At 60.0% G+C, this 57,671-nt stretch carries 52 protein-coding genes (2 of these 52 only partly in view); 26 read left to right on the top strand and 26 right to left on the bottom strand.

Translation table 11 applies throughout. From position 1 onward, the window contains the following. The 3 genes from TK42_RS05110 to TK42_RS05100 form a co-directional block, all read right to left on the bottom strand. Positions 1-324, bottom strand: the beginning of a protein-coding gene (locus TK42_RS05110; protein WP_103733721.1) for an RHS repeat-associated core domain-containing protein. Its footprint begins 2,427 nt before the window's first position; only the first 324 of its 2,751 coding nucleotides appear in the window; the start codon lies at positions 322-324; its stop codon lies off the left edge, out of view. Positions 325-471: 147 nt separating this feature from the next. Next, positions 472-765: a BolA family transcriptional regulator gene (locus TK42_RS05105; protein ID WP_032880157.1), complete on the bottom strand. Its 294-nt coding sequence runs from the start codon at positions 763-765 to the stop codon at positions 472-474. 6 nt (positions 766-771) lie between these two features. After that, the gene (locus TK42_RS05100; protein ID WP_103733720.1) at positions 772-1,290 is read right to left on the bottom strand and encodes a DUF2059 domain-containing protein; all 519 of its coding nucleotides are present in this window, start codon (positions 1,288-1,290) and stop codon (positions 772-774) included. Positions 1,291-1,485: 195 nt separating this feature from the next. Between TK42_RS05100 and TK42_RS05095 the strand changes: the two genes are divergently transcribed. Next, the gene (locus tag TK42_RS05095; RefSeq protein WP_032880155.1) at positions 1,486-2,868 is read left to right on the top strand and encodes a class II fumarate hydratase; all 1,383 of its coding nucleotides are present in this window, start codon (positions 1,486-1,488) and stop codon (positions 2,866-2,868) included. On the opposite strand, the gene TK42_RS05090 is transcribed toward TK42_RS05095, so the two are convergent. From TK42_RS05090 to TK42_RS05080, 3 genes are all read right to left on the bottom strand, one after another. Continuing rightward, complete coding sequence (locus tag TK42_RS05090) at positions 2,865-3,821, bottom strand: DMT family transporter (protein ID WP_032880154.1); 957 nt, start codon at positions 3,819-3,821, stop codon at positions 2,865-2,867. The two genes, TK42_RS05095 and TK42_RS05090, sit on opposite strands and share 4 nt — an antisense overlap. Positions 3,822-4,058: 237 nt before the next feature. Beyond that, positions 4,059-5,573: a polyphosphate:AMP phosphotransferase gene (gene pap / locus TK42_RS05085; RefSeq protein ID WP_078821923.1), complete on the bottom strand. Its 1,515-nt coding sequence runs from the start codon at positions 5,571-5,573 to the stop codon at positions 4,059-4,061. A 101-nt stretch (positions 5,574-5,674) separates the two neighbouring features. Further along, positions 5,675-10,510: an NEL-type E3 ubiquitin ligase domain-containing protein gene (locus TK42_RS05080; RefSeq protein WP_103733719.1), complete on the bottom strand. Its 4,836-nt coding sequence runs from the start codon at positions 10,508-10,510 to the stop codon at positions 5,675-5,677. Between the two features lie 212 nt (positions 10,511-10,722). Between TK42_RS05080 and mnmC the strand changes: the two genes are divergently transcribed. From mnmC to TK42_RS05055, 5 genes are all read left to right on the top strand, one after another. Continuing rightward, a complete protein-coding gene (gene mnmC, locus TK42_RS05075) occupies positions 10,723-12,723 on the top strand; it encodes a bifunctional tRNA (5-methylaminomethyl-2-thiouridine)(34)-methyltransferase MnmD/FAD-dependent 5-carboxymethylaminomethyl-2-thiouridine(34) oxidoreductase MnmC (RefSeq protein ID WP_103733718.1) in 2,001 nt (666 codons plus the stop codon). A 134-nt stretch (positions 12,724-12,857) separates the two neighbouring features. Then, on the top strand, positions 12,858-14,630 hold the full coding sequence (locus TK42_RS05070) for an N-acetylglutaminylglutamine amidotransferase (protein ID WP_103733717.1): 1,773 nt from the start codon (positions 12,858-12,860) through the stop codon (positions 14,628-14,630). 3 nt (positions 14,631-14,633) lie between these two features. Beyond that, positions 14,634-16,379: an N-acetylglutaminylglutamine synthetase gene (gene ngg / locus TK42_RS05065; protein WP_078821927.1), complete on the top strand. Its 1,746-nt coding sequence runs from the start codon at positions 14,634-14,636 to the stop codon at positions 16,377-16,379. Positions 16,380-16,550: 171 nt separating this feature from the next. Continuing rightward, positions 16,551-17,735 carry an osmoprotectant NAGGN system M42 family peptidase gene (locus tag TK42_RS05060; RefSeq protein ID WP_005789901.1) on the top strand — a complete coding sequence of 395 codons (1,185 nt, stop codon included), beginning with the start codon at positions 16,551-16,553 and terminating at the stop codon, positions 17,733-17,735. A gap of 75 nt (positions 17,736-17,810) precedes the next feature. Then, entirely contained in the window at positions 17,811-18,038 is a 228-nt protein-coding gene (locus tag TK42_RS05055; RefSeq protein WP_003192759.1) for a YheU family protein, read from the top strand. A gap of 9 nt (positions 18,039-18,047) precedes the next feature. On the opposite strand, the gene csrA is transcribed toward TK42_RS05055, so the two are convergent. Both csrA and TK42_RS05045 read right to left on the bottom strand, forming a co-directional pair. After that, a complete protein-coding gene (gene csrA / locus TK42_RS05050) occupies positions 18,048-18,251 on the bottom strand; it encodes a carbon storage regulator CsrA (protein ID WP_005789902.1) in 204 nt (67 codons plus the stop codon). 127 nt (positions 18,252-18,378) lie between these two features. Then, positions 18,379-19,194, bottom strand: a complete 816-nt coding sequence (locus tag TK42_RS05045) for an SDR family oxidoreductase (RefSeq protein WP_032880148.1) — start codon at positions 19,192-19,194, stop codon at positions 18,379-18,381. A 329-nt stretch (positions 19,195-19,523) separates the two neighbouring features. Between TK42_RS05045 and TK42_RS05040 the strand changes: the two genes are divergently transcribed. After that, complete coding sequence (locus TK42_RS05040; protein ID WP_003192767.1) at positions 19,524-19,676, top strand: DUF3309 family protein; 153 nt, start codon at positions 19,524-19,526, stop codon at positions 19,674-19,676. Positions 19,677-19,731: 55 nt separating this feature from the next. On the opposite strand, the gene TK42_RS05035 is transcribed toward TK42_RS05040, so the two are convergent. The 5 genes from TK42_RS05035 to TK42_RS05015 form a co-directional block, all read right to left on the bottom strand. Next, positions 19,732-21,819 (bottom strand): LTA synthase family protein, encoded by a 2,088-nt coding sequence (locus TK42_RS05035; RefSeq protein ID WP_005789904.1) that lies wholly within the window; start codon positions 21,817-21,819, stop codon positions 19,732-19,734. Between the two features lie 397 nt (positions 21,820-22,216). Beyond that, the gene (locus TK42_RS05030) at positions 22,217-22,408 is read right to left on the bottom strand and encodes a PLDc N-terminal domain-containing protein (RefSeq protein ID WP_003172956.1); all 192 of its coding nucleotides are present in this window, start codon (positions 22,406-22,408) and stop codon (positions 22,217-22,219) included. Positions 22,409-22,476: 68 nt separating this feature from the next. After that, positions 22,477-23,007, bottom strand: coding sequence for a hypothetical protein (locus TK42_RS05025; RefSeq protein WP_005789905.1), 531 nt, complete (start codon positions 23,005-23,007; stop codon positions 22,477-22,479). A 40-nt stretch (positions 23,008-23,047) separates the two neighbouring features. Further along, on the bottom strand, positions 23,048-23,563 hold the full coding sequence (locus tag TK42_RS05020; protein WP_078821929.1) for an ankyrin repeat domain-containing protein: 516 nt from the start codon (positions 23,561-23,563) through the stop codon (positions 23,048-23,050). A 106-nt stretch (positions 23,564-23,669) separates the two neighbouring features. Further along, positions 23,670-25,496 carry a long-chain-acyl-CoA synthetase gene (locus TK42_RS05015; protein ID WP_103733716.1) on the bottom strand — a complete coding sequence of 609 codons (1,827 nt, stop codon included), beginning with the start codon at positions 25,494-25,496 and terminating at the stop codon, positions 23,670-23,672. A gap of 405 nt (positions 25,497-25,901) precedes the next feature. On the opposite strand from TK42_RS05015, the gene TK42_RS05010 reads away from it, so the two are divergent. Beyond that, on the top strand, positions 25,902-26,180 hold the full coding sequence (locus tag TK42_RS05010; RefSeq protein ID WP_003172952.1) for a DUF3509 domain-containing protein: 279 nt from the start codon (positions 25,902-25,904) through the stop codon (positions 26,178-26,180). A gap of 58 nt (positions 26,181-26,238) precedes the next feature. On the opposite strand, the gene TK42_RS05005 is transcribed toward TK42_RS05010, so the two are convergent. From TK42_RS05005 to aroC, 4 genes are all read right to left on the bottom strand, one after another. Then, positions 26,239-26,508 (bottom strand): response regulator transcription factor, encoded by a 270-nt coding sequence (locus TK42_RS05005; RefSeq protein WP_032880144.1) that lies wholly within the window; start codon positions 26,506-26,508, stop codon positions 26,239-26,241. A gap of 209 nt (positions 26,509-26,717) precedes the next feature. Then, entirely contained in the window at positions 26,718-27,248 is a 531-nt protein-coding gene (locus tag TK42_RS05000) for an acireductone dioxygenase (RefSeq protein ID WP_103733715.1), read from the bottom strand. Next, a complete protein-coding gene (locus TK42_RS04995) occupies positions 27,245-28,408 on the bottom strand; it encodes an MFS transporter (RefSeq protein ID WP_032880141.1) in 1,164 nt (387 codons plus the stop codon). The genes TK42_RS05000 and TK42_RS04995 overlap by 4 nt, the downstream gene beginning before the upstream one ends. Positions 28,409-28,498: 90 nt before the next feature. Next, positions 28,499-29,590, bottom strand: a complete 1,092-nt coding sequence (aroC, locus tag TK42_RS04990) for a chorismate synthase (protein WP_103733714.1) — start codon at positions 29,588-29,590, stop codon at positions 28,499-28,501. Between the two features lie 143 nt (positions 29,591-29,733). On the opposite strand from aroC, the gene TK42_RS04985 reads away from it, so the two are divergent. Together TK42_RS04985 and TK42_RS04980 are read left to right on the top strand one after the other, a co-directional pair. After that, the gene (locus tag TK42_RS04985; protein ID WP_032880137.1) at positions 29,734-30,696 is read left to right on the top strand and encodes an alpha/beta hydrolase; all 963 of its coding nucleotides are present in this window, start codon (positions 29,734-29,736) and stop codon (positions 30,694-30,696) included. Positions 30,697-30,795: 99 nt separating this feature from the next. Further along, entirely contained in the window at positions 30,796-31,599 is an 804-nt protein-coding gene (locus TK42_RS04980; protein ID WP_103733713.1) for a hypothetical protein, read from the top strand. Between the two features lie 67 nt (positions 31,600-31,666). Here the strand turns inward: TK42_RS04980 and prmB are convergent, their stop codons facing one another. Further along, entirely contained in the window at positions 31,667-32,575 is a 909-nt protein-coding gene (gene prmB / locus TK42_RS04975; protein ID WP_032880136.1) for a 50S ribosomal protein L3 N(5)-glutamine methyltransferase, read from the bottom strand. Between the two features lie 239 nt (positions 32,576-32,814). Between prmB and TK42_RS04970 the strand changes: the two genes are divergently transcribed. From TK42_RS04970 to TK42_RS04950, 5 genes are all read left to right on the top strand, one after another. Then, a complete protein-coding gene (locus tag TK42_RS04970; protein WP_032880134.1) occupies positions 32,815-33,405 on the top strand; it encodes a cysteine hydrolase family protein in 591 nt (196 codons plus the stop codon). 136 nt (positions 33,406-33,541) lie between these two features. Further along, positions 33,542-33,862, top strand: coding sequence for a hypothetical protein (locus TK42_RS04965; RefSeq protein ID WP_005789923.1), 321 nt, complete (start codon positions 33,542-33,544; stop codon positions 33,860-33,862). A 75-nt stretch (positions 33,863-33,937) separates the two neighbouring features. Then, a complete protein-coding gene (locus TK42_RS04960; protein ID WP_005789925.1) occupies positions 33,938-34,495 on the top strand; it encodes a Smr/MutS family protein in 558 nt (185 codons plus the stop codon). Between the two features lie 76 nt (positions 34,496-34,571). Then, the gene (gene folE / locus TK42_RS04955; RefSeq protein WP_005789928.1) at positions 34,572-35,117 is read left to right on the top strand and encodes a GTP cyclohydrolase I FolE; all 546 of its coding nucleotides are present in this window, start codon (positions 34,572-34,574) and stop codon (positions 35,115-35,117) included. Between the two features lie 101 nt (positions 35,118-35,218). Further along, entirely contained in the window at positions 35,219-35,590 is a 372-nt protein-coding gene (locus tag TK42_RS04950; RefSeq protein ID WP_005789930.1) for a glutathione S-transferase N-terminal domain-containing protein, read from the top strand. Positions 35,591-35,710: 120 nt separating this feature from the next. Here the strand turns inward: TK42_RS04950 and TK42_RS04945 are convergent, their stop codons facing one another. Genes TK42_RS04945 through TK42_RS04935 form a run of 3 tightly spaced genes read right to left on the bottom strand, consistent with a single transcriptional unit; the run spans position 35,711 to position 38,647 of the window. Further along, positions 35,711-36,031, bottom strand: a complete 321-nt coding sequence (locus tag TK42_RS04945; RefSeq protein ID WP_032880132.1) for a hypothetical protein — start codon at positions 36,029-36,031, stop codon at positions 35,711-35,713. Then, entirely contained in the window at positions 36,028-37,353 is a 1,326-nt protein-coding gene (locus TK42_RS04940) for an acyclic terpene utilization AtuA family protein (protein ID WP_103733712.1), read from the bottom strand. Before TK42_RS04940 ends, TK42_RS04945 begins: the two co-directional genes overlap by 4 nt. Before the next feature lies 1 nt (position 37,354). Continuing rightward, on the bottom strand, positions 37,355-38,647 hold the full coding sequence (locus TK42_RS04935) for a CitMHS family transporter (protein ID WP_032880128.1): 1,293 nt from the start codon (positions 38,645-38,647) through the stop codon (positions 37,355-37,357). Positions 38,648-38,758: 111 nt separating this feature from the next. Between TK42_RS04935 and TK42_RS04930 the strand changes: the two genes are divergently transcribed. Next, entirely contained in the window at positions 38,759-39,655 is an 897-nt protein-coding gene (locus TK42_RS04930) for a LysR family transcriptional regulator (RefSeq protein WP_032880126.1), read from the top strand. Positions 39,656-39,663: 8 nt separating this feature from the next. On the opposite strand, the gene TK42_RS04925 is transcribed toward TK42_RS04930, so the two are convergent. Then, positions 39,664-40,266 (bottom strand): glutathione S-transferase family protein, encoded by a 603-nt coding sequence (locus TK42_RS04925; protein WP_032880125.1) that lies wholly within the window; start codon positions 40,264-40,266, stop codon positions 39,664-39,666. Between the two features lie 308 nt (positions 40,267-40,574). On the opposite strand from TK42_RS04925, the gene TK42_RS04920 reads away from it, so the two are divergent. After that, on the top strand, positions 40,575-41,921 hold the full coding sequence (locus TK42_RS04920) for an NCS2 family permease (protein ID WP_005789942.1): 1,347 nt from the start codon (positions 40,575-40,577) through the stop codon (positions 41,919-41,921). A gap of 12 nt (positions 41,922-41,933) precedes the next feature. Further along, on the top strand, positions 41,934-42,572 hold the full coding sequence (locus TK42_RS04915; protein WP_032880122.1) for a LysE family translocator: 639 nt from the start codon (positions 41,934-41,936) through the stop codon (positions 42,570-42,572). Here the strand turns inward: TK42_RS04915 and TK42_RS04910 are convergent. Both TK42_RS04910 and uraH read right to left on the bottom strand, forming a co-directional pair. Next, the gene (locus TK42_RS04910; RefSeq protein WP_103733711.1) at positions 42,556-47,790 is read right to left on the bottom strand and encodes a dermonecrotic toxin domain-containing protein; all 5,235 of its coding nucleotides are present in this window, start codon (positions 47,788-47,790) and stop codon (positions 42,556-42,558) included. The genes TK42_RS04915 and TK42_RS04910 overlap by 17 nt on opposite strands. A gap of 159 nt (positions 47,791-47,949) precedes the next feature. Next, positions 47,950-48,303: a hydroxyisourate hydrolase gene (uraH, locus tag TK42_RS04905; protein WP_032880118.1), complete on the bottom strand. Its 354-nt coding sequence runs from the start codon at positions 48,301-48,303 to the stop codon at positions 47,950-47,952. Positions 48,304-48,734: 431 nt separating this feature from the next. Between uraH and puuE the strand changes: the two genes are divergently transcribed. From puuE to TK42_RS04865, 8 genes are all read left to right on the top strand, one after another. After that, entirely contained in the window at positions 48,735-49,661 is a 927-nt protein-coding gene (puuE, locus tag TK42_RS04895) for an allantoinase PuuE (RefSeq protein ID WP_103733710.1), read from the top strand. Beyond that, complete coding sequence (gene uraD / locus TK42_RS04890; protein ID WP_103733709.1) at positions 49,658-50,173, top strand: 2-oxo-4-hydroxy-4-carboxy-5-ureidoimidazoline decarboxylase; 516 nt, start codon at positions 49,658-49,660, stop codon at positions 50,171-50,173. Before puuE ends, uraD begins: the two co-directional genes overlap by 4 nt. 41 nt (positions 50,174-50,214) lie before the next feature. Next, entirely contained in the window at positions 50,215-51,210 is a 996-nt protein-coding gene (gene alc, locus TK42_RS04885; protein ID WP_005789952.1) for an allantoicase, read from the top strand. A 118-nt stretch (positions 51,211-51,328) separates the two neighbouring features. Continuing rightward, positions 51,329-51,832 carry an ureidoglycolate lyase gene (locus TK42_RS04880; RefSeq protein ID WP_005789953.1) on the top strand — a complete coding sequence of 168 codons (504 nt, stop codon included), beginning with the start codon at positions 51,329-51,331 and terminating at the stop codon, positions 51,830-51,832. A 51-nt stretch (positions 51,833-51,883) separates the two neighbouring features. Further along, the gene (locus tag TK42_RS04875; protein ID WP_032880113.1) at positions 51,884-53,167 is read left to right on the top strand and encodes a urate hydroxylase PuuD; all 1,284 of its coding nucleotides are present in this window, start codon (positions 51,884-51,886) and stop codon (positions 53,165-53,167) included. 177 nt (positions 53,168-53,344) lie between these two features. Continuing rightward, positions 53,345-54,688 (top strand): nucleobase:cation symporter-2 family protein, encoded by a 1,344-nt coding sequence (locus TK42_RS04870; protein WP_103733708.1) that lies wholly within the window; start codon positions 53,345-53,347, stop codon positions 54,686-54,688. 44 nt (positions 54,689-54,732) lie between these two features. Continuing rightward, complete coding sequence (locus tag TK42_RS26775; protein ID WP_143508472.1) at positions 54,733-55,104, top strand: hypothetical protein; 372 nt, start codon at positions 54,733-54,735, stop codon at positions 55,102-55,104. Between the two features lie 23 nt (positions 55,105-55,127). Further along, positions 55,128-55,913, top strand: a complete 786-nt coding sequence (locus TK42_RS04865) for an outer membrane protein OmpK (protein WP_005789957.1) — start codon at positions 55,128-55,130, stop codon at positions 55,911-55,913. Positions 55,914-56,021: 108 nt separating this feature from the next. Here the strand turns inward: TK42_RS04865 and TK42_RS04860 are convergent, their stop codons facing one another. Further along, positions 56,022-57,170: a patatin-like phospholipase family protein gene (locus TK42_RS04860; RefSeq protein WP_032880110.1), complete on the bottom strand. Its 1,149-nt coding sequence runs from the start codon at positions 57,168-57,170 to the stop codon at positions 56,022-56,024. A gap of 29 nt (positions 57,171-57,199) precedes the next feature. After that, positions 57,200-57,671 carry the 3' portion of a lipid A biosynthesis lauroyl acyltransferase gene (locus TK42_RS04855; protein WP_005789961.1) on the bottom strand. The gene runs 464 nt beyond the window's last position, so only the last 472 of its 936 coding nucleotides appear in the window; its start codon lies beyond the right edge, outside the window — the gene reads right to left on this strand; its stop codon occupies positions 57,200-57,202.

Genomic DNA, 57,671 nt, shown 5'->3' with positions numbered 1-57,671 from the left:
GCGCGAGTCCCAGCTGTGCAACCGCTGCCGCGCTGCACCGTACATGACCAAACGCCAACCGGCATCCATACTCTGGGTTCGCACGGTTTCACCCGACAGGCTGTAAAGGTTCGATTGCGCCGCCACCCCGGTCGAGCCAAGGGCGAACTGACGTGGGTCCCACTGTTCAAGCAAAAAACCACTGGCACTCAACACCTGGCGATTGACCCGCGCCTGAGGGGAGTCCGCGAGCGTTGCACGATGATACTGCACAGTGCGCACGGCTAACCCGCGAGGGTCAATGGCCGTCAAGGTAGGCGTATTTCGATGTAGGGCGTTAGACATGAATTCGTGACCTGTTTTGCACTAAGGTCAACAAATCCTAGAGGTACCGGCCTCGATAAAGGGGTATAAAAAGTAGCCTTGTGTAACCAGATTCTGGCACTACCTGTCGAGACCAGCAGGCTTGGCACCTGCTGGCCTCAAAGGTTTTCAGTGCCCGCCGGCGCAGGTCGGCGAGGCCGGGGCTGCGTCGATTTTCGCCCATTCCTCAGGCGTGTAGGTATGCAGCGCCAACGCATGAAATTCGCTCATCAGGTCACCCAGGGTGGCGTAGACCTTCTGGTGGCGCTTGACGCGGTTGAGCCCTTCGAACTGCGGGCTGACCAGCACGGCCTTGAAGTGGGTCTGCAACCCACGGCTGTGCATGTGGCTTTCATCCAGCACACTCAAGTGTTCCGGGCCCAGGGCGGCGAGCGCCGTTTCGATACGCTGTTGCATGGTCATTGCTGCTTACTTCTTCTTGGCCGGTGCGGCACCTTTTGGCGCCAGCTCATTGGTCATGTCTTCCAACAGCTTGTTCACCACCGGTACGGCGCTTTCCAGTTTGGCCTGGGTCATCTGGGCCGATTGCTGGGTCAGTTGGGGCATTTTTTCCAGGACTTTCTTGCCCAGTGGCGACTTGTAGAACGCTACCAGGTCCTTGAGCTCGGATTCGCTGAAGTTGGTGGTGTAGAGCTTGACCATATCGGGCTTGAGCTTCGGCCAGCCGATGGCCTGGTCCAGGGCGGCGTTGGCCTTGGCCTGGTAGCTGTCCAGTACGGACTGCTTGGCGGCAGGCGCCTTGGTCTGTTCGAAACGCTGGGCGAACATTTGCTGCACTTGCATGTACACCGGGGTCCCCAGCTTGTCAGCGTGGGCCAGGGTAAGGAAGGCTTCGGCACTGGCGTTGTGGCTGGCGGTATCGGCAAAAACCTGGCCGCTGGCGCAAACCAGAGCAACCGCGGTACAGATGGCACGAAGACGAGTCATCGAGTTTCCTTTTCTAGCAGGCGAGGTAAGACCCCAAGGGCGCCCATTCTGCGCCTAAAAAACCTCGCGGCTCAACCCCACCCCACGCAGGCCCTGGTTTTGCGGGGCGCAATGGCACAAATGCGGATTTAGGGAACCCACGGCAGCCGCCAGGGCCTAAACTGACCAATCACGACTGGATAAGGAGGGTGCCCGATGAGCCGTATCGAAACCGACAGCCTGGGAGAAGTACAGGTCCCTGATGATGCCTATTGGGGCGCGCAAACCCAGCGCTCGCTGGTCAATTTTGCGATTGGCGAGCAGCGTATGCCGCTGGCGGTATTGCATGCCCTGGCCCTGATCAAGAAGGCCGCCGCCCGGGTCAATGACCGTAACGGCGACCTGCCCGCCGATATCGCCCGGCTGATCGAACAGGCTGCCGACGAAATCCTCGACGGCCAGCATGACGACCAGTTCCCGCTGGTGGTCTGGCAGACCGGCAGTGGCACCCAGAGCAACATGAACGCCAACGAAGTGATCGCCGGCCGCGCCAACGAACTGGCCGGCAACAATCGGGGCGGTAAAAGCCCGGTACACCCCAACGACCATGTGAACCGCTCCCAAAGCTCCAACGACTGCTTCCCAACCGCCATGAGCATTGCTGCGGTGCAAGCGGTGCACCAGCAACTGCTGCCTGCTATCGCGACGCTGTCCGGTGGCCTGGCGGAACTGGCCGCGCGGCATATGAAGCTGGTCAAGACCGGCCGCACCCACATGATGGACGCCACGCCGATCACCTTCGGCCAGGAGCTGTCGGCGTTTATCGCCCAGCTCGATTACGCCGAGCGCGCGATCCGCAGCGCCCTGCCCGCCGTGTGCGAGCTGGCCCAAGGCGGCACTGCTGTCGGCACCGGGCTCAACGCACCCCATGGCTTCGGCGAGGCGATTGCCTCCGAACTGGCGGCGCTGTCGGGCTTGCCCTTCGTGACCGCACCGAACAAATTCGCCGCCCTCTCCGGCCATGAACCGCTGGTCACCTTGCACGGCGCGCTGAAAACCCTGGCCGTGGCCCTGATGAAAATCGCCAACGACCTGCGCCTGCTGGGTTCCGGCCCACGCACAGGGCTGGCCGAAGTGAAGTTGCCGGCCAACGAACCGGGCAGTTCGATCATGCCCGGCAAGGTCAACCCCACACAGTGCGAAGCGCTGTCGATGCTGGCCTGCCAGGTATTGGGCAACGACGTGACCATCGGCATGGCCGCCAGCCAAGGGCACTTGCAGTTGAACGTGTACAAACCGGTGATCATTCACAACCTGCTGGAGTCGATCCGCCTGCTGGCCGATGGCTGCAACAACTTCCAGGAGCATTGCATCGCGGGTCTTGAGCCCGACGCCGCGCAAATGGCCGAACACCTGGAACGCGGGCTGATGCTGGTCACCGCGCTCAACCCGCATATCGGCTACGACAAGTCGGCAGAGATCGCCAAGAAGGCTTACGCCGAAGGGCTGACACTGCGCGAAGCCGCGCTGGAACTCGGCTACCTCACCGACGCCGAGTTCGACCAGTGGGTCCGCCCGGAAAACATGCTCGGCGCTTAAACCGATATCCGCAGCCGCCGGGCCCTGAGCCCGGCGAGCAGCGAAGGCGCCAACGCCACCATCGCCGACCCCGTCACCACCACCAGCGCCCCCACATACCCCAAGGCATTGATCTCTTCGGCCTGCACATAGTCAGGCCACAGCCAGGCCGCCAAGGCCACCGCCACAAAGGTCACCAACGGCGTCAACGCCAGGGTCGCACTGACCCGCGAGGCTTCCCAATGCGCCAGGGCTTCGGCAAATGCGCCGTAGGCCACCAGCGTATTCATGCAACACGCCAGCAGCAGCCATCCTTGCAGCGGGCTCAACTGCAACGCCTCCAGCGGATGCGCCCACGGCGTGAGCAACACCGCGCACGACAGGTAGATCACCATCATCACCTGCAACGAATTCCACACTGTCAGCAACTGCTTCTGCCCCAATGCATAGAACACCCAGATGGTGGTGGCGAGCAGGATCGTCAGCACACCGGCGGTGTAGGTGCCCATGGACGTCAGCAACTCCACCAGGCGTTGGTTGAAGAACAAACCAAAGCCGATAATCAGTACCACCAGCCCCACACCCTGCCCCAGGCTGAAGCGCTCCTTGAACACAAACACACTGGCTACCATCAGAAAGATCGGGCCCATCTGCACTACCAGCTGCGCGGTGCCTGGGCTGAGCATTTTCAGCCCAACCAGATACAGCACGTAGTTGCCGACCAGGCCGCACACCGCCATGCCCACCAGCCAGCCGCCCCTGGGGCCGAGCACTTTACGGCTGGGCAAGCGCTTGGTGGCAGCCAGATAGACAAACAGGCAAGTACCGGCCACCGTGAGGCGAAACCAGGTGACGGTGATCGGATCCATCACTTGCAGCACTTGCTTAAGCTTGACCGGAAGGATGCCCCACAGAAACGCGGTCAGCAGGGTCAGGAAAAAGCCGTAGACCCAGCGGCCGGAGGAGATGTGCATGAGTGCCCCAGATGCCAGAGGAAGTGGAACCGCATTCTAGGGGCAAGTCACTGGATTGGGATACGCCACAATCCTAAATGTGGGAGGGGGCTTGCCCCAATGCCAGTCAGTTAAGAGCTAGAGCAGACAACTAGTGAGCTGTGGCCCGATGAGGGAGTGTCAGTCAGCACATCTGTGACTGACTCACCGCCATCGGGAGCAAGCCCCCTCCCACATTTGGACCGAGCCGGGTGCAGGCTATTTCTTTTTCTTTTTGTCGTGCTTATCGGTTTTAGCGAACGCATCCTCCAGCGCCCGGTTGATGGTGCGCAACACCTTGACCCGCGCCCAGCGCTTGTCATTGGCTTCTACCAGGGTCCAGGGCGCCACCTCGGTGCTGGTGCGATCAACCATGTCGCCCACCGCCGCGCGGTAGTCGTCCCATTTGTCGCGGTTGCGCCAATCATCTTCAGTGATCTTGAAGCGCTTGAACGGGATTTCCTCGCGGGCCTGGAAGCGCTCCAGTTGGGTGTCCTTGTCGATGGCCAGCCAGAACTTGACCACGATCACCCTCGCATCGCGCAATTGCTCTTCGAAGTCATTGATCTCGCCATAGGCGCGCATCCAGTCCGCCGGGGTGCAAAAGCCTTCGATGCGTTCCACCAGCACGCGGCCGTACCAGGAGCGGTCGAACACGGTGAACATGCCACGCGCCGGGATCTTCTGCCAGAACCGCCATAGATAAGGCTGGGCGCGTTCGTCTTCACTGGGCGCGGCAATCGGCACGATGTGGTACTGGCGCGGGTCCAGTGCTGCCGCCACACGACGGATCGCCCCGCCCTTGCCGGCTGCGTCGTTGCCTTCGAATACGCTCACCAGCGCGTGTTTGCGCATGCGTTTGTCGCGCATCAGACCAGAGAAGCGCGCCTGCTCGGTGATCAGCTGTTCTTCGTAATCGTCCTTGTCCAGGCGCAGGGTCATGTCCAGGCTGTCGAGCAGGCTCTTCTGGTCAACCGAGGCAAGCAACGGCGCCGGGTTCATGCCGCTGGCCTTGACCTTGGCCTGTTTCAAGGCACTTTGCAGTCCATCCAGCAGGATCTTGCCCACGGTCAGCCCACGGTAATGGGGGTCGACGCCTTCGATCACATGCCACGGCGCGTAATCGCGGCTGGTGCGGCGCAGCACACGCTCACCGAAATGCACGAACTTGTCGTAGGTCTCGGACTGCTGCCAATCCAGCGGGCTGATGCGCCAGCTGTGCAGCGGGTCGTCGGCCAGGGCCTTGAGGCGCGCCTTCATCTGTTTTTTGGACAGGTGGAACCAGAACTTGAAGATCAGCGCACCTTCATCGCAGAGCATTTTTTCCAGACGTTCGGCGCCGGCGATGGCCTGGTCCAGGCGCGCATCCTTGATCTGCCCATGCACCCGGCCTTGCAGCATCTGGCTGTACCAGTTACCGAAAAAGATGCCCATGCGACCCTTGGCCGGCAGTTGCCGCCAATAGCGCCAGGCCGGCGGGCGCGCCAGTTCTTCGTCGGTCTGCTGGTCGAAGGTGCGCACTTCGATCAGGCGCGGGTCCATCCATTCATTGAGCAGCTTGACGGTTTCGCCCTTGCCCGCGCCTTCGATGCCATTGATCAGGATGATCACCGGGAAGCGCTTCTGCTGCTGCAACTCGTACTGCACCTCCAACAAGGCTTCACGCAGGGCCGGCACTTCGGCGTCATAGGTGTCTTTGTCGATGGCGTGACCGATTTCGGCGGATTCGAACATGGGCAGCTCCGTTTCAAGATGGCTCAAGACTAGCGGATTGGGCACCACGGCAGGCAAGGAATTTCACTCGGCTTGCCGTGGATCAATCACCGCGGCTACGGTTAATACCCAGGAACGTGACATAGGCCCAGGTCCTGATGCTTCAACATCTGCTGTGTCAGGCGCTCCATCACTGCGGTTATTGCCTGCCGTCGCGGTGTGCGCAGGGCTTCCATTTGTTTGAAATACTCCCCGTCAGTAAGGTCCTGGCGATTCTCAAAAAGTGTTTGCTGCTGCGTATCGAAGGGCTCAGTCACCGATAGGAACTCAGCAGGAAACTGCTGTTTGAGATGGGTTTTCCAGAACGTCAACTGGGTAATAAAACGCAAGAAGGCAGGCGACAGCTCAGCTGTTCGCACCTGGGCTTGCGCCATCGCCAAATCGCTGCTGGGCACCTCGAAAAACGAGTCATAGACCATATGTTTCGGCTGCCCCGGCAGTTGCAGGTCCTTGGCCAACCCGATCCGAAATGCCAGGTTGATTTCCAGCGGATCCGAGGAGGCTTTTTCAACCGCGTATGTCGCCGCAATTTTCTCCAGCTCGCTGAGGCGAAACAAACCTCGACTCAAGTTCAACAGCGCCCCGGAGTTGCTCTGTGCACGACCCGCCTGCAGCGTTGCCTTCTCGACTTCCTTGAGAACCTCAATCTGGCTGAACATCTGCGCCGCCCCATCCTCACAACCAGTCGGATGGGCTGCCAGTTGGAAGACCTGCTCGCGCAGCCCGACATTGTCATGGGTCGCCTGCAATACGTCCCAGACACGTTGCGTCATATCCTCGCGCACACGGCGACTGTCAGCAGCACTGGTCAATTCAGCCAGCAACAGGAACAACTCTGTCGACTCCGGATCATCCCGCAGGTTGGCCCAGACGCTACGCTTGTTGGCATCGCGGGCAGCCACCTCGTCCGGCAACCACCGCGCCCTGGCCTTCAGTTCGCTCATACGAGGCTGATCGTCGTCTACATACCCCATACCAATACCTACGTCAGCGCGGTAACGCTCGAGTGCCTCTACTGTCGTGTCGGATAGCGGATTGCCGCCCAAGTCGATCGACTGGCTGAAAATGCGCGGCACCGTGAACAACCACTCGGGCAGCACGGTGATCAGGTTATCGCGCAGATCCACCTGCTCCAAGTGGGCCAACCGCCCGATGCCCGACGGCAGGTCGACGAGTCTGCTGTCCCGCAGCAACAGCGTGTGCAAGTCACGCATCCTGCTGACATCCACCAGCTTATCCAGTGGGTTATGGCTCAGGTCCAGCAGGCGCAGCGTATTCAGATCAGCCAGTTTCAGCTGGGTATACTCGGTCAGTGCAAGACGGTTATGGGGCATCGACAAGCTTTCGAGGTCGAGCATCCGCGAGAATATTTCCGGCAAGCGCGTCAGGCGGTTACGGTCCAGCGCCAGATGCCGAATGCCTTTGAAACACTTGAGGAAATACGCGACGTCATCGCCCAATCGCATGTTCTTGAGTGACACCTGACGGACATGGTCGAAACGAATGTCGGCAGGCAGCGTCGGCAACGATCCGACGCGCATTCCGTCCAGGTTCAAACTGGCAACCGACATCTGATGTTCATCCAGAGCAAAGCTTTGACGCCGCCAACAGGCTTCAATGCGCTCAGCCACCTGCTCGCGGCTGGTACGAATGTCACTCAGGCCCGGCTGTTTATCCATGCCCTGGGTATCGGTCTTCCAGTGTTTGAGCAGCGCTCGCAGATGAGTAAGCTCTGCCTTCAAACGCTTTACCGCCCTGGCCCGGGAAAGATGGTCAGCACCCAAGGCCATCAGCAGCGAAGACACTTGTGCAGTGCTGAACAAGGGGTACAAACGCTTCACCTTGCGCACCAGCGCGCGAGGGTGCGCCAATGGCCCCGTCGGCGAATCAGCCATTTCACAGGGCATCGCGTCCAGCACCGGCTCGCTGCCCCTGCTGGAAAAAGCCTCGGCGGCCAGCTCCCGTTCCCCCTTGGCCTGGGAAGCGCTCATGTAGCGCAGGCGCCAGAGATTGTTGGCCTCGTTGAGCGGCAACCCCATTGCTACGCGCTGACTGTCGGTCAGCGCGCACTCAATCGCCTGAAACAAGCCGTCCGGTCCGGAGTAAGGCCCACCTAGACTCAGGCCGTTGTCGTCGAACGTTGCAAACCCAGCGTCCGAGCTGACCACTATTCGTCGCGCACCGGCGCCATTGCTCGCGCCCAGGGCCAATAAGTCACCCTGTGGCGAACCCTGGCGCAACTCAAGCCGCACCTCCCTGCCCCACCCTGCCAGATGCGGCATCGACCGAACCGCCACACACGCCGTATCCAGGCTGGCCAGCTCAGGCTGCTCAAACCCCATCAGGGCGCGGTCCAGGCGTTGCTCCCCGAGGGCACGCTGGACCGACTCGGCCAATGCCATGGGGATACGTTGATTATCGCGCAGGGTCTCGCGCTGCACCGTTGAGGTCTGGGCCATCAATTCGCGCATCAGCGTACAGGGCAGTTGCGGATAGGTACGCCTGAGCAACGCCCATTCGGGCGGTACAGGTCCGTCATGGGCCTGATACAACTGCTCGAACAACGGCCTGCAGTCAGCCTTGAGGTGTGCGAGCAACTGACGCTCCAATACGCCGCGCTCCTGATCAGCAGCAACCCCCTCTCCAAGCAGGCCGATTTTTTGTGCCTCGTCCAGCTCGGACAACAGCACATCAAACACTTTGCCCTCACGAAGCATCTGCTCAGTGAGCGTCAAACGCAGGCCTACATTGTCAAACGGCCCACCGGTGGGGTAACGCGCCTTGACGCGGCCCTGTGCATCCAGCACCTCAAAATAGCGCCCCACCGGCCACCCGTCTAACAAGGGCAGGGCATGCATCTGCAAGGTCAAGTTTTCTACACTGGGGGACGCACCGCTTTCCAACTGCCAGATCAGATCACGAATGGACTGGTCCAGCTTGAAACGCTCATACAAATCACGAAAACGTGCGGGAAAGGGCAGGCACTCTTCGGCCTGATAGACGCCCCATTCATGGGGCATATCCATAATGGCCTTGATCTGCACAAGCTTCCTGGGATGCAGCGAAGCACCTGGGCCTGCCGGGTTCAGGCGTGAAAAGAGATACTCCTGATCCTCCCATTCGTCGGGCGTTTCGAACGCAAAACGCCAGCGTCCTTCGCCGTTGTGCAGCAACAGCGGGCGATAAGCCGTCTGCCGCAGCGGGTGACTGGCCCGCCATCGATCCAGTTTCGAGTCAAACGCAACCCGATGTACGCAATCATTGACCTTGACGTATGAATGCCCTCCGACTTTGTAAATTCCCGTAGCGTCCGCAACCTCGTCGTCGACAAGACGCTGATCATGGAAGTACGGCGTGACATTTGCCCGCCACAGCCGCAGATTGCCATCTGTGGGGCGTACCACTTCAAACTGGCGAAAAAAGTTATCCAGGTTAAGACCGCTGCGTTTCATCGCCGAACCGACAACCTTGCTCCCCGCCGCGAACAGCACCATCGAGGTGATGTTTTGCGCTACCGCTGCCAACTGCTTGAACGCCTCTTCTTTATCGCCACGGCGCCAGTCCTCAATGCCCTCATACAGCTCGCCGAGCATCTGGCCCACCGCCACGCCAGTCATCAATAGTCCCAACTCCGGCACAACAAACCCGGCGAGGTTGAGCACTGTCAAACCGGCATCCAGGTACGCTTGCAAGCGCTGCTCGCGGGCCACCTCATCCACGTCGGCTACCGGTACCGCCAGGGTCCGCGCGTCGGCTTGGAGTTTGGCGGCGTAAGTTGCGAAAAAATGCCCCGCCAGGCTAACCGTAATGGGGGTTGCCTCCAGCGCCCCCAAGGTACGGGATTGATCGAAATGGCTGAAGAAGCCGACCCGGTCATCCTGGCTCAGGTACCGGGTAAAGAAACTACGATAAGCCGGCACTTCAAGCTTGCGCTTGAGGTAGACCTGAAAGTCATCAAACGAGGAATACTCGAACAATGGCCGCTCCGGCTCATTGGGCATGTACACCACACAGGGTTCTTGCGGGTATTGCGCAACCGAGCGGCCGGAGAACACCAGAATGCTCCACAGGCAACTGCCCTGTACATTCAGCCATTGCCAAGTGACGGGGCGCCATTCAAACAAAATCCCTGCCGCCTGAGCCTGAGACGCTGTCAGCTTGCGGTCCAGCAATTTGCACAACACCTCGTAGACACCTTGGGAAATATCTGCGCGCATCAGGGCAATGTGGGCGTCGATTTTTATATCCAGGGTTTTCATCTGGCCGATATCAGTTGCGACATCATTGAGGTTGGGCTGATCACTCCCCAGCTTGAATACTTCACTGATGTGCTGCTGATACAGGCCACGCAGATCCAGGGCACGGCACCCCTGTGCAAACTCCAGGGGGGTTATGCCAATGACCCCGCGAGCGGCAGCCCCCAAGCGCAGCAGCGAGCCCGTCGGAAAGTGCTGCGCTCGCACTTCATCCTCGGAAAAATTCTGCATCGCCACATGCAGGAGACTGTCCTGCACCAGCCTCACCGTTTTCACATATTTCAATGGCAAGACTTCTTTCTCGTACTCGTTTACAGCACGCACCAAAAGATCTTTTTTCGGCTCCACGGTCAGTTGCCATCGGGTCTGACAGTAAGCCTTGAGCCGCTCACTGCAAAACTCATCCAGTGCTTGCAAAGGCTTCAATTGCTCGGCGACAACTGCCTGGGCATCTGCAACCCGTGCGGCATCCCTGGTCAGTGCGTCCAACACGCCAGGCGGTGCGTTGACCATCCAGCCCGGCAGTTGCTTTTGCAACACCTGGGCCTTGTCCAAATCACCCGTCATTTCCAGTAAGGCGGATTGCAGTTGCCGCTGGGTCAATTGGTTCAGTTTGCTGTTCAAATCGTCCTGTGGGCGCATCAGCAATGTCCTTTATTGCCTATAAATCAAGCTATTACGATACCGCAGCAACTTGCACAGAATTAACGCTGATAGTTGATGGATTGCAGGCCGGACGCAGCAGCTATTTCCATGCAAAACCTATGGGGCTACCACCTGGAATCGGCCCTGCGCGCCGCGATCGGCTAGAATGGCTGCCTTGTCGTTGCCTGCTGTATGTCTATGAGCCGCCCATGACCCCCATCACCCACGCCCAGCTTGACTGGGATGACCAAGGTCGCCCGCATTCGCGGGTGTTCGACGACGTGTACTTCTCCGACCAGTCGGGCCTTGCAGAAACCCGCTATGTGTTCCTGGAGCAGAACCGCTTGCAGGAGCGCTTTGCTGGCTTGCCAGCGGGCGGGCGGCTGGTGATCGGCGAAACCGGCTTCGGCACGGGTTTGAATTTTCTCTGCGCCTGGCAATTGTTTGAGCAACACGCACCGGCCGGCGCGCGCCTGCACTTTGTCAGCGTGGAAAAATATCCGCTGAGCCATGCCGACCTGCAACGCGCCCTCGCCCTCTGGCCTGAACTGCAACCCTTGGCCGAACAACTCTTGGCGCAATACATCGCCATTCACCAAGGCTTCCAACGCCTGGTACTGGATAACGGCCGCGTGGTCCTGACCCTGTTGATCGGCGATGCTCTGGAGCAATTGCCGCAACTGGATGCGCAGATCGACGCCTGGTTTCTGGACGGTTTCGCCCCGGCGAAAAACCCCGATATGTGGACCGCCGAACTGTTCGCTGAACTGGCGCGCCTGGCCGCTCCGGGCTCGACCATCAGCACCTTTACCAGCACCGGCTGGGTACGGCGCCTGATCAACGCCGCGGGCTTCAAGATGAAGCGCACGCCGGGCATCGGGCATAAGTGGGAGATCCTGCGTGGAGAGTTTCTCGGCTGGCCCGACGAGACGCCGCCGCCCGCAAAAAGCAAACCCTGGTTCGCTCGCCCCCCAGCCATCGACGGTGAACGCCACGCCATGGTTATTGGGGGTGGCCTGGCCGGTTGCGCAACGGCTGCCAGCCTGGCCGCCCGCGGTTGGCGCGTCAGCTTGCTGGAACGCCATGCCGGCCTGGCGCAGGAAGCCTCGGGCAACCCTCAGGGCGTGCTGTACCTCAAGCTGTCGGCCCATGGCACCGCATTGTCCCAACTGATACTCAGCGGTTTCGGCCACACCCGCCGCCTGCTGGAGCACTTGCACCGTGGCGTGGATTGGGATGGCTGTGGTGTGTTGCAACTGGCGTTCGACGCCAAGGAAGGCCAGCGCCAGGCCCAACTCGCCGACGCCTTCGCACCGAGCCTGCTGCACCTGCTCGACCGCGAGCAGGCGCAACAACAGGCTGGAATCCAACTGGCCCACGGCGGCCTGTTTTTCCCCGAGGGCGGCTGGGTGCATCCACCCGCACTGTGCCAGTGGCAGGCGACGCATCCGCTGATTGAGGTGCTCAGCCACCATGAGGCGCTTGAACTGGACCGGCACGACGACCAGTGGCACGCTCGCGCCGGCGATCGCGTGCTGGCCAGCGCCAGCGTGGTGGTGCTCGCCGGGGCGGCGGAGATCAAGCGTTTCCCCTTGAGCGCAGACATACCGCTCAAGCGTATTCGCGGGCAGATCACCCGGCTCGCACAAACCCCAGCCAGTGAGGCCCTTACTACTGTGGTCTGTGCCGAGGGTTACGTCGCACCAGCCCGCCTTGGTGAACATACCCTGGGCGCCAGTTTTGACTTCAACAACCAAGACCTCACACCCACGCTCGCTGAACACACCGGCAACCTGGAGATGCTGCGCGAGATCTCCACAGACCTGCTGCAGCGCCTGGGCGCCGATCGCCTGGCGGCCGAACAGTTGGAAGGGCGTGCCGCGTTTCGCTGCACCAGCCCCGATTACCTGCCGATCGTCGGGCCGCTGGCCGACCATGAAGCGTTCCAGCAGGCTTATGCCGTGCTGGGCAAAGACGCCCGGCAAGTACCGGATACGCCGTGCCCCTGGCTGCCCGGGCTGTACCTCAACAGTGGCCATGGCTCCCGCGGCCTGATCACTGCCCCCCTGTGCGGCGAACTCCTGGCCGCCTGGCTGAATGACGAACCGCTGCCGGTACCGGCCAGCGTGGCCGCGGCTTGCCACCCCAACCGGTTTACCCTGCGCGCTCTGGTTCGAGGCCAGGCCGCAGCCCGTAAAGAGCGGGATTGATGGCTAGGCGGCCATCTGCCTTATAACTTATCGGTCTAAAACTCCACGCATAGCACTGGGTCAGTTTCTGGGTACGCGCCGTTTGGCGTATTGAGTATTGACCCCTCCCCAACGGAAAAACCGGTAAGGAACTTATGTGTGGATTAGCTGGCGAGTTACGCTTTGATCATCAACCTGCCGACCTGGCAGCCGTAGAACGCATCACTCATCACCTCGCCCCCCGTGGCCCCGACGCATGGGGCTTCCACGCCCAAGGGCCGATTGCCCTGGGCCACCGCCGCCTGAAAATCATGGACCTGTCGGACGGCTCCGCGCAGCCGATGGTTGACGCCCAACTGGGGTTGTCCCTGGCGTTCAATGGCGCGATCTATAACTTCCCGGAACTACGAGAAGAGCTGGAAGCCTTGGGCTACGCCTTCTATTCCGGCGGTGATACCGAAGTGCTGCTCAAGGGCTACCACGCCTGGGGCGAAGCACTGCTGCCCAAGCTCAACGGCATGTTTGCCTTCGCCATTTGGGAACGTGACGCCCAACGTCTGTTCATCGCCCGTGACCGCTTGGGCGTAAAACCTTTGTACCTGTCGCGCACCGGCCAGCGCCTGCGTTTTGCCTCGGCGTTACCGGCGTTGCTCAGGGGCGGCGACATCAACCCGATCCTCGATCCGGTCGCTCTCAACCACTACCTGAATTTCCACGCCGTGGTCCCCGCGCCGCGCACACTGTTGGCGGGCATTGAAAAGCTGCCGCCCGCCAGCTGGATGCGCATTGATGCCAGCGGCAAGACCGAACAGAAAACCTGGTGGACCCTGCCTTACGGGCCCCATGAGGATGAAAAACACCTGACGCTGGAAGACTGGACCGACCGCGTGCTCGACAGCACCCGCGAAGCCGTGGCCATCCGCCAACGCGCCGCCGTGGATGTGGGCGTGCTGCTCTCCGGTGGCGTCGACTCGAGCATGCTCGTCGGCCTGCTGCGTGAAGTCGGTGTGCAGGACCTGTCCACGTTCTCCATCGGTTTTGAAGACGCCGGTGGCGAGCGCGGCGACGAATTCCAGTACTCGGACCTGATCGCCAAGCATTACGGAACTCGCCATCACCAACTGCGCATCGCCGAAAGCGAGATCATCGAGCAACTGCCGGCGGCGTTCCGCGCCATGAGCGAGCCGATGGTCAGCCATGACTGCATCGCGTTCTACCTGTTGTCGCGGGAAGTCGCCAAGCATTGCAAGGTGGTGCAGAGCGGCCAGGGCGCCGACGAATTGTTCGCCGGTTACCACTGGTACCCGCAGGTGGATGGCGCAAGCGACCCGTATGCCGCGTACCGCGAGGCGTTTTTCGACCGCAGCTACGATGACTACGCGGCCACCGTCGCACCGAAATGGCTGACCGCCAACGACGCTGCCGGCGACTTTGTGCGCGAACATTTTGCCATGCCGGGCGCGGAAGCCGCCGTAGACAAGGCCCTGCGCCTGGACAGCACGGTGATGCTGGTGGACGACCCAGTCAAACGCGTCGACAACATGACCATGGCCTGGGGCCTGGAAGCCCGGACACCGTTCCTCGACTACCGCCTGGTAGAACTCTCGGCCCGCGTACCGGGCAAGTTCAAACTGCCCGATGGCGGCAAACAGGTGCTCAAAGAGGCCGCGCGCCGGGTGATCCCCAGCGAAGTCATCGACCGTAAAAAAGGTTACTTCCCGGTCCCCGGCCTCAAGCATTTACAAGGCGACACCCTGAACTGGGTGCGCGAGTTGCTGCTGGACCCGAGCCAGGACCGTGGCCTGTTCAACCCGGCCATGCTCGATCGCCTGCTGACGGACCCTCAGGGTCAACTGACCCCATTGCGCGGCTCCAAGCTGTGGCAACTGGCGGCGCTGAACCTGTGGCTCAGCGAACAAGGAATCTGATCCATGAAACCTAACGCCGCGGCGTATAGCCAACGCTTGATCAAAGGCCAGGCGCCGACCTACGAGCGCCTGCAGGCCCGGCTTGCCGAAGACGGCAGCCCGCAAGGTCCCGAACCGATTGCCGTGCATTGCGGTTGGGGGCGCTTGTTGATCGGGCATACGTTTCCCGACCCTGCCAGCCTTGCCCTGGAGCTGCTCAACGAACAGCCCGGCGAACGTGATATCGCTCTGTATGTGGCCGCGCCCCAGCAAATCCTCGGGATCGACCCGCAGCAGTTATTCCTCGACCCGTCAGACACCTTGCGCCTGTGGTTCAGTGACTACCGCCCCGCCACCCGTGTGTTTCGCGGTTTTCGGATCCGTCGGGTACAGAGCGAAGCCGACTGGCACGCCGTCAACTTGCTGTATCAGGGCCGCGGCATGTTGCCCGTCGACGTCGAACGCCTCACACCGCGCCATCAAGGCGGCCCGGTGTATTGGCTGGCGGAAGACGAAGACAGCGGCGCCGTGATCGGCAGCGTGATGGGCCTCAACCATCAGAAAGCCTTTCACGACCCGGAAAACGGTTGCAGCCTGTGGTGCCTGGCGGTAGACCCACAGTGCACCCGCCCCGGCGTGGGTGAAGTGCTGGTGCGCCACCTGGTGGAACACTTCATGAGCCGTGGCTTGAGCTACCTGGACCTGTCGGTGCTGCACGATAACCGCCAGGCCAAGAGCCTTTACGCCAAGCTGGGTTTTCGCGCACTGACCACCTTTGCGATCAAGCACAAGAACGGCATTAACCAGCCGCTGTTTCTCGGCCCGGGGCCGCAGGCGGGGTTCAATCCGTATGCGCGAATCATTGTCGAAGAAGCCCATCGGCGCGGTATCGATGTGCAGGTGGATGACGCCGATGCCGGGCTGTTCACCCTCAGCCACGGCGGGCGCCGCGTGCGGTGCCGCGAGTCACTGAGCGATTTGACCAGCGCCATCAGCATGACCCTTTGCCAGGACAAGAGCCTGACCCACAAGGTGCTCAAGGCCGCTGGCCTGAAGTTGCCTGCGCAGCAGTTGGCAGGCAGTGCCGACGACAACCTCGAGTTTCTGGACGAGCACCAGCGCGTGGTGGTCAAGCCGTTGGATGGCGAACAAGGCCAGGGCGTGGCGGTGGACCTGCGAACGATCGAGGAGGTGCAGCAAGCCATCGAAACGGCACGCCAGTTCGACAGCCGCGTACTGCTCGAAAGCTTTCACGAGGGCCTGGACCTGCGCATCCTGGTGATCGGTTTCGACGTAGTCGCCGCCGCGATTCGCCGCCCCGCCGAAGTGATCGGCGACGGTCAGCATTCGATTCGTGCGTTGATCCAAGCGCAAAGCCGACGTCGTCAGGCCGCCACCGATGGCGAAAGCAAGATCCCCCTGGACGGCGAGACCGAGCGCACACTCAAGGCCGCCGGCTACGACTACGACAGCATCCTGCCCCGGGGCCAGACCCTGGCCGTGCGGCGAACTGCCAACCTGCATACCGGCGGTTGTCTGGAAGACGTCACCGCCATCCTGCACCCGACGCTGGTGGACGCCGCCGTGCGCGCCGCCCGTGCCCTGGATATTCCCATGGTCGGCCTGGACCTGATGGTGCCGGCGGCCGACCAACCGGAGTACGTGTTTATCGAAGCCAACGAACGGGCCGGGCTGGCCAACCATGAACCGCAACCAACTGCAGAGAAGTTTGTGGATTTGTTGTTTCCACACAGTCAACCGGCCGCTTGAGGCTTGTGTTGAATGTGAAACCGCTATCGGGGGCAAGCCCCCTCCCACATTTTCCTGTGTTCACACATCAAGGGTGGGAGGGGGCTTGCCCCCGATGAGGCCGGCACTGGCAACGAATCTCTCAACCCTATCATCGAAACCATCGATGCCCTCAACTCATCAGGAGTTTCCATGACCAGAACCATCCCAGAACCCGATCTCGCCTACCTGCAAAAAGTGCTGCTGGAGATGCTCGCCATTCCCAGCCCCACCGGATTTACCGACACCATCGTGCGCTACGTCGCCGAACGCCTGGAAGAACTTGGCATCCCGTTTGAAATGACCCGGCGCGGCACTATTCGCGCCACCCTCAAGGGCCAGAAAAACAGCCCTGACCGTGCCGTCTCTGCGCACCTGGACACCATCGGCGCCGCCGTGCGAGCGATCAAGGACAACGGCCGCCTGACCCTGGCACCGGTGGGCTGCTGGTCGAGCCGCTTTGCCGAAGGCAGCCGGGTCAGCCTGTTCACCGATAACGGTGTCATCCGCGGCAGCGTATTGCCGTTGATGGCGTCCGGGCATGCGTTCAACACCGCCGTGGATGAAATGCCGGTCAGTTGGGACCATGTGGAACTGCGCCTGGACGCCTACTGCGCCACTCGTGCCGACTGTGACTCCCTAGGCATCAGCGTCGGTGACTATGTAGCGTTCGACCCACTGCCGGAGTTCACCGAAAGCGGGCATATCAGCGCCCGTCACCTGGACGACAAAGCTGGGGTCGCCGCCCTGCTCGCCGCGCTCAAGGCAATCGTCGACAGTGGCGAACCGCTGCTGATCGACTGCCACCCGCTGTTCACCATCACCGAGGAAACCGGCAGTGGCGCAGCGGCCGCCCTGCCCTGGGATGTCAGCGAGTTTGTCGGCATCGACATCGCCCCGGTCGCCCCGGGCCAGCACTCCAGCGAACACGCGGTGAGCGTGGCGATGCAGGACTCCGGCGGGCCGTACGACTATCACCTGTCGCGGCACTTGCTGCGCCTGGCCGCCGATAACGACTTGCCGGTGCGCCGCGATCTGTTCCGCTATTACTTCAGCGATGCGCACTCAGCGGTTACCGCCGGCCATGACATTCGCACCGCCCTGCTGGCCTTCGGTTGCGATGCCACCCACGGCTACGAGCGTACCCATATCGACAGCCTGGCCGCCCTGAGTCGCTTGCTGGGCGCCTATATCCTCAGCCCGCCGGTCTTTGCCAGCGATGCGCAACCGGCCCAGGGTTCCCTGGATCGGTTCAGTCATCAGATCGAGCATGAAACGCAAATGGAGAGCGACACCCGCGTGCCGTCGGTGGACAGCCTGGTCGGAAACAAGTCCTGACGCTGGCGACAGCTGCTACTGGCAACATAGGTCCCGGCGCAGTAGCATCGCCGGGACCTGACACCTGAGGCTTGTATGCTGATTCCCTACGATGCACTTGAAGTCGACACCCTGACCCGCCTCATCGAAGACTTCGTCACCCGCGACGGCACCGACAATGGCGACGACACGCCGCTGGAAACGCGTGTGCTGCGCGTACGCCAGGCGCTGACCAAGGGCCAGGCGCTGATCGTCTTCGACCCCGAGAGCGAGCAATGCCAACTGATGCTCAAGCACGATGTGCCCAAGCATCTGTTCGACTGAAAACCCCGCCTAAGGATTGGGTACCGACACGGGATGCGTGACGGGCCCCTGGCGTTCGCGGATCTTCTGGTAAACCTCGGCGCGGTGCACATTGACGCCCACGGGGGCTTCGATACCGAATTTCACGTGGGTGCCGTTCACTTCGAGAATATAGACGGTGATGTCATCGCCAATAGCGATGGCTTCGCCTATGGTGCGGCTTAAGACCAGCATGGCGTGTGTCCTTTTCAAGTAGCAGGACCTGGACCATGCGCCCTTGGAAATGGACCGGCAATGGCTTGCTGGAAAATCAGGCATTACCTACACAGGTAGGTAATTTGCCTGACAGACTTCATCCAAATCAGCCCTTAACGACCTGCGCCTTCGCGCGCATCTTGTCGGCCATCAGCGTCATTTCGTCATACAGCAACTGCGGGTTTTTCTGCTTCAGGGCCCAGGCCATGCGCCCTTGCTCATGGGGCAGGATCATGAATTCGCCCGCGGCCACGCGCTGGTAGATGTAATCGGCGATATCGGTCGCCGAAATAGGTGAACTTTCAAGCAACTTGCCCACCTGCGCCTTCATGGCCGGGGTCGGCCCACGGAAGGAGTCGAGCAGGTTGGTCTGGAAAAACGATGGGCACACCACGTGCACGCCCACTTCCTGCTGCTTGAGCTCGACCAGCAGGCTTTCCGACAACGCCACTACGCCGGCCTTGGCCACGTTGTAGTTGCTCATGGCCGGCCCCTGCATCAATGCAGCCATCGACGCGATGTTGATGATCCGGCCCTTGCTCTTCTCCAACAGCGGCAGGAACGCCTTGCAGCCCTTGACCACGCCCATCAGATTGATTGCGATCTGCCAGTCCCAATCCTCCAGGGACAGTTCGGCGAAGAACCCACCCGAGGCCACGCCTGCGTTGTTGACGATCACATCAATGCCGCCGAGCTTGACCTCGCACGCCTGGGCAAACGCGGTGAGCTGGCTGTAGTCGCGCACGTCGCAGCGTTGGATAAACCCTTCACCCCCCGCCTCGCGCACAAGTTTGAGGGTCTCCTGCAAACCGGGCTCACTGACATCCGACAACGCCAACTGCCAGCCCTCACTGGCCCAGCGCAGAGCGATTTCACGACCCAGGCCGGACCCGGCGCCAGTGATCATCATGCGATTTTGCATAGGAAGTAGCCTTGTGGTTTACCGAAGAAGTGACCGGCAGTGTAGCGAAGGTTTTTCCCGCACCCACGCACCATCAGATTGATGAATGCCCCAGGCAAACCGTGGGCCGGGTCGCAGGCACGCATATAGCCCAAGTTCAATTTTTTTCAACTGATTAGTTCAAGTTGCGCACGGGTTAAAAGAAATAAACAACTAATCAAAATGTTTTAGAAAAACAATGAATTTTCTGCGAAGTGCATGAGTCGGAATGGTTAAGACGTCCCGATGCACATGGACGAGATAACGGTCAAACAGCCGGTTTTTGCACAGAACCTATAAGGAATAAAACCATGAGCCTCATTCTAATCATTATCCTGATCCTTCTATTGGTCGGCGGCCTGCCAGTGTTCCCGCACTCGCGTAACTGGGGTTATGGACCGTCGGGTATCCTGGGTGTGGTGCTGGTCGTCCTGCTGGTGCTGTTGTTGCTCGGCAAGATATAAAAGCCGGGACAAAAAAAGAGGCCTCGATCGAGGCCTCTTTTTTATTGCCGGTCAGTTAGTCCGGCTTACCATCTACAACACCTGCGGTGTTATCCAGCAGGCTCTTGGTAGCGGTCTGCAGGAACGACTCAAGTTTCTGCTTGAGCGCAGCTTCGTCCGGCGACTCAGGGATCACCTTGCCAGTCGGTTCGGCGCCCAGGGTGTATTCCCACAACTTGGGTGGCATTTCCTTGGGCAATACCAGTACGCGGTCAGCGGTAAGCAAGGCCACGGTCTGGTCGCTGCCCGATGGCTTGATCACGCCGAAGCCCTTGTCGCCTTCCGGCAGGTTCAACAGGTCACGCCCCCAGCACTGGTGCAACGTGTCGCCACCCAGGCGGCCCATGATGGTCGGCACGATGTCGATCTGGGTGCCCACGGTGTGGTCACGTACGCCGAACTTTTCCTGCATGCCAGGTGCGATCATCAGCATCGGCACGTTGAAGCGGCCCAGGTCCATTTCAGTGATCTGTTGCTCGTTGCCGAAACCGTGGTCGCCCACAATCACGAACAGCGTTTCCTTGAAGTACGGCTCCTTGCGGGCCTTTTCAAAGAACTGGCCCAAGGCCCAGTCAGAGTAGCGCATGGCCGTCAAATGCTCGTTGAGGCTGCCACGGTCGGTGACTTTTTCAACCGGCAATGGCGTCGGCAACGCGTACGGGGTGTGGTTGGACAAGGTTTGCAGCAATGCGTAGAACGGCTTGCCGCCTTCACGGGCTTTGAGTTCCTCCAGGCCACGGTTGAACATGTCCTGGTCGGACACGCCCCATGTCGGGTCAGAGAACACCGGGTCGACAAAGTCATTACGGCCGATGAAGTTGGTCATGCCCTGGTTGCTGAAGAAGCCCGACTGGTTGTCCCAGGCGAAATCGCCGTTGTAGACATACACATCGTCGAAATCACGCGCACTGAGCAACTGCGGCAGGCCCGACAACTTGTGGCTGCCTTCCGGGGTCTGCATCAGGTATTCGAAGCCCGGCAGGTTCGGGAAGCAGGCCATGGTGGCGAACATACCCTGGTGGGTGTGGGTACCGTTGGAGAAGAAGCGGTCGAACAGCAAGCCTTCCTTGGTCAGCTTGTCGAAGTACGGCGTGATATTGCCCGGACGGCCCAATGCGCCCACCGAGTGACCGGCAAAGCTTTCCATCAGGATCACTACGACGTTCTTGATCGGCAGGGTCTTCTCGGCCGGCGGCGTGAAATCACGGCGCACGGCAGCGGTGTCGGTATCCACCAGTTTTTCGCTCGGCAACACCAGCATGTCGCGCACGGTCTGGGTGGCCAGCGGTTGTTCGAGGGTGGCTTTCCAGATGTTGGCACGGTCTTCACCGAACCGCGCCTTGGCCGCCGCGATCAGCGACAGGGTGCCATTGAGGCCCAACTGGTTGGCGAAGTTCGAATCGGTGGTGTAGACATCCCCCCAACGCAATGGCGGGCCCTGACGCAGGGTGCCGCGAATGGCGACCACGGCGACCAGCAGGCAAACCACGAATACAGCGATGCGGCTGTACCACGGAGCCACCTGGCGCGTGCTGATCGTACCGCCGCTGAACGGGCCACGCGGGCGCGTTGCACGGTCGGCGCCCTTGAAGGCCATGCTCAGGATCAGCGTGCCCACGGCCCAGGCCAGCAGGTAGCGCACCACCGGGAAACCGTACCAGAGCATGCTCATCACGGTTTTCGGGTCTTCCTTCACATACTGGAAGACCAGGCCGTTGAGGCGCTGGTGGAATTCACGGTAGAAGTCCATTTCCATCAGCCCCAGGAACAAGGCGATGCTGGACACGACGGTCAGCCACAAACGGAAGAAACCCCGTGCCGCCATGGCCCGTACACTGAACAACGCCAGCAGCAACGGGATCAGCAGGTACATCACCAAGCGGATATCCAGGCGCAGGCCATTGGCGAACGCTTCCAAGAACGTCGAGGCCGGCGTGTCCAGGATCATCTCGCGGTTGTAGACCAGCAACGCCAGGCGCAGCAGGGAGAACATCACCATCATGACCAGTGCGCAGAGCAGCGTGTACGCCAGATGGGATTTGACGGTCGGTTGCAGCAGGCGATTTGAAGCTCGCTGCTGATTCAGGGCGTCCGGGTTTGCCATGTCGTTTTAGGACCCATTGGAAGTTTAAGTTGCGAAATAATGCAGTGGCGTCCGTCCTCGCCCAGGCTGGCTGGGGTAAGCGGTTTACGCGGTGGCACAAATGGTGCCCGATCAAGGCCGGCAAGGCTATTAATTACTGAACGTGCAACCTTGTCGTGTCTTTAAAGGCCCCAGGGATAGAGCCTTGGCAGGCGAATAAAGCCGGCGAATTGTCTTGGATGGAATGTGAAAATTCTGTACAGCGAATATTTCGATACATAAATTTTTCGAACAAATGTGGGAGGGGGCTTGCTCCCGATAGCGGTGTGTCAGTGAGCTTATTTGTCACTGATCCACCGCTATCGGGAGCAAGCCCCCTCCCACATTGACTGCGCCGACTCCAGGAGGAGTGAGGCGCTCAGATCCGCACGTTACCGCGTGGCCCAGCGATAGCCCAGATAATCAGACCCAGTACCGGCAACAGCAGGATCAACAGGATCCACAGCACTTTGGCGCCCGTACTTGCGCCGCTTTTGAACACGTTGATGATCGCCCAGATATCCAGCGCGAGGATGATCAGGCCAATCAGGCCGTTGAAAGTGGAACCCATGGTGTCGCTCCTAAGTGAGGGCATGCACTTGTAGGATAGTCAGCCTTGGCGGGGGTTCCGTTTTAATTTCAGACGTGCACGGCGATCTTCAATGCCTCAAGCGACGGCTCAGCCTTGATGCCGACTTCAGCGCACAGTTGCAGCACGCGCGGCAGGTCGTTGCCGAACACCAATACCGCCTGGATCTCATCATCGAGCAACTGACTGAAGTTCATCAGCACATAACCGCCGTCTTCCGGGCTCAAGGCGCTCATCTGAATCTGGATGCGGTTCAACGCGGTCAGGTCTTCAGTCTTGGTCAATTGCTTGGGCTTGAGATTGAACGCCACGCCCGGACCAAACGAGGCGACGATCTGCGCGAACAGGTCGCCGTAGGTATCAGCCTGAAACAACACCGTGTCGGGCAGGCTGCCGACCACCACCCACTCCCCCAGCGGTATCGGGAAGCTGTCGTCGTAGTTGATATCCGGGTTAGCCGCCAGGAAAGCGGCCGGGTCTGCGTAGGCTTGCGCCGCTTCGTCGGCAATACGTGCCACCTCGTCCTCAGCCATGACGCCGGCGCTGATTTTGCTGATGAGTTCGACGAGGGCGGTTTTCATGGGCGATCCTGTAGCGGGCGGGTTTTCGAGGGCGCGTAGCCTACACCAGTTTCTGCAACTGCGCCGCCGTATCCACCGCGCCCATGGTCTGTGCCGCAGCCAGTGCCGTGGCACCTTGAGCGTCGGTAGCCTTGGGATTGGCGCCTTGACCGAGCAGGTATTCGACCATTTCAACGCGGTTGAACATCGCCGCCATCATCAACGCCGTACGCCCATCCGATGAGGCCGCCTCAACCGGCGTGCCGCCTTCGATCAGGGCCTGAACCACAGGCAGGTTGCCTTTGAACGCCGCGCCAGCAATCGGCAACTGGTTCTTGTCATTGGCGATCAAGGGGTCGGCCTTGAATTCCAGCAGTACTTTTACCGCCTCGGAGTGGCCGTGGTAGGCCGCGAGCATCAATAAGGTGTCGCCATTGTGATTACGAAAGTTGGCCGGCAAGCCCTTGGCCAATAACGCAGCAAGCATGGCTGCATCGCCGCGGCGGGCCACGTCGAAGACCTGCTCGGCAAATTCGGCGGCTTCGTCTTCGGTCATTTGTTTAGGCTGATCTGACATGGGGGCTCCTTGCTGAGGCGGCTTGTGTAACTGAATAAGGCGCCCAGTGTCGCGATGGAGTTCCCCCCTGTCATGGCTTTTTTGTCAAAAGCCGCCATAGCCAGAATCAATAACGAAAGTGCCCGCCCTGGATCTGCGCCAATAATTGCCCGGTAACCGGCACATAGCTCTGCGAACCTGGCAGCCAGGCGTACACCGGGTCATTGCCGGCCTTGGCCGGGTCGAATGCTTCCTCTTTGAGTTTCATTTTCTGGTACTTGAAGGTGCCGGTGGTTTCCATTTTTACCTTGATCCGCAGGAACAGCGGCACCGCATAGTGCGGCAACTGGCCGTGGGCAAATTGCAGCAGTTCGCGCATGTCCAGGGCAGCCAGAGACTCACTCGGGGTGATGGCGACCATGCCAGCACGGCCATTGGTGTTCGCGATCTCGACACCATAAGCCACCACTTCGGCGATTTGCGGGTGTTGCAGCAGCACGTTTTCCACTTCGGTGGTCGAGACGTTTTCACCCTTCCATCGGTAGGTGTCCCCCAGGCGATCGACAAATTGCGCATGACCGAAGCCGATGCTGCGTACCAGATCGCCAGTATTGAAATACCGGTCGCCCTTCTCGAACACGTCGCTGATCACCACTTTGCGATTTTTTTGCGGGTCGGTGTAGCCATCGAACGGTGACTTTTCATCGATCTTCGCCAGCAACAAGCCCTGCCCGCCCGTTGAGACCTTGTGCATGAACCCATCACTGCCGCGCAACGGTTCCCCTGTGTCCGGAGCGTAATCCACCAACGCCCAATGCTGCAGGCAAAAGCCGATGGTGTTGTCAAAATTCAGCACGTTGGTAAAACCTATATTGCCGTCACTGGCCGCATACAGTTCGCAAATATGCTCCACCTCATAGCGCTGTTTGAACTGCGCCCATACACCGGGGCGCAGGCCATTGCCGACCATCTTGGTCACGCGGTTATCGCGATCCTGTTCGCTGGGGGGCTGGTCGAGCAAATAGCGGCATAACTCACCGACATAGCCGAGGGTGGTCGCGTTGAACTTGCGCGCATCCTCCCAGAACTGGCTGGCGCTGAACTTGCGCCGAATGGCGAAGCCGGACGCGCCGATAATGGCCGAGCCCCAGCACACGCACAAACCGGTGCCGTGGTACAGCGGCAAGGTGCAATAGAGAACGTCGTGCGGTGCCATGTCCAGGGCAATCCTGCCGAAGCTCACAGCGGTTTTGGTCCAGCGCCCATGCTTCATGATGCCGGCCTTGGGCAAGCCGGTGGTGCCGGAGGTGTAGATATAGAAGCAGGGATCGTTGTAGGAAATCTGCGCGCAGATCGCAAGGTTGTCCACCGGGTGCCCGGCACTGGCCGCCATCAGGTCGATGTAGCCCTCAGGAACTGCGCCATCGGGTTGATCCGCCACAAACCAAGTGCGCTCGGCCGGGATCTGCACCTGATCGCGCACCGCTGCGTAGGCGCTCAGCAACTCTGCCCCCACCACAATGGCAACCGGGTCGACCAGCGTCAGGCTGTGCACCAGCGCTCCCTGGGTTTGCGACGTATTGAGCATGGCGCAGACGCCGCCCAGCTTGGCCACGGCCAACACGTTGAGCAGCAACTCGGGGCGATTTTCAATTAACAGCGCTACCACGTCGCCTTTGCGAATGCCTTGGTCATGCAGGTGATGGGCGATGCGATTGGCCTGCTGATTGGCGTCGCGATAGCTGATCACCTGCTCAGCGTAAAGCAGCGCGGCACCGTCAGGATTGCGCAAGGTCGCTTGCTCGAAATGCCAGCCCAGACCGCAGGGTTGCCTGGGGTCGGTGACGTTGGCCGCACGCATGCCGCGTACCACACGCGGGAGCGCCCGAACGATGGCAGGCACCTTTCGCAGCATCATGCCCCAGGTAATCATGTCGTTTTGCCGATGGCTCATGGCGGGACTTCCTTTTTCTTATTTTTGGTCGAGTCCAGATACCTGACGAGCTTGTAAGCACTCGCCAATGCGTTACAGGAAAATACGTCAGCCCTTCTTGGGCTGTACACGCGGGATTTGAAAAGTTTTGTATCCCAAAGGGCAGTCGCCGCAGGCAACGGAATTTTCCGGCAAAAAAGGCGGTCAATAGCTGTAAGGCAAGCCCGACACCTTCGCAAAGGCGCCGACTAAATAACGCAAAATGCAGGATGCACGATGGCCTTTCATGCAAATTGCACGAAAATGAAAATTCGATTATTTTATAAGTATCTGATTTTTAAAGACTTTTTTCTTTAAGCAATACTGGCACAATCACTGCACCTATCACTCCATGCTTGCCAACTTGAGCCAATGGAGCTGATAGACATGAGCCTGATCCAAGATAAATTCGCTTCGGTATTCTCCAACTACGACGTCACCACCCAGCCACGTCCTGACGGTGGGATCCTGTTGACCCTGCGCAACAGCGAAGGCAAACAGGTCAAGCGCTCGATCTCGTACCAGCAATTGCACACCGCCGATCAATTGACCTGGGTGATCAGCGCCATTCGCCGTGACCTGGCCGAACAAGCCAGCGAGCTGCCGCAGATTTCCATGCTGCAAAGCCAGAACCGCTTTGCGCTGCCGACCTACCATTCGGCATAAGCGACAGACATGAAAAGGGCCGCGACGCCGTTGAGCGTCGCGGCCCTTTTTTGTGCCTTCAGCACAAGCCTTGGCGAGTGGCTTCGTTTTTCGCCTGTACCCGGTTGGTCACGTCCAGCTTGCCGTAGATATTGCGCAGATGAAACTTCACCGCCGCTTCGGAGGTGCCGCGAATCTGGCTGATCTCCCAGATGGTCTTGCCCTCGGAAGCCCACCGCAGGATTTCCAGCTCCGTTGGGGTCAGGGGCTTGCCGGACAAGTTCAGGCGTTTTCTGATAGCCGTCGGCACGCTATCGATCGGGGCACACGTCTGCTCTGGGCTGCTCATCGCTCTCTCCTTATATCTGCTGATGCGGCACCGCCTTTCGGACTCCTCCTATTGACAGATGACATAAACATTGGCGCCGCACAGAGAGTTACATAACCAGCGGAGTGAAAGCGTACAACACAGAACAAACAGCTTCGCCCTACGAATATTCAGGCGTTTTCCCACAACAAGTTCCAACTTGCCCGGGTTGAACATTTAGATATTTATGCTTAGTCGTCCAGCCTTGGAAAACGCGCGGCAATGTTATCTGCGCTGAACGTCGGCACCTCGCCCTGGGCGGTGTTGAACAAACGCAGCGCCACCAAGTGCGGGTTCTCGCCGATGTCGAGCCAGTGCGACATACCCGCCGGGATAACCAACAGGTCATTTTTCTCGGCGCGCACGCCGTATACATAATCACCCACATGCAGCATGAACAGGCCTTGGCCGGCGATAAAGAAATACGCGTTATCTTCACGGCAGGTGTGCTCTACCAGGAAGGGGTCACGCAATTCGTGCTTCTGGGGATGGTCGCCCATCACGCTGATCACCTTCGCCGTGGCATAGCCGCGCGCATCGATCTGTGGACGGTACGCCGCGATCATTTGCGCGTCACTGGCGCCTTTCTCGATAACGCTGGGCTGCCAACGTTCAAAGCCTATGCGGTGTTCGGCCAGGGTCGACTGGATGTCGTCGAAATGGGTCAGCACCTTGTTGGGTGTGTCCGCGGTGGCGATGTGGTAAACGGCTACGTAACTCATTGCACGGTTCCTTGATTCGGCTCTTGCAATCGAAGGCCAATGATAATGGCGGCGGCCAGCGCAGCGACGCTGGCGATACTGAACGTCAGGGTCGGGCCCAGCAGGTTCCAGCTATAACCGGAATACAGGGCGCCGAGGGCACCGCCAGTACCGGCCAAGGCAGCGTACAGGGCTTGGCCCTGGCCTTGCTGACGGTCGCCGAAGCTGCGCTGCACAAAGGCAATCGCCGCCGCGTGAAAACTGCCGAATGTGGCTGCGTGCAGGAGCTGCGCCAACAGCAACACCCAGAAAAATTCGGCAAAGGAGCCCAGCAGCAACCAGCGCAGCGCCGCCAGCACAAAGCTGGCCAGCAGCACCCGGCGCACCGAAAAACGCGCCAGGATACGGCTCATGGCCAGGAACATCAGGACCTCCGCCACCACCCCCAGGGCCCACAACATCCCGATCACGCCACGGCTGTAGCCCAAGTGTTCCAGGTGCAGGGTGAGGAAGGTGTAATACGGGCCATGGCTCATTTGCATCAATGCCACGCAGGCATAGAACGCCAGCACCCCGGGGCTGCGCAATTGCTTGAGGAAACCGTCACCGGCCAAGCGATTGCCATGGCTGGCAGGCTGGGCATTGGGCACCCACAGGCTGGCGCCGATGATGCCGGCCATGATCACTACCACCACGACCGGGTAGATATCCAGGCTCAGCCAGTCGAACAGCCGCCCCATGATCACTACAGTGAGGATAAAGCCGATGGAGCCCCACAGACGGATCTGGCTGTAGCGCGAGGTTTGCTTGTGCAGATGGGCCAGGGTGATGACCTCAAACTGCGGCAGCACCGCGTGCCAGAAGAATGCGTGCAGGGCCATGACCATCGCCAGCCAGGCGTAGGTCTTGCTGACGAAGATCAGGCAGAAACTGGCCAGGGTACAGGCCGCGCCAAATCGCACAATGGCCAGGCGCCGGCCGGTGAAGTCGCCGATCCAGCCCCACAGGTTAGGCGCCACGCAGCGCATCAGCATGGGGATGGCCACCAGTTCGCCGATACGCGCGCTGGAAAAGCCCAGGTGATCGAAGTACAACGCCAGGAACGGCGCCGTCGCCCCGAGCAGGGCGAAGTAGAACAGGTAAAAGCTGGAAAGGCGCCAGTATGGGAGCGGTGGGGTCATTTTATTGGGGCTGCTTCGCAGCCCGGCGCGAGCAAGCTCGCTCGCCACAACAAGCGCACTCACCCTGGCAAGCTCGCTTGCCGGCGGCGATCACAGTTGGCCCAGTACCGGGGTGGTCACGCGCACATCGGCATTTTGCCCACGGTTGCGCAGCAGGTGGTCCATCAGCACGATGGCCATCATGGCTTCGGCAATCGGTGTGGCGCGGATGCCGACGCACGGGTCATGACGGCCCTTGGTAATCACGTCCACCGGGTTGCCGTGTACATCGATCGAACGGCCCGGTGTGGTAATGCTTGAGGTCGCCTTGAGCGCCAGGTGCGCAACAATCGGTTGGCCGGAGGAAATACCGCCAAGGATGCCACCCGCATTGTTGCTGAGGAAACCTTCAGGCGTCAGCTCATCACGATGTTCGGTGCCGCGCTGGGCAACACAGGCGAAGCCTGCACCGATTTCCACGCCTTTGACTGCATTGATGCTCATCAGCGCGTGGGCCAGTTCGGCGTCGAGGCGGTCGAAGATCGGCTCGCCCAGGCCCGGCTTGACGCCTTCGGCCACCACGGTGATCTTGGCACCGACGGAGTCCTGGTCGCGGCGCAACTGGTCCATATAGGCCTCCAGCTCCGGCACCTTGTCCGGGTCGGGACAGAAGAAGGCGTTGTCTTGCACGCTGTCCCAGCTCTTGAACGGGATCTCAATCGGACCCAACTGGCTCATGTAGCCACGGATGACGATGCCCTGGGTGGCCAGGTATTTCTTGGCGATGGCACCGGCGGCCACGCGCATGGCGGTTTCACGCGCCGAGCTGCGGCCACCGCCGCGGTAGTCGCGCTCGCCGTATTTATGGTGGTAGGTGTAGTCGGCATGGGACGGACGGAACACATCCTTGATTGCCGAGTAGTCCTTGGACTTCTGGTCGGTGTTGCGAATTAACAAGCCAATGGCGCAGCCGGTGGTGCGGCCCTCGAACACCCCGGAAAGGATTTCGACTTCGTCCGGCTCCTGGCGCTGGGTGGTGTGGCGGCTGGTGCCGGGCTTGCGGCGGTCGAGGTCACGCTGCAGGTCGTCCAGGGACAGCTCAAGGCCTGGTGGGCAGCCGTCGACAATGGCGACCAACGCCGGGCCATGGCTTTCGCCCGCGGTGGTGACAGTGAACAGCTTGCCGAAGGTATTGCCGGACATGCAGGGCGCTCCGTGAAATCAGTTGAATCAAGTCAACCGTAATAACTTAAGGCGGCCAGTATACGCAGGCTAACCGACTAGTTCATCCTCGAAACCTTACCGGTAGACATTGGTCCAACCGGCACCTCACTGATGATGGCGCGATGATGCTGCGAGTTCTGCTGTTCACCCTTACCCTGTTTACCACCGCGGTCCAGGCCGCCTCCCCTGTGGTACTGCAACGCCCTATCAGCCTGGACACCGGCAGCGGCCAACTGTTTGGCTCATTATTGTTGCCGCAGTCCGACAAACCGGTGCCGGTGGTGCTGATCATCGCCGGCTCCGGCCCTACCGACCGCAATGGCAACAGCGCCGACGGCGCCCGCAATGACAGCCTCAAGCGCCTGGCCTGGGTGCTTGCCCGACATAACATCGCCAGCGTGCGCTACGACAAGCGCGGGGTCGCCGCCAGCCTGGCCGCCACGCCGGATGAGCGCAACCTCACCCTGGACGCCTATGTGTCCGATGCGGTGGCCTGGGGCAAGCTGCTCAAGGCCGACAAGCGCATGGGCCCGTTGATTGTGCTGGGCCATAGCGAAGGCGCGCTGGTAGCCGCCCTCGCCGCGCCGCAACTGGCGCCGGCCGGGGTGATTTCCCTATCGGGCAGCGCCCGCCCGGTAGACCAGGTGATTCGCCAGCAACTGGCCGATCACTTGCCCCCTGCCCTGTTGTTGCGCAGCAATGAAATCCTCGACCACCTCAAGGCCGGCCAAGTGGATGCCGACGTGCCGCGCCCACTCGAAGGCATCTTCCGACCAAGCGTGCAGCCTTATCTGATCAGCCTGTTCCGCGCCGACCCATCGGCCGCCTTCGCCAGGCTGAACATGCCGGCGTTGATCATCCAGGGCACCAACGATATTCAGGTCGGCGTAGCGGATGCCCAGCAGTTGAAACACGCCAAGCCCGACGCGCAGTTGACGGTTATCGAAGGCATGAACCACGTGATGCGCATCGTGCCCAACAACGTGAAGCAGCAACTGGCGTCCTACAATGACCCGAAACTGCCCCTGGCTGCGGAACTGGGCCAGCGTATCGTCGCGTTTATCGACGGACTTCAACCCCGTTAAGCGACAATTTGCCTCCAGTCCTGGGCAAACCGGCCGATAAGTCCAGAGTCGACAGTAAAAAGACTGTCGGCTTGCTGGGCTTGGACAGGATCGCGCCGCATGACAACCACCGAAGCAACACCCGAATCTACCGCCGGCACCTCGACTGCAACCGCGGCCGTCGAGGCGGCGGCCCTGCCGTGGGCGGACGTCCACGCCGAACACTTCAAGATGCTGCGCCTGGCTCCGCTGACCACCGACCGTGCCACTGGCGCACGGCCGTTGCGCTTTGTGCAGTTCGGCTATGCCGAGCGCCACGACAAGCACCACAGCCTGTTGCGCATGGTTATTCAACTGCCCGGCCAGCGAGTACGCCGCGAGCAGAACCACCTGGATATCTGGGTGGACCACGATAAACATCGCGTGCATTTCGGCCCAGGCAACAGCCTGGAAATCGAACCGGCCAACCGGGGGATCGGCCGTTTCCTGGTCGCTCAGGCCGCCGCCTGGGCGAAGAAGAAGTGGTCCCACTACCGCGTCGACGGCGTGGACCTGGCCAACAAGGACGCCCTCAACGAAGCCACGCGCCTGCGTCGTGATCACTTCCTGCGTATACAGGGATTTGATGTGGCCTATGCCGACGTGCAGCACCTCAAAGGCAATGTGCAGCCGGGCAAGGTCGGCGACGTGCTGGACAGTTGGAACACTGAGAAGGTGCAGTTCGTGGAGATCCTCGAAGCCGCGCAGATGCTGCAACAGGCCGATCAGAACCTGGCGGAACAGGAAGTGAAGTTGCGCAAGGAAGAGGAAAAAGTCATCAAGTTCAAGCGCGAGGACAGCGGGCTGCGCTTTACCATCACGTGCCTGGTGGCGTTTACGGTGTTTCAGGCAGGGTTGTTGATCTGGATTGCCACTCACCGCTGATAGATTGAAATGCAATCAAAATGTGGGAGCTGGCTTGCCAGCTCCCACATTGACCGAGTTTCTGCAGTTATATCCGGGCAGCGAAAACGGCCTGGTGTTGGCGACACTGCTCAGCCGTCAGCATGAACACCCCATGCCCACCCCGCTGGAAGTCCAGCCAGGCAAAGTCGACTTCCGGATACAGCGCGTCAACATGCACCTGGCTGTTACCCACTTCGACAATCAGCAAACCCTTCTCGGTCAGATGGTCCGCCGCTTCGGCCAGCATCCGGCGTACCAGGTTCAGGCCGTCGTCACCACAGGCCAGGCCCAGTTCCGGCTCGTGCTGGTATTCATCCGGCATGTCGGCAAAATCTTCGGCATCCACATACGGTGGGTTTGACACGATCAGGTCGAATCGCTGGCCGGGCAAGCCGTCAAAACCATCGCCCTGCACGGTATAGACCCGCTCATCGACGCCATGGCGCTCGATATTCTGGTTTGCCACTTCAAGGGCTTCGAAGGACAGGTCACCCAGTACCACTTCGGCCTCCTGGAACTCGTACGCACAGGCAATGCCGATGCAACCGGAGCCGGTGCACAGGTCGAGGATGCGCGCCGGCGGCTGCGCCAACCAGGGTTCGAAGCGGTTTTCGATCAGTTCGCCAATCGGTGAACGCGGGATCAACACGCGCTCATCGACAATAAACGACATGCCGCAGAACCACGCCTCTTTCAACAGGTAGGCGGTGGGCACACGCTCGTGAATACGGCGATGCAGTAAACGCTGCACATGGGAGATTTCCTCTTCTTCGAGGTTGCAATCCAGGTAGCTGTCAGCAATTTCCCACGGCAGGTGCAAGGCGCCGAGCACCAATTGCCGGGCTTCGTCCCAGGCATTGTCGGTGCCATGGCCAAAAAACAGGTCTTCCCCATGGAAACGGCTGACAGCCCAACGGATATGGTCGCGCAAAGTGCGCAGGCGGGAAGTGATCACGGGGCAAGCTCCTGGAAAAAACGACTGGCAATTCTAACAGCCTTCACCTGTACCGACGATGTACGAAAACACTGGCGCCGTACGTCGGATTTCATCCAATTGCCCCGCATTGTGTTAAACAAGCCCACCTCTTGACATGGCTGCACGCCAGCAACGGCGTACCTTACGATAGTAGCGATTCACAGAAGCGCTCAGCCAGTGGACAATGTCGCAAAAGCCCCACTCACAGGAGCCCCAGAATGTCCGTTCCAAAGACGATGTTTCAACTCAGCGGTCGCGGTTACGCAGCAGCCAACCTCAGTCATGCGACCCTCGTGATCATCGACGCCCAGAAGGAATACCTCAGCGGCCCGCTCGCCCTCTCGGGCATGGACGCAGCTGTCGCTAATATCAAACAACTGGTCAGCGCCGCGCGCAATGCCGGGCGCCCGATTGTGCATGTACGCCACTTGGGTACCGTAGGCGGTCTGTTTGATCCACAGGGCGAGCGCGGCGAATTCATCCCGGGGCTTGAGCCAGAGGGTGACGAAACCATCATCGGCAAGCTGCTGCCGAGCGCCTTCCACGGCACCGGCCTGGAAAAACACTTGCAGGACCTTGGCTCCCTGGACCTGATCGTCTGCGGCTTCATGAGCCACTCCAGCGTCAGCACCACCGTGCGTGCGGCCAAGAACCTGGGCTTTCGCTGCACCCTGGTGGAAGACGCCTGCGCCACTCGCGACCTGCCCTACAAGGGCGGCATCCTGAGCGCCGAACATGTGCAGCACACCGAAATGGCGATCATGGCCGACAACTTCGCCACCCTCGCACTGACTAAAGATCTGATCTGATCATTCTGGCGTTGAGCGGCGTGTTTATTGCTCCGCTCATCCGCAAAGCCCTTTCATTTGGCGCATTTACCCCTCCCTCCGGAACAACCTGTGTATTGTCCGGTCGAAGGGCCGATACCCTGGAGGAAAGGTCGGAATGAAGATATCCGATGGTTTTGATGCTCGTCGCTTGCGCCCCAAGGGCCCGAGCAACTGGCGTCTGCGCCTGGTGGCGGGCATTGCCGCGTTGCTGGCGATCATAGGCTTGTTGTTGGCAGGCGCTGGTGGCGCCGGCCTGTTTGGGCATTCGCCGGCACTGGGCGAGCTGAATGCCAGCCCGGGCGGCTCGGCGATCCTGTTGGGGATCGGCCTGCTGGTGCTGTGGTTGGGCGTATGGTTATGGCGCCGCAGCCGTCGGCGGATGCGTCAGCCCTTGTCGTTGAATATCGCCTCGCACCTGATGAAAAAGCACGACTGATGGCGCTTGGATAGCGTTTGCTGCGCCCTGGCCGCCGCGATTTAGGTAAACTGCCCGCCCTTCGCGGAGGCTGACATGCAAGACGACGATTTTTCCCTGTTCAAAAACGAGCTGCGCGGCGTCAAGCCGATCAAGCACGACCGCGCCGACACCGGCAAACCCAAGACCGACCGGGCACAGATCGCCAAGCTGCGCCAGGCCGCGACCGTGCGCAGCGACGCCACTACCGTGGATGGCCTGTCGGATCAGTTCGTGATTGACGTCGGCCCCGAAGACGAGCTGATGTGGGCCCGCGACGGTGTGCAGGAAAGCCAGATGCGCAAGCTCAAGGCCGGCCAGGTCCCGTTCGAAGGCAGCCTCGACCTGCACGGCATGAACGTGGAAAAGGCCCGGGAAACCCTGTGGGCCTTCCTCGCCGAAGCGACTAAATTCGAAATCCGCTGCGTGCGCGTCACCCACGGCAAGGCTGTGCGGCTGGATGGCAAGCGGCCAATGATCAAGAGCCACGTCAACACTTGGCTGCGTCAACATGCCCAGGTGCTCGGCTTTACTTCCTGCCAGGCCCGCCACGGCGGTGCCGGTGCGGTGTATGTGATGCTCAAGCGCACCATGCTCGAAGGCCGCGACGAGTAAAGTGCCATCGTCAGGCTTGCAGCGATGTGCCCGCCACCGTAACCTTGCGCTTTGCGAAAATCCCACAGGTAGTTTCATGTCCCTGGAACAGAATTACACAGAGATTCTCGGCCAACTCGGCGAGGACGTCTCCCGCGAGGGTCTGCTCGACACGCCAAAGCGTGCCGCCAAGGCGATGCAGTACCTTTGCCGCGGTTATGAACAGACGCTCGAAGAAGTCACCAACGGTGCCTTGTTCAGCTCCGATAACAGCGAAATGGTGCTGGTCAAGGACATCGAGCTGTACTCGTTGTGCGAACACCATCTGCTGCCGTTTATCGGCAAGGCCCATGTGGCCTACATCCCAAGCGGCAAAGTGCTGGGCCTGTCGAAGGTTGCACGAATCGTCGACATGTATGCGCGCCGCCTGCAGATCCAGGAAAACCTCAGCCGCCAGATCGCTGATGCGGTGCTGCAAGTGACCGGCGCCCTGGGTGTGGCCGTGGTAATCGAAGCCAAGCACATGTGCATGATGATGCGCGGTGTGGAAAAACAGAATTCGTCGATGATCACCTCGGTGATGCTCGGTGAGTTCCGCGATAACGCGGCCACTCGCAGCGAATTTCTCAGCCTGATCAAGTAACGGGCTGCGCAGGAAAAAACCGGCGTTCATCGCCGGTTTTTTTTCGCCTGCAGAAATCAGGTAAGCTGCGCCCCCTCAGTTATGGGCAAGAGGTAACAGCCATGTTCGTCAAAGCACTTCGAGTGGGCCTCGGCCAGATTATCATCGCGGGCGATTTCCTGACCCGCCCACGCAAAAAGCAGCGCCCCGCCGAACAACAGGCGCGGGTGAACGACGCGGCCAAGGCGCTGACGCTGTACCAATTCCACGCCTGCCCGTTTTGCGTGAAGACCCGCCGCACCCTGCATCGCCTGAACGTGCCGGTAGCCCTGAAGGACGCAAAGAACAACGAGCAGGACCGCCAGACCCTGCTGGAACAAGGCGGCAAGATCAAGGTGCCGTGCCTGCGCATCGAAGAGAACGGCCAGACCACCTGGATGTACGACTCCAAGGTGATCATCGACTACCTGGACAAGCGCTTCGCGGCAATCTGAAGCACGCGACGGTCAATGTAGGAGCGAGCTTGCTCGCGAAAAACTCACAGGCACCGCGTTTATTCAGGAAGCACGCGTTATCGTTGACGTTTTTCGCGAGCAAGCTCGCTCCTACAGAAATCAGATCGGTGTTGTCAGGTCCAGATCCAGCAGTGCCGAGCCCAGGCACTTGCCGTGGGCATCCAGCGCCAGCGAGCGGGTCACGCCGCCACGCAGGATGCCCGGCAACACGAAGTTCAGCGCCTGCACATTCGGCAATTCATAACGCCGAACCGGGGCCGCAAGCGGTTCGAGCAAATCCTTGAAAAATTCCGTGACGCGCTCGGCCGTCAGCTGTTCGCACAGCAATGGGTAGTCTTGCGCACGATAGGCAATGATCGAGATGTTTGACGTGTCGCCCTTATCCCCTGTGCGGGAATGAGCCAGTCTGTGCAGTTTCATTCTTCAATCCTCGGTTTGACCGCTTCACGGGGCAACAGCAACGATGCCACCGCCACCACCTGACGCACGCTCTTGCTCGCCCCACCGCCGCCGGCCGGGCCGTTGGTGTAGAGGGTCTCCACTTCATTGCCAACCCGCACGGCGTCGCTGCGCTCGTCACAACGGGCGGCAACCCGCAGGCGCACTTCCCAAGGCTCGACGCTGCTGCGCGGGCCGTGCAATGAATCCATGCCGATCAATTCGGCGCGCAGGTCCTGCATGTTTACGCCGATCAACGCCAGGCGCTTGAGCACCACGTCCCGCGCCAACTCGGCCCGTGCGACAGCACCGGGACCGCCGTAGGACATCTGCCCTTCACCGATCCAACCGTCCAGATAACCGACGCTGACCTTCAGTTGATCAGGCCGAGCACGCCCGCTCGCCCCCTCAGCGCGCACCCGGTCCACGCCCTCCTCGACAAACCTCACCCGGGAAAAGTCGGCCGTCACATCCGGGGTCAAATAGGCTGCTGGGTCGTGAACTTCATAGATCAGTTGTTCAGCACAGGTCGCGCGACTGACCCGCCCACCGGAGCCTGCCACCTTGGTGATCACCGCATTGCCGTCGGCGTCGATCTCGGCCAGGGGAAAGCCCAGGCGCGCCAGATTCTCCACATCCTTGAAACCGGGATCAGCGAAGTAACCGCCACTGACCTGCCCCGCGCACTCCAGCAAATGCCCCACCAACGTGCCCCGGCCCAATCGTTGCCAATCATCGAAGGCCCAGCCAAACTCGAACATCTGCGGCGCCAGGAACAACGAAGGGTCGGCCACCCGCCCGGTGATGACGACATCGGCGTCGGCGCGCAGCGCCTCAAGAATGCCGTCAACACCCAGGTAGGCATTCGCAGAGATCAACCGCTCGCCAAGGGAGCCAACAGACTGGCCGTTATCCAGCACCTGCTCGGCAGGCAAAGCGTGCAGCACATCATCCCCCACCACCGCGACAACCTTCAGACCCAGGCCCAGCTCTGCAGCAATGCGCCGCACTTCAATGGCCGCCGACACCGGGTTGGCCGCACCCATGTTGGTGATCACCCGTAGGCGTCGACGCCCCGCCCGCTGCCCCACAAAGGGCAAGACACGGCGCATACGCTCAGCGAGCAACGGGTCATAACCGCCCTGCGGGTCGCCGATGCGCGCCTGTTGTGCCAGGGCAATGGTGCGTTCGGCCAGGCATTCGAAGACCAGGTAATCCAGGTCGCCATGTTCGGCCAGTTCCACGGCAGGTTCGATACGGTCACCGGAATAGCCGGCGCCGGAGCCAATGCGCAAGGTGTTCATCTCAAATCACTCCCAGGAGCAACGCCGTCAGGGTCATCAACACCGAGGCGGCAAACAGAAAAGGAATCGTGAATCGCTGGTGATCGGCCAACTCGATCTTGCACAGGCCCACCAACAGGAAGGTCGCGGGCGTCAGCGGGCTGACCGGAAAACCGGTGGTGTGCACGCCCAGCAACGAGGCTTGGGCCACTTGCAGGGGGTCGACGCCCAGCGCCTTGCCGACTTCGGCGATCACCGGCATCACGCCGAAGTAGTAGGAGTCGGGGTCAAACAACATGCTCAGGGGCATCGACAGGAACCCCACGACCGCCGGGATCAACTTGCCGTGGCCCGCCGGAATCTGCGCCACCGCTACTTCGGCGATAGCCTTGAGCATGCCGGAGCCTTGCATGATGCCGGTGAACACCCCGGCGGCGAGCAGGATACTGGCCATGGTCAGGGCGGTTTTCGCATGGGCGTCGATGCGCGCACGCTGGGCGTCCACGTTGGGGTAGTTGATGCACAGCGCAACCACGGTGCCGAGCATGAACATCACCACCGGGTCGACCCAACCGGCAATCATCACCACCATCACCAGCACGGTCAGGATCAGGTTGACCCAGAACAACCGTGGGCGGCGCAGCTTGATATCGTCGTCGCTGAGCACCCGTTGCGGCACCGCCTCCACGCCGGAACCGGCGCCCAGGCCGAGGCGCTTTTCTTCACGATGGCCCAGCCACCAGGCGCACGCGAAGACGAAGATCAGCCCGACGATCTGCACCGGGATCAACGGCTGGAACAGATCGGCCACCGGCACATGCAGCGCCGCCGACGAACGCAGCACCGGGCCGGTCCAGGGCAGGAAGTTGACGCCTGCGGCCATCGCACACACGCAGGCGAGGATGCGTTTATCAATGCCCAGCCGCGTATACAGCGGCAGCATCGCCGGCACCGTCACCAGAAAGGTCACCGCGCCGGAGCCGTCCAGATGCACCAGCAACGCCAGCGTCGCGGTGCCGACCACAATTCGTGTAGGACGCGTCCCTACCGTGCGCAGGATGCGATCAATGATGGGGTCGAGCATCCCGGCATCGGTCATGATCCCGAAAAACAGGATCGCGAACACAAACATGCCGACCACAGGGGCGACGTTCTTGATACCGGTGATGATAAAGGCACTGGTTTGCAGGCCGAACCCACCGACCAGCGCGGCGATGATCGGCAAGGCGATCAGGGCCACCAGTGGCGAGAGACGCTTGCTCATGACAGCGACAAGCAGGCTGAGAATGGTGATGACGCCCAGGGTTGCGAGCATGGATAACTCCAGGGTGGCCGTTTTGGGCCGGTTATTGTTTTCCCGGAGTATTGGAAGCGGGTTAGTCTTTGTAAATTGGAATATTCGGCCTAGCACGTTCGGAAAAACAAAATGAAGAACTCGATCCAGCACATCCAGGCCTTCCTCGCGGTGGCCCGCACCGGTAGTTTCACCAAGGCGGCCCACGAGCTGCACCTGTCGCCTTCGGCCCTGACCGTGCAAGTACAGCAATTGGAAGACTGGCTCGGCGTCGCCCTGCTCGACCGCAGCCCGCGCCATGTGAGCATCACCGCTGCCGGCCAGGATGCGCGCGGGCCCATGGAAAAACTGCTGCTGGACCTGGACAACATCGTCACCGGCTCACGCGACCTCGCAGCCTTGCGTCGCGGCGTGGTGACCATCGCCGCCCTGCCGTCAGTTTGCGCCGGCGCCCTGCCTCCGGCCTTGCGCCTGTTTCGCCAGCGCTTTGCCGGGATCGAGGTGCGCCTGCATGACCTGGTAGCCCATCGCATTCATGCCCAGGTCCGCAACGGCGAGGTGGATTTCGGCATCGGCGTACGGGCGCGCCTGAGCCATGGCCTGCAATTTCAGCCGGTGCTCAATGATCGCTTGTGCGCGTTTGTGCCGCTGGATCATGCGCTGACGCGCTATCGGTCACTGACCCTGGCGCAACTGGCCGACCAGCCAATTATCCTTACCGGACGTGACAGCAGCGTGCGCGAACAGGTCGACGCACTGTTCGACCAGACACGGCTGACGCTGAATGCGGGCATGGAGGCCAACTACATGTCGACGGTATTGGCGCTGGTGCGCCAGGGGTTGGGGATCAGCGTGCTGCCGGAATCGGCGGCGGACAGCCTGGAGGGATTGAAGCGAATCGACATCGATCATCCCGGCGTGAACCGGGAGATCGGCTTGATCACACGCAGCGCGATGGCATTGAGCCCAGCGGCACAGCGCTGCTTTGAACTGCTCAACAGCACATTATCTACAAGCACATCGCTCTAAATGTGAACTCAATCCAGCATCGCCACGTGCTTGGGATGGCTGGCCACCCGCTGCAACCACGCCTGCACCGCCGGGTAAGGCGCCAAATCAAAGCCGCCTTCATGGGCTACATGGGTGTAGGCATACAGCGCGATATCAGCAATCGAATAGGTGTCGCCCACCAGGTACGGCGTGGCTTGCAACTGGCGCTCCATGACTCTCAATGCCTTGTAACCGCCCTTGTGGGTGGTCTTGTATTCCTCAAGACGGTCCTGCGGCATATTCAGGTAAAACTGGATAAACCGCGCCACCGCTATATACGGCTCATGGCTGTACTGCTCGAAAAACTGCCACTGCAATACCTGGGTGCGCAGGCGCGGTTCCGTGGGCAGGAACTCGCTGCCATCGGCGAGGAAATTGAGAATCGCATTGGACTCCCATAGGCAGGTGCCGTCTTCCAGCTCCAGCACCGGGATCTTGCCGTTGGGGTTCTTCGCCAGGAACTCAGGGGTCTGGGTGTCGCCCTTGAGGATGTCGATATCGATCCACTGAAACGGGATCCCCAACAAGCTAAGCATCAATTTGATCTTGTAGCAGTTGCCCGACTTGTAATCGCCATAAACCTTGTACATGGGCTCCCCTTATGCCGCTTTGCGCATTCCGAGCGAATGCTTGCGCCCTCAAAGTGCGGGTATTGCGGCAATGTTTCAAGGCGGCGGGCGGAATAAATCTGCCTGCCCACCCTGGAAGTCCGCCTTTCATCCACTTTCGCCCAGACATTCGAAAACATTATTTGCTTTATTTGTATACAAAAGCATAATTCGCTTCGTGCGAGTTCCTGACCTTTTGGTCAACAAACCCGCCAGTACCTCAAAGCGCTGTTGCCCACTCATGTGACCGGCGCTGGACATAACAATAAAACGATTGAGGAGTACTCGCTGTGGATAGCCGTAAAACCGAAGCCCCTACGTTGGACCTGGCCACGCCGCAAGGCGGTTGGCTGGAACGCCTGTTCAAACTGCGCTTGCATGGCACCACAGTGAAGACCGAGCTGATCGCCGGCCTCACCACCTTCATCACCATGGCCTACATCATCTTCGTCAATCCCAACATCATGGCCGACGCCGGTATTGATCACGGTGCGGCCTTTGTCGCCACCTGCATCGCCGCAGCCCTGGGGTGCCTGTTGATGGGCCTGTACGCCAACTGGCCGGTGGGCCTGGCGCCGGGTATGGGCCTGAACGCGTTTTTCACTTACACCGTGGTCGGCACCATGGGCTACAACTGGGAAACCGCTCTCGGCGCTGTCTTTGTCTCGGGTGTGCTGTTCATGATTCTGACGCTGTCACGCATCCGAGAATGGCTGCTCAACAGTATTCCGGTCAGCCTGCGTCATGCCATGGGCGCAGGTGTGGGCCTGTTCCTTGGGGTGATCGGCCTGAAAACCGCCGGCATCATCGTCGACAGCCCGGCCACCCTGATCAAGCTCGGCTCCCTGCATGAACCCGCCCCGCTGCTGGCGGCGGTGTGCTTCCTGCTGATCGCCATCCTCAGTTATCACCGTGTATTCGGTGCAATTCTCATCAGCATCATCGCCGTGACCCTGGCCGGCTGGGGCCTGGGCCTGGTGCATTACAACGGCATTCTCTCCACCCCACCGAGCCTGGCACCAACCTGGATGGCGATGGACGTAATGGGTGTGTTCAATGTGAGCATGATCAGCGTGGTATTTGCCTTTCTTTTTGTACACATGTTCGACACTGCCGGTACACTGATGGGCGTTGCCCAACGCGCCGGGCTGGTCAAGGCCGACGGCAAGATCGACAACCTGTCCCGCGCATTGAAGGCCGACAGTGCTTCCAGTGTGTTCGGCGCCATGGTTGGCGTGCCGCCAGTGACCAGCTACGTGGAAAGCGCCGCAGGTGTGGCAGCCGGTGGCCGCACCGGGTTGACCGCTGTAACGGTGGGTGTGCTGTTCGTGGCGGCGATGTTCTTCGCACCACTGGCCGGCATGATTCCCGCCTACGCCACCGCTGGCGCGCTGATCTACGTAGCGATGCTGATGATGGCGAGCATGGCCCATATCAATTGGGATGAAGCTACCGACAGCATTCCGGCGATCGTCACTGCCATCATGATGCCGCTGACGTTCTCGGTCGCCGACGGGATCGCTCTGGGCTTTATCACCTATGTAGCGCTGAAGGCCGGCACCGGCAAGTACCGCGAGATTTCTGTCAGCCTGTGGGTGTTGTGCGCGATTTTCATTGCGAAATTCATATTTTTATAAAAGGAGCAAATGATGAACCTGGATACCTGGCTGCTGTTCAGTGGGGCTGCATTGATCGTGATCCTGATTCCAGGGCCATTGTCGCTGCTGATGATCAGCAACAGTCTCAACTACGGCCTGCGCCGCTCGTACCCGGCGTTTTTGGGCGGAGTGTTTGCGTCGATCTGCCTGTTGAGTGCTTCGGCCTTGGGTCTGGGGGCCTTGTTGCTGGCCTCGGAACAGCTGTTCAGTGCCTTGAAAATTGTCGGCGCGCTGTACCTGTTCTACCTGGCCTGGCAGAGCTGGCAGCAATCGCGTCTGCCGAGCGAAGGCGCCGAAGTCCCACAAACGCCGTCTGTACCGCGCTTTCGTGCGTTGTTTGGGCGAGCCTTTGTGTTGGGCGCCAGCAACCCCAAGGACATCCTGTTTTTCGCAGCCTTCCTGCCGCAGTTTCTCAGCAGCCAGCAACCGTTCCTGCCGCAATTGCTGATCATGATCGCCACCTGGACGGTGCTCGACCTGCTGTGCAAGCTGGCCTACGGTCTGGGTGCCCATGGCGCAGCGCGTTACTTGCGCAGCGGTTCGGGCCAGAGCTGGTTCAACCGCATCAGCGCGGCACTGTTCGGCGGCGCCGGTGCGATGGCACTCATCAATGCTAAGGGGTCAATTTGACGAAATAAACAGTTGGATCGAGACGCCCCTTTGTGGGCCATTGGATGCCGGCCACAATCCGCACCAAGCGCTGTTCCTGCATCGCGGTGTCAACTGCCCTTAATAAAAGAGAGTCGGGGTGTGAGTTGATGGCTATCCGAACCCAACGGTTCGAAAGCTTCCCTCTCACGGTCATTCGCCCCAGTTCAAGCCATTGGTAGGCCACGTAGTAAATGGTGTTCGAACGGGGATGAGTAACGACTGATTCAATACTGGGTTCTCCAAAACGCATCCCTGCGCGCCGCACAGACAAGTCCTCGACGCGGTAACCCTGCTGCTCCAGCACGGTCCTGACGGCGGCGCGCTCCGCTTCAAGCCTCTGCGTCCTGACCGGGACGACACCATATTGCAGGCTCGGGTCTAACGGATGAGGCGGCGTGAAATCAACGCGCGTGAAGCCGGGTGCCTTGCCTTCGAAACCGACGTATAGATATTGCTTGCGCCGTTCATTAGTCCGCAACATCCGTAGTAAATCGTCCGTTTGGCCGCTCCTCGCAGGGAGCGGGGGTAGCCATTCGTCCAGCGTCGCGCGGATGCCGAGCAAATGGCTTGCCGTGGCAGAGTGGGAAGGATCTGCCAATTCAATCATTCTCATGACGGTAAACTTTCGAGCTTCATTCGTCATGGAGGGAAAGGCCCTGCCCACAGAGTGCTCCAACGAACTGTCGAACAGCGCCGAATGATGTTGCCATTCACCTGTAGGCAGGCGTGATACAGGAATGGGCTGGTCGCGAATATCAGTGCTGGTCCAGCGCATGATATCGGCTCGCGCGGATGGCCCCGGTGGCTCATTTCGGGTGATAAACACCAGGTCAGTCAACGATGCATGGTCGCCCTGCGGGAGCATCCGGTAAAAACCGCTGTTCGGATCCTGGAAGTCGGTATAAGGAGGAGCCACGCGCAAAAACCTGGCATTGAGCGAAGAACCTCTGGGAGCCGAGCCAACCTCAAACACTCCAGGCGCAGGGAAGCCCACAATGTCACGGGGGTGAACTTGAGCACGCCAACTCAACCACTGGGTGTCCGTTGTACGTGACTGGACAATCCGGTTCTCAGTCGCCATGCGCTCACGAGGGGGTTGCCAATCCGACGAGGGCGCCCGGGGAGCGCGCCATGGGTCATGCACCCCGGAGCTGGGCCCAGGTTGAGGATTATCGGCCTCCAGCATCCACTCCTTGGGCTGATGGATATTCAGGACCAACTCATCCTCACCGCTTTTCAGCATGTTTCTCAGCCGAAACGCAGACTCGCTATCACGTTGGTAAACGGGATAATGGTGAGTGTCATCCGTTACAAATTGCTGACCGTCTTTCACATAAACGCCCTCCCTGCCACGCCCTTTGAGCGCCACAGCATCCGGAGGCACGCCCTTGACTTTGAAACGGTCCAAGGGTTTTAACGCGGCCGCAGAAGGCGCAGCCTGACGCAGCACTCGGCCACGGCTGAAATGCGAACGATGTATCCGATTCAACACCGCCCCCAGCGGGCGCCGCACGATACCCGCCGCTACGCCTCTGACCTTGGGGCCGGGGGTAAAGGTCTGCCACAAATCGAACACCAGATACTGGGTCATAAACACAATATCCACGACATCATTGGGGTCTGCGAAACGGTGAAAACGTCGTGCCACAATCAGCAATTCATAAAAGGAGTTAGCCAGCGCAAATAACGGAAAGAAAAACGATATGAGCGCTCGCAGGCTGCTATCAGTCTGCTCCGCAAGGCGGCGGACACGATACTCATCCAGCACCTTGCCGGAATTACTCGCCGCTTGAGTGCGGCGTTGCAAATCCAGCACATTGGCGTAATACAGCAATGCCCTGGGTTCACTGTGGGATATGGGAACGATCGCCAGCCAGTTTGACGGGTTACTGGCAATTTGCTCGCGGATCAGTTTTTCGATCTCATCGAGCACTGGCGTCGGTTGCAGATGTGTAATGCTGAAGGAGCGAACAAAACCAGGGAGCCTCCACTTACCTTCGAAATAATAAGCATCCGGCATGACAGAAAGCCATCCAGGCTCTCCTGCTTCATCGGCGTCATGAATGATTGCGTCAAATGCCCAACCGGGCGCTACCTGCCGCGCCAGTAACTTTACAAGGTCAGCCGAAGCGGCAACGCGACTGAGTTCTACCCGCGCCACCGCCACGCTGATGTACTCGGTGATGATCAAGGCATGCGGCGCAGCAGGCCAGTAAACTACGCAGCGCCCGCTGCCCTGATCCTGCATGACCACGACCCCTGAGATATAGCGATCATGCTGCATCGTGTGCGCCGCCAGATGAACGACGTACAACTTCAAATCATACCCATTTTTCAGCAGGTCCTCAGGCGTTCGCGCCGCCATCGCCGTGCTGAACAGGCTCTGTGCAAAGGTGCTGAGCCCTTGTTGAACCGCCGAAAAAAGCTGCATGTGCGCGCATTCATCCAGCGTGCGATTGATCAGCGCAGGAATGCGACCCGCATCCGAACTCGGTTTGGTTTTAACCGTGGGGTAGAAGGTGTGGTTGATCTGCGTGTTGTAGTTTCCGCCGATATCCAGCGAGGAGACTGTCTTGATCAGATAGTCCTTGTTCAGCCGTTGCTTCCACTGCGGTTGCAGATAGCTTGCTCGATTCAATCGCCAAGGCACCCAGGGTGCTTGCGGATCAAGATTATGCAATGCCAGCTGCAACATGCTGAAGGTTGTGGTTTGAGTACTTGGGGTCAGGACCTGCCCGCGATTGCCCGGCGTGCAGTGGCTTTGATTACCGCAGAAGCTGCCTCTGACATCGTCCGGCATCGTGATCAGGGGCTTGTCGATGTCCAGCTCCGGGTAGAAACCATCCTCGGTTAAACGGGCGATCAACTTGCGGCGGGCGAACGTTTCCAAGTCAGTCAGAGAGCGTTCAAGCAGGCTTTCAGAGGCAAAGGCGCTGCTCAGGTACCGGCGCTGCAAGCGCTTGAAGTGTTTAAGCTGGGCAGGTGTTGCGCCCGCTAACCACTGTGGCAGTTTTTTTGCCTCAAGCGCAGCCTTGCGCAGAAGATCAATGTTGGCCTGAGCCTGGTTCAAGGCGGGACTGTCGGGAATCTTCAAGTGCGCGTCCAGCTCAGCCAATAGCAACAAACGGCTCAGCTCGGCATCTTTTACCTCATTGAACAGACCGGCAGTACCCTCAATGCGCTTGTTCAAGCGAAAGTAGTAGGCCATCAAGTGTTTGAAAGAAACCGTCGCTGGGTTCCCCTCAATGGGTTCATAGCGCACCGTCAGGGTTTCACGCCGGGCATGGTCACGTAAGTCGTGACGCTTATCGTGCTCTATACAGCCCCACAGGACCGAATCATCACTGCTCCCGAGGCTGGCTTTCAGACCGCGGGTCAAAGCGTCCAGGCCGGAAAAAGCCTTCAGCCCGCCATATTGCCCGAATGCATACAGCGCGACCGGAACCCCACGGGACGGGTGCTTCATCGCCGTCGCCCGAGCCACTACCCAAACGTTATGAAGCGGGTAGAAGGCAGCCTGCACGCTGCCCACAGAGACCGAAAACACCTGGGCTTTACCGCCCACGTATTTGGATGCCGACAGCCGCTCCACGACCTCCATCACCAAGTCCCGATGTGCAGTGGGTATCAGCTTGAGCCGGTGTTGCAACTGAACCTCACAGCGCAGGGCCTCGACATGGGCACGCAGGAACAAGGCATAACGTTTGTGCGCACCGGTTGGGCGCTCAATCCAAAAAGGCATATCGTAGAGCCGCTGCTGTGCACCGTTAATCAGCGAATTCAACGCTTCTTTATGCGCTTTGAGTTGGTTCTCAAACACCACAAATTCCTCAAGCGCTGCAGTCTCGACGCTCAGGTCATCGGCGTTGAATAGTGCGAGCAGACCTTTTTCGTAGCGTTTGACCTGCTGTTCTGCGGTGAGCAGGGCCAGGCCGGGCGCGGTGCTGGCAAAGATAATTTCTGCGCGTCGTCGCTGCTCGTCCCACTTGAGCAATTGATAGAGGAGGGTCCCAAGCCGGACTTTACCGACCAGTTGCTTCCTTGCACGCTCGATAAAACGCAGAAAAGGCACAGCGGTCAGCGGTTGAGGTCGCGGCTTTTTTGGAGAAAACACGTGTGCGTGATTGATCGCCAGCGCACAGGCCAGCTCGTTTTCCCATTGACCTTCCAGCAACGCTTGCGCGCTCATCGCCAGCGCATCACCGGAGATTGTCGAACCGCGATCCACGCTTAACGCGGGGGTCAGGTCCGTAGGCCGACACAACTCATGTCGGCGCTCTAACGGCAGGCATTGCCAGAGTTCGTCGAACAGTGACTCACTGGCCAACTTTACCAAACCGCATTGCAGGTCGAAGAAGGACGGGTACTCGTAGAAATTGCGCACCACACCCGGCAGGTAAATCACATGCGGTGCACCATCAGGATCGCCTTCACGGTAGATATGCAATGCACCGGGAATTGCAACCGCAGGCGTACCCGGCCACATCAACGAACTCGCTCGCACAGTGGCCCAATCGCCCCCTGCTCGCTGGCGCGCCCCAGCACTGGGTGCGTCGATCAGGGCCTGAAGCAGAGCCATCCCGACACTCGACAGCTCGTCCAATTGCTGCGCCATAAAAGCCCGGTCAGCGAAGAGTTCGGCGTGCAGCTCTGCCCAATACCCCCTGCGTGTTTGCGAGGAACCGGGCTGCAGCGCGTCCCAATAAGGCGTGGCCGACCAGGCAATTCTGTCTTGCAGCTTCATGGCGATAACTCGCTGCAGCACTTGCAACGGCGTATAAGGCAACTGGCGAGTCGGGTCACCCTTGACGCTCAGGGCAGTGAACTGATTCAGGTTGATCGGCACTGCGGGCAAGGCCAGTGACAGCAGCGCCCGATCAGTCAGGCTGTCGACTTTCTGGGGTTCTGCTGGTGGTTTGGGCACGGTGAACAGCAGGGTGTCCGGGTCTATTTCAAACTCTTTGCGTAGCTCGTCGCGGATCATCCACAAAACTTTTGGCGCGCGCGCTATCAGCCTTCCAAGCACCTTTATTACCTCGACGCAGCGCAGTTCGGCAAAAGCAATCTGATTGATCAGGCGGCTTGGATGGGCGTGAGCGTTGACTCGCCGGGTCAGCTGGCTGCGCATACCCTGAAGCGTTGCTTGAGCAGCGATCTCCGGATCTTCTGGGTCGGGGATGTGGTTGAGTGAGGCCATGATGTTTTCTTGATTGAGGAAAACACCGAGCCTAGGCAACGCACAGGCACTTAAGGCTTTAGATAGTTGAACGCAGCACGCGCAAAAAAAGCCCGCAGTGTGCGCGGGCGAAACCAACGAAGAGCATTTTTTTGGGGGGGTGTGAAGCGAGGTGACGACTCAGCTACCGCGATAGGTGGAGTAGCTGTAAGGCGAAATCAGCAGTGGCACATGGTAATGGTCTTGTTCGGCGCTGATGCCGAAACGCAATACCACCACGTCGAGAAAAGCCTGCTCCGGCAGTTGCACACTGCGGGCGCGGTAGTAGTCGCCAGCGCTGAATTGCAATTGGTAGACACCGCTGCGGTAGTCATCGCCTTGCAGCAGCGGCGCGTCGCAACGGCCGTCGCTATTAGTCACGGCGCTACCCACCAGTTCAAGCTGCGCGCCTTCGACGCGATACAACTCGACCTTGATCGCGCTGCCGGGGCAGCCGTGTGCGGCGTCCAAAACGTGTGTGGTCAAACGTCCCATGGCTTTTATGCGCCTCCCGAAGTCAGTCATAGAGAAACCCGCACTCTTTCAGGGCAGTGAAAGAGCCGGCGATGGCCGATTAAGACACTTTTATAAAAAATTGTACACAATAAATTTCACAGCGCTTCCACCCTCCTGTAGGAGCGAGCTTGCTCGCGAAAAACGCCAACGATGACGCGGGCTCTCAGAATGAAAAGTGGCGCCCTCAGGGTTTTCGCGAGCAAGCTCGCTCCTGCAGTGGGCTTTTTCATTTTAACCTGACCACTTAGGCAAGTTTCTTGCAGACAGACCGTTTAGAAAAAATGCAGAAATGCAGGCTTACAAAGTTTGCGATAAGTTGTATACAATCACTCATCGCTGTGACGCCACCCAGTCTTTTCACTGCCCGGCCGCCACACACCTAGCTACCACGAACAAGAAGGAAGACTGCAGTGAGCGCTGACTACCCACGCGACCTGATCGGTTACGGCAGTAACCCTCCTCACCCCCACTGGCCGGGCAACGCACGCATTGCACTGTCGTTCGTACTCAACTACGAAGAGGGCGGCGAGCGCAATATCCTGCATGGCGACAACGAGTCTGAAGCCTTCCTTTCGGAAATGGTCTCGGCCCAGCCGCTGCAAGGCGAGCGCAACATGAGCATGGAGTCGCTGTACGAATACGGCAGCCGTGCCGGGGTGTGGCGCATCCTCAAGTTGTTCAAAGAGTTCGACATACCGCTGACTATCTTCGCCGTGGCCATGGCTGCCCAGCGTCATCCGGATGTAATCCGCGCCATGGTCGCCGCCGGCCACGAGATTTGCAGCCACGGCTACCGCTGGATCGACTACCAGTACATGGACGAGGCCCAGGAGCGCGAGCACATGCTCGAAGCCATCCGCATCCTCACCGAGCTGACCGGCGAACGCCCACTGGGTTGGTACACCGGTCGTACCGGCCCCAACACCCGCCGCCTGGTGATGGAGGAAGGCGGTTTCCTGTATGACTGCGACACCTATGACGACGACCTGCCCTACTGGGAACCCAATACCCCTAACGGCAAGCCGCACCTGGTGATCCCCTACACCCTGGACACCAACGACATGCGCTTCACCCAGGTGCAGGGTTTCAACAAGGGTGACGACTTTTTCGAATACCTCAAGGATGCCTTCGACGTGCTGTATGCCGAAGGTGCCGAAGCGCCGAAGATGCTTTCGATCGGCCTGCATTGCCGCCTGATCGGCCGCCCGGCACGCCTGGCCTCGCTCAAGCGCTTCATTGAATACGTCAAAGGCCATGATCAGGTGTGGTTCACCCGCCGCGTGGACATCGCCCGTCACTGGCACCAAACCCACCCCTGCACGGGAGCGGCGAAATGACTGCGTTCCAGACCTTGCAACCGTCGACCCTGAGCCGCGACGCCTTCGTCGCTGCCTTCGCCGACATCTACGAACATTCGCCATGGGTAGCCGAAAAGGCCTTCGAGCTGGGCCAGGATACATCGATCGACCAGATCGAAACCCTGCACCAGCGCATGAGCGATATCCTGTTGAGCGCTGATCATCAAAGCCAGTTGGCCCTGATCAATGCTCACCCGGACCTGGCCGGTAAAGCCGCCGTCCAGGGCCAACTCACCCAAGCCAGCACCGATGAGCAAGCTGGCGCGGGGATTCACCAATGCACGGCCGAAGAGTTTTCTCGCTTCACCGAGCTGAATGACGCCTACAAGGCCAAGTTCAAGTTTCCCTTCATCATGGCGGTAAAAGGCAGCAACCGGCACCAGATTCTCGCCGCGTTCGAAACGCGCATCCATAACTCGACAGACACCGAGTTCAAGTGCGCGCTGGACGAGATCAACAAGATCGCGTTGTTCCGTTTATTGACCCTCTAAACGACCATCCCCAGCCACTCTATCCAAGGCAGACAAGAAGAATGAAAGCTTACGCCGTACCTTTCGAAAAGTTCGTCAACCTGGCCGACGCCCGCCTGGGCACCAAGATCATCTCGGTGACCGATGACTGGTTCGCCGACGCCAACCGCCTGTTCCAGCCGACCCCGGCCGTGTGGAAGGAGGGCGTTTTCGATGACAACGGCAAGTGGATGGACGGCTGGGAGTCACGCCGCAAGCGCTTCGAAGGCTACGACAGCGCGGTGATCCGCCTGGGCGTGCCGGGTTCGATCAAAGGCGTGGACATCGACACTTCATTCTTCACCGGCAACTTCCCGCCGTCGGCCTCACTGGAAGCCTGCTTCCTGGCCTCGGGCGAGCCGGACGCCAATACCCAATGGGTTGAAGTGCTGTCGGCGGTAGAGCTGCAAGGCAACAGTCACCACTACCACGAGATCAACAACGACCAGGCGTTCAGCCACCTGCGCTTCAACATCTACCCGGATGGCGGCGTCGCCCGTCTGCGTGTGTATGGCGTGCCGTTCCGCGATTGGTCTTCGGTGGGCGACAACGAACAGGTCGACCTGGCTGCCGCGCTCAATGGCGGTCGTGCCCTGGCCTGCTCCGATGAACACTTCGGCCGCATGAGCAACATCCTCAACCCGGGCCGTGGCATCAACATGGGTGATGGCTGGGAAACCGCGCGTCGTCGTACACCGGGCAATGACTGGGTGATCGTCGCGTTGGGCCACCCGGGCGAGATCGAAAAGATCATCGTCGACACCCTGCACTTCAAGGGCAACTACCCGGACACCTGCTCGATCCAGGGCGCCTTCGTCAAAGGCGGCACCGACAGCCAGATCGAAACCCAATCGCTGTTCTGGCGTGAACTGTTGCCGGCGCAGAAACTGGAAATGCACGCCGAACACACCTTCGCCGAGCAGATCAAGGCGCTGGGGCCGATTACCCATATCCGCCTGAATGTGTTCCCGGATGGCGGTGTGAGTCGCCTGCGCGTCCTGGGCAAAGTGTCGAAATAAGCGGTGATGCCATCGCAGGCAAGCCAGTTCCCACAGGGGAATGCATTCCAAATGTGGGAGCGGGCTTGCCCGCGATAGCAATAGACCAAACAACACAGTATTCGGATAAGAGACAGCCATGCGCACACTGATGATCGAACCCCTGACCAAAGAAGCCTTCGCCCCTTTCGGAGACGTTATCGAAACCGATGGCAGCGATCACTTCATGATCAACAACGGGTCGACCATGCGCTTTCACAAACTGGCAACGGTCGAAACAGCACAGCCTGAAGACCACGCCATCATCAGCATCTTCCGCGCCGACGCGCAGGACATGCCGTTGACCGTGTGCATGCTGGAGAGACACCCGCTGGGCAGCCAGGCGTTCATACCGCTGCTCGGCAACCCCTTTCTGATCGTGGTCGCGCCACTTGGCGATGCACCTGTATCAGGCTTGGTCCGCGCCTTCGTTACCAACGGCAGGCAGGGCATCAATTACCATCGCGGCGTCTGGCACCACCCGGTGCTGACGATCGAAAAGCGGGATGACTTCCTGGTGGTTGATCGCAGTGGCACAGGCAATAACTGCGATGAGCATTTTTTCAAAGAGGATGAGCGGTTGATCCTCGCCCCCCACCAATAAGAGAAGGCCGGATCACCCGACAACAAGGGTGACAGGCGAGAGGTAAAGACTGTGGAAGCACATCTGTTGGAATGGCTGAACCTGAGCGTGCGCTGGGTTCACATGATCACTGGCGTCGCCTGGATCGGCGCTTCGTTCTACTTTGTCTGGCTGGAAAACAACCTCAATCGCGTCAACCCCAAGAACGGCCTGGCCGGTGACTTGTGGGCGATCCACGGTGGCGGTATCTACCACCTGGAAAAATACAAACTGGCTCCGCCGACCATGCCGGACAACCTGCACTGGTTCAAATGGGAAGCCTACTTCACCTGGATGTCGGGCGTCGCGCTGCTCTGCGTGGTGTTCTACCTCAACCCCACGCTGTACCTGCTCGCCCCCGGCAGCAGCCTCAGCGGCACCGAAGGCGTATTGCTGGGCATCGGCTCACTGTTCGCCGGCTGGTTCATCTACTCCTTCCTCTGCGACTCGGCCCTGGGCAAGCGCCCTGCCCTGCTCGGCTTGATCCTGTTCGTGCTGCTGATTGCGGCGGCGTATGGCTTCAGCAAGGTGTTCAGCGGCCGTGGCGCCTACCTGCACGTGGGTGCGGTGATCGGTACGATCATGGTCGGTAACGTGTTCCGCATCATCATGCCCGCCCAGCGTGCACTGGTGGCAGCCATCGCCGAGAACCGCACACCGGATCCGGCGCTGCCGGCCAAGGGCTTGCTGCGTTCACGCCACAACAACTACTTCACCTTGCCGGTGCTGTTCATCATGATCAGCAACCACTTCCCGAGTACCTACGGCAGCCAATACAACTGGCTGATCCTGGCCGGGATCGCAGTGGCGGCGGTGCTGGTAAGGCACTACTTCAACACCCGGCATGACAGCCAGAAGTATGCGTGGACCTTGCCGGTGGGCGCGTTGGCGATGATCAGCCTGGCGTATGTAACCGGGCCCAAACCTGCAGAACCGATTGCCAAGGCACCTGCTGCGATCGAGTACCAGCCGCTGCCGGAAACCGCCCTGGGCGGTGGCTTGAAACCCGCAGCGCCTGCCGCCCCCGCCGCTGAACCGGCACCGGCCCAGGCCACGACCGACTTCGGCCAGGTGCACCATGTGATCGAGCAACGCTGCACCGTGTGCCATTCGGCCAAGCCCACCAGCCCGTTGTTCAGCACCGCTCCGGCTGGGGTGATGTTCGACACACCGACACAGATCCAGCAGCAGGCCGCGCGTATTCAAGCGCAGGCCGTGGCCAGCCAGATCATGCCGTTGGGCAATATTACCCAGATGACCCAGCAGGAAAGAGACCTGATCGGCACCTGGATCAATCAGGGGGCCCGCACCAACTGACTGTTTCACACGGGACCAATGTGGGAGCTGGCTTGCCTGCGATAGCAGTGTGTCAGTCACCGGATGAGTTGCCGACCCTGCGCTATCGCAGGCAAGCCAGCTCCCACAATTGAGATCTGCCGTGTTTTGAAAATTGCTTTGCAAACAACACAAAAATAAAAAGATTCGAGGTGTTGCATGTCCCAGTTAGAAACGCAGACTCCTGCCGCACCCGCCATGGTGCGGCTGCCCCTCTTGCAACTGATTCTGGTTGGCTTGCAACACGTCTTGCTGATGTACGGCGGCGCCGTCGCCGTCCCCCTGATCATTGGCCAGGCCGCAGGCTTGAGCCGTGAAGAAATCGCCTTCCTGATCAACGCCGACCTGCTGGTGGCCGGTATCGCCACCATGGTGCAGTCGTTCGGCATCGGCCCGGTAGGTATCCGTATGCCGGTGATGATGGGTGCCAGCTTCGCCGCCGTCGGCAGCATGGTCGCCATGGCCGGTATGCCCGGTATCGGTTTGCAAGGCATCTTCGGCGCGACTATCGCCGCCGGGTTCTTCGGCATGCTGATCGCGCCATTCATGTCCAAGGTCGTGCGCTTTTTCCCGCCGCTGGTAACCGGTACCGTCATTACCGCCATCGGCCTCTCGCTGTTTCCCGTGGCCGTGAACTGGGCCGGTGGCGGCAGCGCTGCCGCCACGTTCGGCTCGCCGGTGTATCTGGCGATTGCCGCCCTGGTGCTGGCGACCATCCTGCTGATCAACCGCTTCATGCGCGGCTTCTGGGTGAATATCTCGGTGCTGATCGGCATGGGCCTGGGTTACGGGTTGTGCGGCGTTATCGGCATGGTCGACCTCAGTGGCCTGGCCCAGGCGCCCTGGGTGCAGGTGGTCACGCCGTTGCACTTCGGTATGCCCAAGTTCGAGTTGGCGCCGATCCTGTCGATGTGCCTGGTGGTGGTGATTATCTTTGTCGAGTCCACCGGCATGTTCCTCGCCCTGGGCAAGATCACCGGCCAGGAGGTCACCCCGAAAATGCTGCGCCGCGGCCTGTTGTGTGACGCCGGCGCGTCGTTCTTTGCCGGTTTCTTCAACACCTTTACCCACTCCTCCTTCGCGCAGAATATCGGCCTGGTACAAATGACCGGCGTGCGCTGCCGCTCGGTCACGATCATGGCCGGGGCCTTTCTGATTGTGCTGAGCCTGTTGCCCAAGGCCGCCTATCTGGTCGCGTCGATTCCGCCGGCAGTACTCGGTGGCGCGGCGATAGCCATGTTCGGCATGGTGGCGGCGACCGGGATCAAGATCCTGCAGGAAGCCGACATCGCCGACCGTCGCAACCAGCTATTGGTAGCGGTGAGCATCGGCATGGGCCTGATCCCCGTGGTACGGCCGGAGTTCTTCGCGCAACTGCCACTGTGGATGAGCCCGATTACCCACAGCGGGATCGCCATGGCCACACTCAGCGCGTTGTCGCTGAACATCCTGTTCAACATCCTCGGCGGCGCTGAACGCCCCGAAGTCGCCCATACGCATTGATTCCTTTGTTAGTACAAAAATAACAACAAACAGGGAACAGCCACATGCACAGCCTTCAACCGGGGCCGGCCACACGCCGCGCCCCATTCTCGCCCCTCGCGCTGTGTTACAGCGCACTTGAGCCCAGGCCTGGGAGCCAGTATTCTCCGCGCCCGCTCGAATCGACTCAAAAAAAAACAGCGAATGTAAAAGCTGACTTCAAGGCCAACTTATCCCGGCCTGATGTTGGCTGCCAAAGTGCGCAAAAGTCCTCTGAATTCGACTGCATCCGCTGCAGCCGACGGGGATTTTTTGGCTTTTCAAACACCTTGGCGCAGCTCTTGCTAACAGCATTAAAGCTGACCGAACAGACGATTTTTGCAGCGAACCAAAAGGCGCCATACCAGAGCGCCTGCGTAGAAGAAAAAAAACCATAAAACTTTAACTCGGGAGCAACCGAATGAAACCCATGTTCAAAGGCCTGATGCTGGCGGGATCCCTGCTGGCTGGTGGCCAGGCCGTCGCCGGTGACTTGTTGCAGTGGCAGAACAACAGCCTGACTTACCTGTGGGGCAAGAGCTTTACCGTCAACCCGCAGATCCAGCAAACCGTCACCTTCGAACATGCCGACGCATGGAAGTACGGCGACAACTTCTTCTTCCTCGACCGTATCTTTTACAACGGCAAGGAAGACGGCAATGTCGGCCCGAACACTTACTACGGCGAGTTCAGCCCGCGTTTGTCGTTCGGCAAGATTTTCGACAAGGACCTGTCGTTCGGCCCGATCAAGGACGTGCTGCTGGCCTTCACCTACGAGTTCGGCGAGGGCGATAACGAGTCCTACCTGCTGGGCCCGGCATTCGACTTGAACATCCCCGGTTTTGACTACTTCCAGTTGAATTTCTACCAGCGCCAGACCGAGGGCAATCGCCCGGGTGACGGTGTGTGGCAGATCACTCCGGTGTGGTCGTACACCATCCCCGTGGGCAATTCCGACGTGCTGATCGACGGTTTCATGGACTGGGTGGTGGATAACGACAAAAACGCCCGTGGCACTTATCACGCCAACCTGCACTTCAACCCGCAGGTCAAATACGACTTGGGCAAGGCGCTGCACTGGGGCGACAAGCAGTTGTATGTAGGTTTTGAATACGACTACTGGAAGAACAAGTACGGGATTGAAGACAGCGGCGCGTTCAAGACGACTCAGGACACCGCAAGCTTCCTGGTCAAGTACCACTTCTAAAGGTTGATCGCGGTTCCCTGTGGGAGCTGGCTTGCCTGCGATCGCGGTGTGTCTGTGCCAGCAGTGTTGGCTGGCATACCGCTATCGCAGGCAAGCCAGCTCCCACATTCAGTTAGGCGTCAGGCCGAGGAATCGGGTGATTTCGTCGCGCTTGGCCAGCGCATCCTTGCGCCCCAACTCGATCAACTCGCTGCAATACCCCGCCTCGAACAGCAAATAACTCAACACCCCCGCCCCACTGGTCTTGGTCGCCCCCGGTCCGCGCAAGAACAAGCGCAACGCCGCCGGTAATTCCTGGCGATGTCGCGCCGCGATTTCATCGATAGGCTGGCTGGGCGCAATCACCAGCACGTCTACCGGCGCCAGGCCCTGCACCGCGGCGTCGACAGGGACAACCCGACTAAACTGGTTCAAGCGCTCCAGCAGTTCGATATCGCTTTCCAGGCTGTCAATGAAGGTGCTGTTGAGCATATGCCCACCGATTTGCGCCAGGGTCGGTTGCTGGCCGGTGTAGGTACGTTGCGTCGACGCTTCATTGCCCCTGGGATTGCCGCTCACGCCGACCACCAACACGCGGCTGGCGCCCAGGTGCAAAGCCGGGCTGATGGGCGCTGACTGCCGCACCGCGCCATCGCCAAAGTACTCTTCGTCGAGTTTGACCGGAGCAAACAACAGCGGAATCGCCGAACTCGCCAGCAAGTGCTCCACCGTCAGTTGGGTCGGCACGCCGATACGCCGATGGCGCAGCCATGCATCGATGGTGCCGCCGCCCTGGTAGAAAGTCACCGCTTGCCCGGACTCATAGCCAAACGCCGTCACCGCCACTGCCTGCAAGTGCTTGCGGCGAATAGCCTCGTCGATGCCGTCCAGGTTCAAGCGTTCTTGCAGCAAGTCGCGCAGCGGCGAGCTGTTGAGCAGCGCCACGGGCACCTGGGCGCCCAGGCCCAATAGGCTGTGGATGAGGAAACGGCTGGCCTGGCGTATTACCCCAGGCCAGTCGCTGCGCAGCACCTGGTGGCTGCGAAAGCCCTGCCAGAATGCCGTCAGCCGTTGGATCGCTGCCGAGAAATCGGTAGCGCCACTGGCCAGGCTCACTGCATTGATCGCGCCGGCGGAGGTGCCGACAATCACCGGAAATGGATTTGGCGCCCCCGGTGGCAGCAACTCGGCAATCGCCGCCAACACCCCCACCTGATACGCCGCTCGCGCCCCGCCGCCGGAAAGAATCAAGCCTGTGACCGGTTCAACTGAGCGCATTGCGTCACTCCGTGTGGTAAAAATCAGCGTTATCGACGGCGCTTTTCATACAGTTTGGGCTCACCCGGCGGCCGGCTCTTGAAACGGCGATGGGTCCACAGGTATTGCTCGGGGCAATCGCGTACCGAGGCTTCGACCCATTGGTTGATGCGCAGGCAGTCGATTTCGTCGGTTTCACCCGGAAAATCGGTCAACGGTGGATGGATCACCAATCGGTAACCGCTGCCATCGGCCAGGCGCTCCTGGGTGAACGGCACCACCAACGCCTTGCCCAGGCGTGCGAACTTGCTGGTAGCGGTGACGGTAGCTGCCTGGATACCGAACAGCGGCACGAAGATGCTTTGCTTGGCGCCGTAATCCTGGTCCGGTGCGTACCAGATGGCCCGGCCGGCACGCAGCAGCTTGAGCATACCGCGCACGTCGTCGCGCTCCACGGCCAGGGAATCGAGGTTATGGCGCTCACGACCACGGCGCTGGATAAAATCGAACAGCGGGTTGCCA

Origin of the sequence: Pseudomonas sp. GZJR-8, assembly GCF_002916705.1 — a bacterium.
GTDB classification, from domain to species: domain Bacteria; phylum Pseudomonadota; class Gammaproteobacteria; order Pseudomonadales; family Pseudomonadaceae; genus Aquipseudomonas; species Aquipseudomonas synxantha_A.
The sequence above is the reverse complement of the archived record's forward strand: the minus strand, read 5'-3'. Positions and strand labels throughout refer to the sequence as shown.

Bases quoted from the DNA above. Each gene is read 5' to 3' on its own strand.
- TK42_RS05105 (WP_032880157.1), bottom strand. From the start codon at position 765: ATGACCATGCAACAGCGTATCGAAACGGCGCTCGCCGCCCTGGGCCCG.
- TK42_RS05100 (WP_103733720.1), bottom strand. From the start codon at position 1,290: ATGACTCGTCTTCGTGCCATCTGTACCGCGGTTGCTCTGGTTTGCGCC.
- TK42_RS05095 (WP_032880155.1), top strand. From the start codon at position 1,486: ATGAGCCGTATCGAAACCGACAGCCTGGGAGAAGTACAGGTCCCTGAT.
- TK42_RS05090 (WP_032880154.1), bottom strand. From the start codon at position 3,821: ATGCACATCTCCTCCGGCCGCTGGGTCTACGGCTTTTTCCTGACCCTG.
- pap (WP_078821923.1), bottom strand. From the start codon at position 5,573: ATGTTCGAATCCGCCGAAATCGGTCACGCCATCGACAAAGACACCTAT.
- TK42_RS05080 (WP_103733719.1), bottom strand. From the start codon at position 10,510: ATGCGCCCACAGGACGATTTGAACAGCAAACTGAACCAATTGACCCAG.
- mnmC (WP_103733718.1), top strand. From the start codon at position 10,723: ATGACCCCCATCACCCACGCCCAGCTTGACTGGGATGACCAAGGTCGC.
- TK42_RS05070 (WP_103733717.1), top strand. From the start codon at position 12,858: ATGTGTGGATTAGCTGGCGAGTTACGCTTTGATCATCAACCTGCCGAC.
- ngg (WP_078821927.1), top strand. From the start codon at position 14,634: ATGAAACCTAACGCCGCGGCGTATAGCCAACGCTTGATCAAAGGCCAG.
- TK42_RS05060 (WP_005789901.1), top strand. From the start codon at position 16,551: ATGACCAGAACCATCCCAGAACCCGATCTCGCCTACCTGCAAAAAGTG.
- TK42_RS05055 (WP_003192759.1), top strand. From the start codon at position 17,811: ATGCTGATTCCCTACGATGCACTTGAAGTCGACACCCTGACCCGCCTC.
- csrA (WP_005789902.1), bottom strand. From the start codon at position 18,251: ATGCTGGTCTTAAGCCGCACCATAGGCGAAGCCATCGCTATTGGCGAT.
- TK42_RS05045 (WP_032880148.1), bottom strand. From the start codon at position 19,194: ATGCAAAATCGCATGATGATCACTGGCGCCGGGTCCGGCCTGGGTCGT.
- TK42_RS05040 (WP_003192767.1), top strand. From the start codon at position 19,524: ATGAGCCTCATTCTAATCATTATCCTGATCCTTCTATTGGTCGGCGGC.
- TK42_RS05035 (WP_005789904.1), bottom strand. From the start codon at position 21,819: ATGGCAAACCCGGACGCCCTGAATCAGCAGCGAGCTTCAAATCGCCTG.
- TK42_RS05030 (WP_003172956.1), bottom strand. From the start codon at position 22,408: ATGGGTTCCACTTTCAACGGCCTGATTGGCCTGATCATCCTCGCGCTG.
- TK42_RS05025 (WP_005789905.1), bottom strand. From the start codon at position 23,007: ATGAAAACCGCCCTCGTCGAACTCATCAGCAAAATCAGCGCCGGCGTC.
- TK42_RS05020 (WP_078821929.1), bottom strand. From the start codon at position 23,563: ATGTCAGATCAGCCTAAACAAATGACCGAAGACGAAGCCGCCGAATTT.
- TK42_RS05015 (WP_103733716.1), bottom strand. From the start codon at position 25,496: ATGAGCCATCGGCAAAACGACATGATTACCTGGGGCATGATGCTGCGA.
- TK42_RS05010 (WP_003172952.1), top strand. From the start codon at position 25,902: ATGAGCCTGATCCAAGATAAATTCGCTTCGGTATTCTCCAACTACGAC.
- TK42_RS05005 (WP_032880144.1), bottom strand. From the start codon at position 26,508: ATGAGCAGCCCAGAGCAGACGTGTGCCCCGATCGATAGCGTGCCGACG.
- TK42_RS05000 (WP_103733715.1), bottom strand. From the start codon at position 27,248: ATGAGTTACGTAGCCGTTTACCACATCGCCACCGCGGACACACCCAAC.
- TK42_RS04995 (WP_032880141.1), bottom strand. From the start codon at position 28,408: ATGACCCCACCGCTCCCATACTGGCGCCTTTCCAGCTTTTACCTGTTC.
- aroC (WP_103733714.1), bottom strand. From the start codon at position 29,590: ATGTCCGGCAATACCTTCGGCAAGCTGTTCACTGTCACCACCGCGGGC.
- TK42_RS04985 (WP_032880137.1), top strand. From the start codon at position 29,734: ATGATGCTGCGAGTTCTGCTGTTCACCCTTACCCTGTTTACCACCGCG.
- TK42_RS04980 (WP_103733713.1), top strand. From the start codon at position 30,796: ATGACAACCACCGAAGCAACACCCGAATCTACCGCCGGCACCTCGACT.
- TK42_RS04970 (WP_032880134.1), top strand. From the start codon at position 32,815: ATGTCCGTTCCAAAGACGATGTTTCAACTCAGCGGTCGCGGTTACGCA.
- TK42_RS04965 (WP_005789923.1), top strand. From the start codon at position 33,542: ATGAAGATATCCGATGGTTTTGATGCTCGTCGCTTGCGCCCCAAGGGC.
- TK42_RS04960 (WP_005789925.1), top strand. From the start codon at position 33,938: ATGCAAGACGACGATTTTTCCCTGTTCAAAAACGAGCTGCGCGGCGTC.
- folE (WP_005789928.1), top strand. From the start codon at position 34,572: ATGTCCCTGGAACAGAATTACACAGAGATTCTCGGCCAACTCGGCGAG.
- TK42_RS04950 (WP_005789930.1), top strand. From the start codon at position 35,219: ATGTTCGTCAAAGCACTTCGAGTGGGCCTCGGCCAGATTATCATCGCG.
- TK42_RS04945 (WP_032880132.1), bottom strand. From the start codon at position 36,031: ATGAAACTGCACAGACTGGCTCATTCCCGCACAGGGGATAAGGGCGAC.
- TK42_RS04940 (WP_103733712.1), bottom strand. From the start codon at position 37,353: ATGAACACCTTGCGCATTGGCTCCGGCGCCGGCTATTCCGGTGACCGT.
- TK42_RS04935 (WP_032880128.1), bottom strand. From the start codon at position 38,647: ATGCTCGCAACCCTGGGCGTCATCACCATTCTCAGCCTGCTTGTCGCT.
- TK42_RS04930 (WP_032880126.1), top strand. From the start codon at position 38,759: ATGAAGAACTCGATCCAGCACATCCAGGCCTTCCTCGCGGTGGCCCGC.
- TK42_RS04925 (WP_032880125.1), bottom strand. From the start codon at position 40,266: ATGTACAAGGTTTATGGCGATTACAAGTCGGGCAACTGCTACAAGATC.
- TK42_RS04915 (WP_032880122.1), top strand. From the start codon at position 41,934: ATGAACCTGGATACCTGGCTGCTGTTCAGTGGGGCTGCATTGATCGTG.
- TK42_RS04910 (WP_103733711.1), bottom strand. From the start codon at position 47,790: ATGGCCTCACTCAACCACATCCCCGACCCAGAAGATCCGGAGATCGCT.
- uraH (WP_032880118.1), bottom strand. From the start codon at position 48,303: ATGGGACGTTTGACCACACACGTTTTGGACGCCGCACACGGCTGCCCC.
- uraD (WP_103733709.1), top strand. From the start codon at position 49,658: ATGACTGCGTTCCAGACCTTGCAACCGTCGACCCTGAGCCGCGACGCC.
- alc (WP_005789952.1), top strand. From the start codon at position 50,215: ATGAAAGCTTACGCCGTACCTTTCGAAAAGTTCGTCAACCTGGCCGAC.
- TK42_RS04880 (WP_005789953.1), top strand. From the start codon at position 51,329: ATGCGCACACTGATGATCGAACCCCTGACCAAAGAAGCCTTCGCCCCT.
- TK42_RS04870 (WP_103733708.1), top strand. From the start codon at position 53,345: ATGTCCCAGTTAGAAACGCAGACTCCTGCCGCACCCGCCATGGTGCGG.
- TK42_RS26775 (WP_143508472.1), top strand. From the start codon at position 54,733: ATGCACAGCCTTCAACCGGGGCCGGCCACACGCCGCGCCCCATTCTCG.
- TK42_RS04865 (WP_005789957.1), top strand. From the start codon at position 55,128: ATGAAACCCATGTTCAAAGGCCTGATGCTGGCGGGATCCCTGCTGGCT.
- TK42_RS04860 (WP_032880110.1), bottom strand. From the start codon at position 57,170: ATGCGCTCAGTTGAACCGGTCACAGGCTTGATTCTTTCCGGCGGCGGG.